General features: G+C 34.3%; 56 protein-coding genes and 1 riboswitch (1 of these 57 running past the window's edge). Of the genes, 33 read left to right on the plus strand and 23 right to left on the minus strand.

The window, feature by feature from the left end:
* On the plus strand, positions 1 to 253 hold a 253-nt coding region (locus LrDSM24759_RS05815), incomplete at its 5' end, for an IS3 family transposase (protein WP_157964246.1).
* 46 nt (positions 254 to 299) lie between these two features.
* Here LrDSM24759_RS05815 and LrDSM24759_RS05820 read toward each other — a convergent pair.
* From LrDSM24759_RS05820 to LrDSM24759_RS05835, 3 genes are all read right to left on the minus strand, one after another.
* The gene (locus LrDSM24759_RS05820; RefSeq protein WP_117118553.1) at positions 300 to 1,055 is read right to left on the minus strand and encodes an amino acid ABC transporter ATP-binding protein; all 756 of its coding nucleotides are present in this window, start codon (positions 1,053 to 1,055) and stop codon (positions 300 to 302) included.
* Entirely contained in the window at positions 1,045 to 2,652 is a 1,608-nt protein-coding gene (locus LrDSM24759_RS05825; RefSeq protein ID WP_117118554.1) for an ABC transporter substrate-binding protein/permease, read from the minus strand. Before LrDSM24759_RS05825 ends, LrDSM24759_RS05820 begins: the two co-directional genes overlap by 11 nt.
* A gap of 112 nt (positions 2,653 to 2,764) precedes the next feature.
* Positions 2,765 to 2,939: riboswitch (Lysine riboswitch) on the minus strand.
* 45 nt (positions 2,940 to 2,984) lie between these two features.
* Positions 2,985 to 3,611 (minus strand): DNA-3-methyladenine glycosylase, encoded by a 627-nt coding sequence (locus LrDSM24759_RS05835; protein ID WP_117118556.1) that lies wholly within the window; start codon positions 3,609 to 3,611, stop codon positions 2,985 to 2,987.
* Between the two features lie 54 nt (positions 3,612 to 3,665).
* On the opposite strand from LrDSM24759_RS05835, the gene LrDSM24759_RS05840 reads away from it, so the two are divergent.
* Complete coding sequence (locus LrDSM24759_RS05840; protein ID WP_117118557.1) at positions 3,666 to 4,040, plus strand: DUF488 domain-containing protein; 375 nt, start codon at positions 3,666 to 3,668, stop codon at positions 4,038 to 4,040.
* Here LrDSM24759_RS05840 and LrDSM24759_RS05845 read toward each other — a convergent pair.
* Both LrDSM24759_RS05845 and LrDSM24759_RS05850 read right to left on the minus strand, forming a co-directional pair.
* Positions 4,033 to 4,806: a TerC family protein gene (locus LrDSM24759_RS05845; protein WP_117118558.1), complete on the minus strand. Its 774-nt coding sequence runs from the start codon at positions 4,804 to 4,806 to the stop codon at positions 4,033 to 4,035. The genes LrDSM24759_RS05840 and LrDSM24759_RS05845 overlap by 8 nt on opposite strands.
* Positions 4,793 to 5,320, minus strand: a complete 528-nt coding sequence (locus LrDSM24759_RS05850; RefSeq protein ID WP_117118559.1) for a methylated-DNA--[protein]-cysteine S-methyltransferase — start codon at positions 5,318 to 5,320, stop codon at positions 4,793 to 4,795. The genes LrDSM24759_RS05845 and LrDSM24759_RS05850 overlap by 14 nt, the downstream gene beginning before the upstream one ends.
* A gap of 268 nt (positions 5,321 to 5,588) precedes the next feature.
* Between LrDSM24759_RS05850 and LrDSM24759_RS05855 the strand changes: the two genes are divergently transcribed.
* Positions 5,589 to 6,065 (plus strand): hypothetical protein, encoded by a 477-nt coding sequence (locus LrDSM24759_RS05855; protein WP_117118560.1) that lies wholly within the window; start codon positions 5,589 to 5,591, stop codon positions 6,063 to 6,065.
* A 32-nt stretch (positions 6,066 to 6,097) separates the two neighbouring features.
* On the opposite strand, the gene cls is transcribed toward LrDSM24759_RS05855, so the two are convergent.
* From cls to LrDSM24759_RS05875, 4 genes are all read right to left on the minus strand, one after another.
* On the minus strand, positions 6,098 to 7,555 hold the full coding sequence (gene cls, locus LrDSM24759_RS05860) for a cardiolipin synthase (protein WP_117118561.1): 1,458 nt from the start codon (positions 7,553 to 7,555) through the stop codon (positions 6,098 to 6,100).
* 20 nt (positions 7,556 to 7,575) lie between these two features.
* Positions 7,576 to 8,517: an alpha/beta hydrolase gene (locus LrDSM24759_RS05865; protein WP_117118562.1), complete on the minus strand. Its 942-nt coding sequence runs from the start codon at positions 8,515 to 8,517 to the stop codon at positions 7,576 to 7,578.
* Between the two features lie 110 nt (positions 8,518 to 8,627).
* Positions 8,628 to 10,232: an ABC transporter ATP-binding protein gene (locus LrDSM24759_RS05870; RefSeq protein ID WP_117118563.1), complete on the minus strand. Its 1,605-nt coding sequence runs from the start codon at positions 10,230 to 10,232 to the stop codon at positions 8,628 to 8,630.
* A 94-nt stretch (positions 10,233 to 10,326) separates the two neighbouring features.
* Positions 10,327 to 11,292 carry a DUF1002 domain-containing protein gene (locus LrDSM24759_RS05875; RefSeq protein WP_117118564.1) on the minus strand — a complete coding sequence of 322 codons (966 nt, stop codon included), beginning with the start codon at positions 11,290 to 11,292 and terminating at the stop codon, positions 10,327 to 10,329.
* A gap of 141 nt (positions 11,293 to 11,433) precedes the next feature.
* Between LrDSM24759_RS05875 and LrDSM24759_RS05880 the strand changes: the two genes are divergently transcribed.
* Positions 11,434 to 12,261, plus strand: coding sequence for a glycosyltransferase family 2 protein (locus tag LrDSM24759_RS05880; protein WP_117118565.1), 828 nt, complete (start codon positions 11,434 to 11,436; stop codon positions 12,259 to 12,261).
* Here LrDSM24759_RS05880 and LrDSM24759_RS05885 read toward each other — a convergent pair.
* A complete protein-coding gene (locus LrDSM24759_RS05885; RefSeq protein ID WP_117118566.1) occupies positions 12,258 to 12,482 on the minus strand; it encodes a hypothetical protein in 225 nt (74 codons plus the stop codon). The genes LrDSM24759_RS05880 and LrDSM24759_RS05885 overlap by 4 nt on opposite strands.
* 97 nt (positions 12,483 to 12,579) lie before the next feature.
* Here LrDSM24759_RS05885 and LrDSM24759_RS05890 point away from each other — a divergent pair, with 97 nt between their 5' ends.
* The 4 genes from LrDSM24759_RS05890 to LrDSM24759_RS05905 all read left to right on the plus strand — a co-directional run bounded on the left by LrDSM24759_RS05890 (position 12,580) and on the right by LrDSM24759_RS05905 (position 15,952).
* A complete protein-coding gene (locus tag LrDSM24759_RS05890; protein ID WP_117118567.1) occupies positions 12,580 to 13,242 on the plus strand; it encodes an alpha/beta fold hydrolase in 663 nt (220 codons plus the stop codon).
* A 102-nt stretch (positions 13,243 to 13,344) separates the two neighbouring features.
* On the plus strand, positions 13,345 to 14,334 hold the full coding sequence (locus LrDSM24759_RS05895; protein WP_117118568.1) for a ribose-phosphate diphosphokinase: 990 nt from the start codon (positions 13,345 to 13,347) through the stop codon (positions 14,332 to 14,334).
* A gap of 104 nt (positions 14,335 to 14,438) precedes the next feature.
* Entirely contained in the window at positions 14,439 to 15,119 is a 681-nt protein-coding gene (locus LrDSM24759_RS05900; RefSeq protein ID WP_117118569.1) for a TetR/AcrR family transcriptional regulator, read from the plus strand.
* Positions 15,120 to 15,121: 2 nt separating this feature from the next.
* Positions 15,122 to 15,952: a hypothetical protein gene (locus LrDSM24759_RS05905; RefSeq protein WP_245953347.1), complete on the plus strand. Its 831-nt coding sequence runs from the start codon at positions 15,122 to 15,124 to the stop codon at positions 15,950 to 15,952.
* Positions 15,953 to 16,266: 314 nt separating this feature from the next.
* Here LrDSM24759_RS05905 and LrDSM24759_RS05910 read toward each other — a convergent pair whose 3' ends face one another.
* Positions 16,267 to 17,772, minus strand: coding sequence for a CAP domain-containing protein (locus LrDSM24759_RS05910; protein WP_117118571.1), 1,506 nt, complete (start codon positions 17,770 to 17,772; stop codon positions 16,267 to 16,269).
* Between the two features lie 152 nt (positions 17,773 to 17,924).
* On the opposite strand from LrDSM24759_RS05910, the gene LrDSM24759_RS05915 reads away from it, so the two are divergent.
* Together LrDSM24759_RS05915 and LrDSM24759_RS05920 are read left to right on the plus strand one after the other, a co-directional pair.
* Positions 17,925 to 19,010, plus strand: coding sequence for a D-alanine--D-alanine ligase family protein (locus LrDSM24759_RS05915; protein ID WP_117118572.1), 1,086 nt, complete (start codon positions 17,925 to 17,927; stop codon positions 19,008 to 19,010).
* Between the two features lie 26 nt (positions 19,011 to 19,036).
* Entirely contained in the window at positions 19,037 to 19,795 is a 759-nt protein-coding gene (locus tag LrDSM24759_RS05920) for a MerR family transcriptional regulator (RefSeq protein ID WP_117118573.1), read from the plus strand.
* Positions 19,796 to 19,850: 55 nt separating this feature from the next.
* Here the strand turns inward: LrDSM24759_RS05920 and LrDSM24759_RS05925 are convergent, their stop codons facing one another.
* On the minus strand, positions 19,851 to 21,425 hold the full coding sequence (locus LrDSM24759_RS05925) for a cation:proton antiporter (protein WP_117118574.1): 1,575 nt from the start codon (positions 21,423 to 21,425) through the stop codon (positions 19,851 to 19,853).
* Between the two features lie 128 nt (positions 21,426 to 21,553).
* Between LrDSM24759_RS05925 and LrDSM24759_RS05930 the strand changes: the two genes are divergently transcribed.
* The 3 genes from LrDSM24759_RS05930 to LrDSM24759_RS05940 are packed head-to-tail and all read left to right on the plus strand — an operon-like array spanning position 21,554 to position 24,286.
* Positions 21,554 to 22,660 (plus strand): YibE/F family protein, encoded by a 1,107-nt coding sequence (locus LrDSM24759_RS05930; protein WP_117118575.1) that lies wholly within the window; start codon positions 21,554 to 21,556, stop codon positions 22,658 to 22,660.
* Positions 22,660 to 23,418 (plus strand): YibE/F family protein, encoded by a 759-nt coding sequence (locus tag LrDSM24759_RS05935; protein WP_117118576.1) that lies wholly within the window; start codon positions 22,660 to 22,662, stop codon positions 23,416 to 23,418. The genes LrDSM24759_RS05930 and LrDSM24759_RS05935 overlap by 1 nt, the downstream gene beginning before the upstream one ends.
* Before the next feature lie 13 nt (positions 23,419 to 23,431).
* The gene (locus tag LrDSM24759_RS05940) at positions 23,432 to 24,286 is read left to right on the plus strand and encodes an alpha/beta hydrolase (RefSeq protein WP_117118577.1); all 855 of its coding nucleotides are present in this window, start codon (positions 23,432 to 23,434) and stop codon (positions 24,284 to 24,286) included.
* On the opposite strand, the gene LrDSM24759_RS05945 is transcribed toward LrDSM24759_RS05940, so the two are convergent.
* Positions 24,287 to 24,637 (minus strand): winged helix-turn-helix transcriptional regulator, encoded by a 351-nt coding sequence (locus LrDSM24759_RS05945; RefSeq protein WP_117118578.1) that lies wholly within the window; start codon positions 24,635 to 24,637, stop codon positions 24,287 to 24,289.
* A gap of 125 nt (positions 24,638 to 24,762) precedes the next feature.
* Here LrDSM24759_RS05945 and LrDSM24759_RS05950 point away from each other — a divergent pair, with 125 nt between their 5' ends.
* Genes LrDSM24759_RS05950 through LrDSM24759_RS07775 form a run of 3 tightly spaced genes read left to right on the plus strand, consistent with a single transcriptional unit; the run spans position 24,763 to position 26,239 of the window.
* The gene (locus tag LrDSM24759_RS05950; RefSeq protein WP_117118579.1) at positions 24,763 to 25,428 is read left to right on the plus strand and encodes a DsbA family oxidoreductase; all 666 of its coding nucleotides are present in this window, start codon (positions 24,763 to 24,765) and stop codon (positions 25,426 to 25,428) included.
* A complete protein-coding gene (locus tag LrDSM24759_RS05955) occupies positions 25,429 to 26,076 on the plus strand; it encodes an MBL fold metallo-hydrolase (protein ID WP_117118580.1) in 648 nt (215 codons plus the stop codon).
* Positions 26,077 to 26,092: 16 nt separating this feature from the next.
* Positions 26,093 to 26,239 (plus strand): hypothetical protein, encoded by a 147-nt coding sequence (locus tag LrDSM24759_RS07775; RefSeq protein ID WP_170133367.1) that lies wholly within the window; start codon positions 26,093 to 26,095, stop codon positions 26,237 to 26,239.
* Positions 26,240 to 26,284: 45 nt separating this feature from the next.
* Here LrDSM24759_RS07775 and LrDSM24759_RS05960 read toward each other — a convergent pair whose 3' ends face one another.
* Positions 26,285 to 29,347 (minus strand): glycoside hydrolase family 31 family protein, encoded by a 3,063-nt coding sequence (locus tag LrDSM24759_RS05960; RefSeq protein WP_117118581.1) that lies wholly within the window; start codon positions 29,345 to 29,347, stop codon positions 26,285 to 26,287.
* Positions 29,348 to 29,479: 132 nt separating this feature from the next.
* Entirely contained in the window at positions 29,480 to 29,956 is a 477-nt protein-coding gene (locus tag LrDSM24759_RS05965; RefSeq protein ID WP_117118582.1) for a nucleoside 2-deoxyribosyltransferase, read from the minus strand.
* A gap of 178 nt (positions 29,957 to 30,134) precedes the next feature.
* On the opposite strand from LrDSM24759_RS05965, the gene LrDSM24759_RS05970 reads away from it, so the two are divergent.
* A complete protein-coding gene (locus tag LrDSM24759_RS05970; RefSeq protein ID WP_117118583.1) occupies positions 30,135 to 30,623 on the plus strand; it encodes a PTS sugar transporter subunit IIA in 489 nt (162 codons plus the stop codon).
* Between the two features lie 60 nt (positions 30,624 to 30,683).
* Here LrDSM24759_RS05970 and LrDSM24759_RS05975 read toward each other — a convergent pair whose 3' ends face one another.
* Together LrDSM24759_RS05975 and LrDSM24759_RS05980 are read right to left on the minus strand one after the other, a co-directional pair.
* Positions 30,684 to 31,424: a GntR family transcriptional regulator gene (locus LrDSM24759_RS05975; protein WP_117118584.1), complete on the minus strand. Its 741-nt coding sequence runs from the start codon at positions 31,422 to 31,424 to the stop codon at positions 30,684 to 30,686.
* 3 nt (positions 31,425 to 31,427) lie between these two features.
* Positions 31,428 to 32,231 carry a tyrosine-protein phosphatase gene (locus LrDSM24759_RS05980; RefSeq protein WP_117118585.1) on the minus strand — a complete coding sequence of 268 codons (804 nt, stop codon included), beginning with the start codon at positions 32,229 to 32,231 and terminating at the stop codon, positions 31,428 to 31,430.
* Positions 32,232 to 32,453: 222 nt separating this feature from the next.
* Here LrDSM24759_RS05980 and LrDSM24759_RS05985 point away from each other — a divergent pair, with 222 nt between their 5' ends.
* From LrDSM24759_RS05985 to LrDSM24759_RS06040, 12 genes are all read left to right on the plus strand, one after another.
* Positions 32,454 to 32,951: a universal stress protein gene (locus tag LrDSM24759_RS05985; protein WP_117118586.1), complete on the plus strand. Its 498-nt coding sequence runs from the start codon at positions 32,454 to 32,456 to the stop codon at positions 32,949 to 32,951.
* Between the two features lie 390 nt (positions 32,952 to 33,341).
* Complete coding sequence (locus LrDSM24759_RS05990) at positions 33,342 to 34,268, plus strand: phosphate/phosphite/phosphonate ABC transporter substrate-binding protein (protein ID WP_117118587.1); 927 nt, start codon at positions 33,342 to 33,344, stop codon at positions 34,266 to 34,268.
* A 33-nt stretch (positions 34,269 to 34,301) separates the two neighbouring features.
* Positions 34,302 to 35,075 (plus strand): phosphonate ABC transporter ATP-binding protein, encoded by a 774-nt coding sequence (gene phnC, locus LrDSM24759_RS05995; protein ID WP_117118588.1) that lies wholly within the window; start codon positions 34,302 to 34,304, stop codon positions 35,073 to 35,075.
* Complete coding sequence (phnE, locus tag LrDSM24759_RS06000; protein ID WP_117118589.1) at positions 35,068 to 35,874, plus strand: phosphonate ABC transporter, permease protein PhnE; 807 nt, start codon at positions 35,068 to 35,070, stop codon at positions 35,872 to 35,874. The genes phnC and phnE (LrDSM24759_RS06000) overlap by 8 nt, the downstream gene beginning before the upstream one ends.
* Positions 35,874 to 36,689, plus strand: a complete 816-nt coding sequence (gene phnE, locus LrDSM24759_RS06005; protein WP_117118590.1) for a phosphonate ABC transporter, permease protein PhnE — start codon at positions 35,874 to 35,876, stop codon at positions 36,687 to 36,689. The genes phnE (LrDSM24759_RS06000) and phnE (LrDSM24759_RS06005) overlap by 1 nt, the downstream gene beginning before the upstream one ends.
* A gap of 161 nt (positions 36,690 to 36,850) precedes the next feature.
* The gene (locus tag LrDSM24759_RS06010) at positions 36,851 to 37,333 is read left to right on the plus strand and encodes a hypothetical protein (protein WP_117118591.1); all 483 of its coding nucleotides are present in this window, start codon (positions 36,851 to 36,853) and stop codon (positions 37,331 to 37,333) included.
* 51 nt (positions 37,334 to 37,384) lie between these two features.
* Entirely contained in the window at positions 37,385 to 38,779 is a 1,395-nt protein-coding gene (locus tag LrDSM24759_RS06015) for a metallophosphoesterase family protein (protein ID WP_117118592.1), read from the plus strand.
* Between the two features lie 45 nt (positions 38,780 to 38,824).
* Complete coding sequence (gene asnB / locus LrDSM24759_RS06020; protein WP_117118593.1) at positions 38,825 to 40,774, plus strand: asparagine synthase (glutamine-hydrolyzing); 1,950 nt, start codon at positions 38,825 to 38,827, stop codon at positions 40,772 to 40,774.
* 34 nt (positions 40,775 to 40,808) lie between these two features.
* Positions 40,809 to 42,071 carry a carboxylate--amine ligase gene (locus LrDSM24759_RS06025; protein ID WP_117118594.1) on the plus strand — a complete coding sequence of 421 codons (1,263 nt, stop codon included), beginning with the start codon at positions 40,809 to 40,811 and terminating at the stop codon, positions 42,069 to 42,071.
* Between the two features lie 131 nt (positions 42,072 to 42,202).
* Positions 42,203 to 43,180 (plus strand): Abi family protein, encoded by a 978-nt coding sequence (locus LrDSM24759_RS06030; protein WP_117118595.1) that lies wholly within the window; start codon positions 42,203 to 42,205, stop codon positions 43,178 to 43,180.
* Between the two features lie 143 nt (positions 43,181 to 43,323).
* On the plus strand, positions 43,324 to 44,544 hold the full coding sequence (locus tag LrDSM24759_RS06035) for an MDR family MFS transporter (RefSeq protein ID WP_117118596.1): 1,221 nt from the start codon (positions 43,324 to 43,326) through the stop codon (positions 44,542 to 44,544).
* 113 nt (positions 44,545 to 44,657) lie between these two features.
* Complete coding sequence (locus tag LrDSM24759_RS06040; protein ID WP_117118597.1) at positions 44,658 to 46,607, plus strand: M13 family metallopeptidase; 1,950 nt, start codon at positions 44,658 to 44,660, stop codon at positions 46,605 to 46,607.
* A 154-nt stretch (positions 46,608 to 46,761) separates the two neighbouring features.
* Here the strand turns inward: LrDSM24759_RS06040 and LrDSM24759_RS06045 are convergent, their stop codons facing one another.
* The 3 genes from LrDSM24759_RS06045 to LrDSM24759_RS06055 all read right to left on the minus strand — a co-directional run bounded on the left by LrDSM24759_RS06045 (position 46,762) and on the right by LrDSM24759_RS06055 (position 50,400).
* Positions 46,762 to 48,807 carry a KUP/HAK/KT family potassium transporter gene (locus tag LrDSM24759_RS06045; protein WP_117118598.1) on the minus strand — a complete coding sequence of 682 codons (2,046 nt, stop codon included), beginning with the start codon at positions 48,805 to 48,807 and terminating at the stop codon, positions 46,762 to 46,764.
* 188 nt (positions 48,808 to 48,995) lie between these two features.
* Positions 48,996 to 49,424 (minus strand): hypothetical protein, encoded by a 429-nt coding sequence (locus LrDSM24759_RS06050; protein WP_117118599.1) that lies wholly within the window; start codon positions 49,422 to 49,424, stop codon positions 48,996 to 48,998.
* A gap of 85 nt (positions 49,425 to 49,509) precedes the next feature.
* Entirely contained in the window at positions 49,510 to 50,400 is an 891-nt protein-coding gene (locus LrDSM24759_RS06055) for an outer membrane protein assembly factor BamD (protein WP_117118600.1), read from the minus strand.
* A 178-nt stretch (positions 50,401 to 50,578) separates the two neighbouring features.
* Here LrDSM24759_RS06055 and LrDSM24759_RS06060 point away from each other — a divergent pair, with 178 nt between their 5' ends.
* From LrDSM24759_RS06060 to LrDSM24759_RS06070, 3 genes are all read left to right on the plus strand, one after another.
* A complete protein-coding gene (locus LrDSM24759_RS06060; protein ID WP_117118601.1) occupies positions 50,579 to 50,794 on the plus strand; it encodes a DUF1659 domain-containing protein in 216 nt (71 codons plus the stop codon).
* A 63-nt stretch (positions 50,795 to 50,857) separates the two neighbouring features.
* Positions 50,858 to 51,097 (plus strand): DUF2922 domain-containing protein, encoded by a 240-nt coding sequence (locus LrDSM24759_RS06065; protein WP_117118602.1) that lies wholly within the window; start codon positions 50,858 to 50,860, stop codon positions 51,095 to 51,097.
* A gap of 466 nt (positions 51,098 to 51,563) precedes the next feature.
* Positions 51,564 to 53,150 carry an immunoglobulin-like domain-containing protein gene (locus LrDSM24759_RS06070; protein ID WP_117118603.1) on the plus strand — a complete coding sequence of 529 codons (1,587 nt, stop codon included), beginning with the start codon at positions 51,564 to 51,566 and terminating at the stop codon, positions 53,148 to 53,150.
* 84 nt (positions 53,151 to 53,234) lie between these two features.
* On the opposite strand, the gene LrDSM24759_RS06075 is transcribed toward LrDSM24759_RS06070, so the two are convergent.
* The 3 genes from LrDSM24759_RS06075 to LrDSM24759_RS06085 all read right to left on the minus strand — a co-directional run bounded on the left by LrDSM24759_RS06075 (position 53,235) and on the right by LrDSM24759_RS06085 (position 57,315).
* Entirely contained in the window at positions 53,235 to 54,323 is a 1,089-nt protein-coding gene (locus LrDSM24759_RS06075; protein ID WP_117118604.1) for an acyltransferase, read from the minus strand.
* A gap of 74 nt (positions 54,324 to 54,397) precedes the next feature.
* A complete protein-coding gene (locus tag LrDSM24759_RS06080; protein WP_117118605.1) occupies positions 54,398 to 56,023 on the minus strand; it encodes an SLAP domain-containing protein in 1,626 nt (541 codons plus the stop codon).
* A gap of 185 nt (positions 56,024 to 56,208) precedes the next feature.
* On the minus strand, positions 56,209 to 57,315 hold the full coding sequence (locus tag LrDSM24759_RS06085; RefSeq protein ID WP_117118606.1) for a site-specific integrase: 1,107 nt from the start codon (positions 57,313 to 57,315) through the stop codon (positions 56,209 to 56,211).
* A 94-nt stretch (positions 57,316 to 57,409) separates the two neighbouring features.
* Between LrDSM24759_RS06085 and LrDSM24759_RS06090 the strand changes: the two genes are divergently transcribed.
* A protein-coding gene (locus tag LrDSM24759_RS06090; protein WP_117118607.1) for a glycerophosphodiester phosphodiesterase crosses the window boundary here: on the plus strand, positions 57,410 to 57,671 show its start. The gene runs 914 nt beyond the window's last position; only the first 262 of its 1,176 coding nucleotides appear in the window; its start codon is at positions 57,410 to 57,412; its stop codon lies beyond the right edge, outside the window.

A 57,671-nucleotide genomic window follows, 5' to 3' on the forward strand; every position in this document is an offset into this window, starting at 1 on the left:
AGATCATGGTATTGAGCAATCAATGTCTAGAAATGGAAATTCATTAGATGATGGATTAATGGAAGGTTTCTTTGGTATCTTAAAGCGAGAAATGTTCTATGGGTTTGAGAAAACATTTAAGAATTTAGATGAGCTTGAAAAAGCAATCAAAGAATATATTTATTACTACAATAACAAAAGAATCAAGAGCACAATAAAAAACCATACTCCGATTCAATATCGAAATATGGTTTTAAATCAACTGGCTCAATAATATGTCCTAATTTTAGGGTTCATATCATTAAGAGGCCCTTTTTTGTTTAGAACTGTTCATTTCTAAAGTTACGTAAGAATTTTTGAGTCTTTTCTTCTTGTGGATGGTTGAAAATTTGATCAGGAGTTCCCTGTTCAGTAATAACACCATCACTCATAAATACGACATGGTTAGAGATATCGCGAGCAAACCCCATTTCGTGAGTAACAATCACCATTGTTAAACCGGTTTTGGCCAAGTTACTCATGGTTTTTAGAACTTCACCAACCATTTCTGGATCCAAAGCACTAGTAGGTTCATCAAAAAGCAAAACTTCTGGATTCATTGAAATAGCACGAGCAATCGCAACACGTTGTTGTTGACCACCAGATAATTGAGCTGGCTTTGCTTCAGCATATGCTTCCATACCAACTTTTTGAAGGTTTTCACGGGCAATTTTTTCAGCCTCAGTCTTTGAACGGCCCAAAACTGATTCTTGTCCGATCATACAATTTTGCAGAACATTTTTGTTGTTGAATAAATTGAACTGTTGGAAAACCATACCAACTTTTGAACGATAATGATTTAAATCATATTTTGGCGCTAAAATATTATCACCATAGAATAATATCTTGCCTTCTGTTGGATCTTCTAAAAGGTTAATACATCTGAGCATAGTTGATTTACCACCACCAGAAGGCCCGATAATGGTCATGATTTCACCCTTATTGATATCAAATGAGATATCACGTAAAACTTGGTGATTGCCATAGCTTTTTTGTAAATGTTCAACTTTTAAAATATTTTCTTCATTATTGTTCATGTTCTAAGCCAGCCTCCTTTGGATCAGCTAATTGAATTTGATTTGCCATCAAATTGTAGTTTCTTGGGCCCTCAAGTTTCTTCTCAATTAAGTTAAAGATACGAGTAATTGAGAAAGTAAGAATCAAGTAAATTGCAGAAATAATTAAGTAAGTTTGGAAGAATTGGAAGGTTTGACTGGCAACAGTAGTACCAACAAAGAACAATTCTGAAACTGAAATAATACTTAATACTGAAGTATCCTTAATGTTTACAATAAATTCGTTGGTAATTGATGGTAAACAGTTACGGATGGCTTGTGGTAAGATAATTTGCCACATCTGTTGTGAGTGCTTCATACCTAAAGCTTGAGCAGCTTCAAATTGTCCCTTAGGAGTAGCGTTAATACCACCACGGATAATTTCGGATAAGTAAGCACCAGTATTAATTGAAACAATAATTAAGGCAGCAACCGTTCTATTAAGGTTAATGTGCCATAATTGTGCAATCCCGTAATAGAAGACAGCTGCTTGAACCATCATAGGAGTACCACGGAAAACTTCAATATAAACTGCTAAGATCCAATCGATAACTTTCATAAACCATCTCTTACCAGTTGACTTAGGTGTAGGGATAGTACGAATAATACCAACTAATAATCCAATAAAGAAACCAACGATAGTACCAATCAAGGCAAGAAGTAAGGTCATACCTACACCACCGAGAATCATACTACCGTAGCGACGCATCATAGAAACAAACCAATTTTCGTGCTTAGAGGTAGCTTGAGGTTGTTCACGAATAGCAGTATTCATTAATTGAGCACGCTTCTTGTTGGAAATTGTAGCTAAAATAGCGTTTACCTGGTTAAGAAGTTGAGTATTTCCCTTCTTAACTCCGATAGAAGTTTCCGAATCATCGGCATCTACGTGGAAACCAGACATTTTATTTAAATTGATAGCTACAACATTTGGATTAACAGCCTTGTAACTAGTATATTCAATGTCTTCAGAAACATAACCATCGATTGTACCAGAATTTAAACTTTGACGCATAGCTGAGAAATCACGCATTGCAGGTTGGCGCTTAGCACCCTTCAATTGCTTGATTAGGTCATAATGTAGGGTTCCCTGTTGGGCAGTTAATTTGGCACCATCAAAATCGTTAAGTGTTTTTGCTTTAGCATATTTGCTATTTTTATTAACAATAACTACAAAAGTACCCTTACGATAAGGTTCAGTAAAATTAATAGCCTTACGACGTTCAGCAGTTGGGGACATTCCTGCAATAATTAAATCGATTTTACCTGAAGTTAAGGCAGGTAAAAGACCATCCCATTCAGTTTTTTCTACAACTACCTTACGGTGTAATTTTTTACCAATGATCTTGGCAATTTGGACATCGTACCCATTAGCATATTGTTTTGAACCATCAATTGGAACGGCACCATTAGCATCATTAGTTTGAGTCCAGTTATAAGGTGGATAGTTAGCTTCCATTCCTATTTTTAAAACTGGTTCCTTGCTAGCAGCATGAACAGGGTTAGCAAGATGAGCATTAATAATAAAACCGAATACTAACATCAAGAGAGCGGTTAGCCACTTTGTTTTTGACTTCACTTTGAAATACCTCCAAAAATAATTTCAAATAAAGCCAATACAATAAACGCAAATAAAAAACCTCGTTGTTACCAAAAAACAACGAGGTGGAAAATTCATTAGTAATGAAACCAAATCATATAGCGCTCCCCGGGGACTACCAGGACAGTCTACAAGATCTTCTCTTGTAGCCCAACAAGACATTTTCACGAACAAATCTCTCATTTCGGCGATAGGTCTAAATTTAAACTTCTTAGCCTTCGTGGGCTCCATTTAAATTTGTACCTATCGCAACCTCTATTGCATTGGAAATATTTAACTGATGAAAAGATTAAACGATTTTTAATCTTTTGTCAATAAAATCCGTGGTTTTTCTTAAAATCTTTTTTCTTCATATCAGAAACATAAGGATTACCAGCTACAATATAGCGTAATTCTTTTTGGGCCCAGTAGGGATCAGATTGATTAATTCCAATTCTTGGCATCGCCTTAATTTCTTGAATATTTTTCTTAGAAGTTAAATCAATATCAAAAGGAGAGTCGGTCAAGGAATGCAGGTCCCATTTGCGACTATCAATCCCAAAAGCTTGCATCATTTTTGCTGGACCATTAGTTAAAAGAACTCCAGTTTTATGATGACGGTTTTTTTCCATTGTTGTAATTCCTTGAATTGGATCAATTGCCCTAATTAGGACTCCTTCTGGAATTCCAGCTTCTTGAGTAGCAACATCAAAAAAGAAGTATTGTCTTTGAGCGTAAATATAAAGGGTCCCGCCACTACGATAGAGACCTTCATTAGCTTGCGATCGACGGCCATTATAGGAATGAGCTGCCCGGTCTTTTTGACCTAAGTAGGCTTCTGTTTCAACAATTGTGCCACTTAAAACTTCATTACCATTATTAAAAGAAAGCGTTCTACCTAGTAAATCTTCAGCAATAGTTTCGGTGGGGCGATTTTTAAAAAATGAATCGTAATTCATACCGGACTCCTTTCAGTAAAAGTATAATAAAATTAGAAAGAGAAGGTAAATAAATTGACTACACCTAAAAATAAAATTAAATTAGTAAGAATTTATGATCATGAACAACCAGATGGTTATCGTATTTTAGTAGATCGATTATGGCCACGTGGGATGAGCAAAGCCAAGGCCGCTTTAGATGAATGGGATAAGCAAATTGGACCTAGCAATGAATTACGTAAATGGTTTAATCATGATGATAATAAGTATGAAGAATTTAAACAAAAATATGAAGTCGAGTTAGATAATAATCCAAGCTTGGCTGACTTTATCACAACAGTCAAAAATCAACTAATTAAGCAAGATGTCCTTTTTCTTTATGGGGCTAAAAATAAAGAGCACAACCAAGCAGTTGTACTCAAAGATTATTTAAGTAAGAAAATCAATTAGAAATCTTGTTGTGGCGGTTCTTGGGACGAAGATAATGAAATAAAATAGTAAAACCAACAGTTCCAAAAACAATAATTGCAAAAATAATATCAGGCACCTTGTAATTAAAAGGTGGAAGTGAAATTAAAAGCTTCCCAGCAATAATTGCAATTAAGATATAAGCCATTGTTTGCAGTTCAGGAATTATTTCCATTAATTTAATAATAATTTGGGCTACACCACGCATACACAAAATACCAATCATTCCTCCGATTAAAACTACAACCGGATTATTGGACATGGCTAAGGCTGCTAGCACAGAATCAATTGAAAAAACAATATCCATTGATTCAATTGATATAACAGTACGCCAAAAGAGTGATAAATGGTGTTTTTTTGTAGATTTTTTATGTTTTTTTGGTTGTGAAGTTGCCTGTTTATTTTTTTCAGGATGGTGGAGGTCATAAAAATAGCGATAAACTAAATATAATAGATAAATTCCACCTAAAAGTTTGATTTCCCAAAAATTAATTAAGTAGGTACCGATTCCAATAACAATAAACCGAAAGAGGTAAGCACCCCACAGTCCGTAAATAAGAGATTCCTTTTTCTCTTTTTCAGTCGGTAAGACTTGTGTTTGAGCCGCTAAGACTACAGCATTATCAACTGAAAGTAAGCACTCCATCAAAATTAGAGTTAGGATCATCATCCAATCTTTGCCACTAGTAAGAACATGGCTCCAATTGTTAAGATCAAAGAAAGGGGCATAAAGTCTAAGAATCTGCATGCAAATATCCTTTTTCTAGGTTTATCAAACGTAATTTCTCTTTTGACCCCATGCGATAAGCACCAACATTATTTTTACTCAGAATTACTCGATGACTGGGAATAAAAATTAAGTTAGGATTTAGAGCTACTGCGTGTGCAACAGCTCTAACAGAAGTGGACCCATTAATTGCGGAAGCGAGATCAGCATAAGTAACTGTAGTTCCATAAGGAATGTTGCAAACCATTTGAATGACTTTATTCTGATAGGAAGTACCAAAAGAACTAAAATCAATTGGTAAATCGAATTTTCGTCTTTTACCGGCAAAATATTCTTTTAATTCGACGATATAAGGAGCTACTCGTTTAGGATCCTGAACCAACATTTGGTTAGGATAATAATTATGAAATGATGAGTAGGTCTTATCTTCCTTCAAGCCAACAAAAACTAACCCTTCCGTGCTTACTACAATTTGGTAAGTCCAGGGATCAATTCGGACAGTATCATAATAGTATATATTATTATTTAATGCCATTGCTGATCAACTTTCTTTATAACATTAACATCTTAAAATTTACCTATTATAACAATAACATAATCGATCGAAAAAGTGACAAAGTGCCACTTTTTATTTAAAATCTTTAAATATCTGGTTATAAACTAGTAGTTATAAGAATAATATTTTCAATATTATGCCTTAAAAGTTAAAAAATAACAAATAGATTTTTTAAAGAAAAAAAGATAAGTTTTTGGTGATTGTTAGCTCTTTGATATAATAGAAAAAAGTAAATAGGGGAAAATAAATGTTATTACTATATATTCTAATTGGTCTTTATTTTGTTGGGTACTCGCTCTATAGTTGGTACTGGCAAGCGGTAATTGAATTACGTGCTCATTATCGAATTGCTTCGGTAATTTGGGCCTTATTATTTTTGGTGATCGTCTTTAGTATGGACTATTTCTCTAATCCTAGTTTAGGATTAAATGCATTAGTTGCGGTCTTTATTTTAATGAGTATTGTTGATGGTTTTTCAGGTTTTGCCAAAAAACGCTTAGTAGTAAGTGGCTACTTTAGAAGAACTGTTAAGTATTCAGATATTGAACGTGTTACTATTATTCCTGTCCCAACTTCTCGCAAACCAACAACAATGGTGATTTTTCAAACACAAAAAAATACTGCCTTTACCTTGCGTTTCTCCAAGAAACTGGAAGTAATTATTTTGGCAATTCAAACTTACATTGGAAAAGAGACACCAATTGAAATTAGAAAAATAATCTAAAAAATGAGTAGAATGATTCTACTCATTTTTATTTATAAAATTGGCGAAAGTAAACGAGAAAAGGCCTGCTTAAAACGAAGCCAACGTGACCAGTTTTCAGTATCGGCAATTGTTAATTCATGACAATATTCTGAATCCTTTAAGAAAATATCACGTAGTTGGTTAGTAATGTTGCAATCATAAAAGATTGCATCAGTTTCAAAGTTTAATTCATAAGATCGATAATCTTGATTCATTGAGCCTACTGCTGCAAAATTTTGATCAATAGTGACTGTTTTAGCATGCAGAAAGCCATTATTATAAATGAAAATTCTGACACCTTCATGTAGTAAATATCGAGCATACCATTGTGTAGCACGATAAATAAAGGGATGATCAGGCATAGCTGGGATCATGATTCTAACTTCGACACCAGAATGAGCTGCTGTTACCCAGGTAGCTAGCATTGGATCATCCGGAATTAAGTAGGGAGTTTGAATCCAAATACTTTTCTTAGCGGCCATCATCAAGCGCATCATCCCATTACGTAAATAAGGTGTTTCTTGATCAGGACCATCACTAACAATTTGAGTTGCTACATTTTCATCACTTAAATGATTTTCTTCAATTTTTGGAAAAAGACGTGATGAAAAAATAATTGCCTGTTCCTTATTTTTAATTGAAGCATTCCAATCCATGGCAAATCTTTCTTGTAAAAGAAGAGAAGCAGAGCCAACGATTCTTACATGAGTATCGCGCCAAAAACCAAAGCGTTTACTCTTATTGACATATTGGTCACCTACATTATAACCACCAGTCCAAGAAATTTTTCCGTCGATAACTACTATTTTACGGTGTAAATGGTAGTTCATACGATATTTGGTGATCATGTTTTGGGCAGTGATAAAAGCAATTACCTCGCCACCTTGATCAATAAGCGGCTGAAACCATGCTAAATGCGCACCAGGAGATCCCCACGGATCATAAATAACACGTACTTTGACTCCTTGTTTTGCTTTTTTTATAAGTAAATCTAAGAACGTATTTCCCAGGTCATCGTTCATAAATGAATAATATTCAACATTAATAGTTTCCTGAGCCTGTTGAATATCGTTAAAGAGATAATGAAACTTATCTTCACCATTGGTAAAGATTTTTACCATATTATTTTTAGACAAAGGAGCTTCATGTTGATCATTAAAATAGTCGATTAAAATCGGGGCAACATTTGAAGTATCAGACGGACCAGCCTTAGTAGGAGCTTTTGGAATCATCTGATTTACTTTAAAAAGTCCAATATGCTTTTGACGATTAATTGCAAAGAGGTTTTCTTGTGAAAGGCCCCGACTAGTAAAACCATATAAGATAAAACCTGCTACTGGGAAAATAATTAAAATAATTAGCCAAGCCCATGAAGCAGCCACGGAACGTTTACGATGAAAGACAACATAGAAAGCCAAGATCGTATTAACTGCTAAGATTAATTGAATCCAATTATTGTCCCAAAACATCTCTTACCTTCTTTCTTTTATTATCTATTTTCTGGAATTAATCCTAAAAATTTATTAATAATCTCGATGACTAGAGGATTATCATGCATATTACTATGTTCGGCCATTTCGCCTCGCATTTCAATTTCTTCAAAAAAAGATACAACAGGAGCGAGAATGTAACGAATAGATTTGGCGGAAGTAACAGAAATAAATTTGTCACTATTGGTTTCATCTAATACGTTACCATAGACATTTAAGACTTTGATTTGTGGATTAAATCGGCGACGTCGTAGTAACATGCCAGCATAAGACCAAGTCATAAAAAGTGGTCGGCCATTAGGAGTTAAATGGTTAATATTTGGGATATCACCTAGGTACATTACTCCATCAAAAGGGCCTGCAATGGAAATAAATTTATGTAAATGAGGATAACGCTTATGATTATGTACTTGCATTTCTGTTTTAACCAATGCTGGTGCACCTAAAGAATGAGCGATTGCATCATAAGTTTCAAAATGATAACGCTTCTTTAAAAAAGCTAAAGCCAATCTTTGCATATAAGAGATAGCGTAAACCCCAGCAATATTTTGGTTAAAAACTAATTGAACAATGGGGTGGGCATCATTTGTCCAAGTACCAGAAATTTCAAAGTTATTATAAACGTCTACTTTAACTTTGAGATAACCATGGTCGGATTTCAGCTTGGTAGTTTCTTGAACCATCATTTGAGTCGTATAGTCCCCGCCACGAAAACCATGCATATAGATAATTGGAATTTGCTTTTTTGAATTATCAATTGACTCAGTGGTAGAAGTATCCTGAACTTTTTGGGGATGTAATCGTAAAATCCACCGAGTAGGTGTAAAAGTACCAAGAAGGCCAAGAGTCGTCATTAATAAGAGATTGGGCTTAGTTTCCTTTTGATCAGTTTTGCGATTTTTAACTGCTTCTGCTGCATATTTCTTTTGTCTAAAAAACATCGTGGCCTCCTTTCTACTAGGTGAATTAAATAAAGCGTAAATAATAGATTATTTTAACATTTTATCAATTATTGTGTCACAAGTTAAAAAGCAGTTGCGAGGCAACTGCTTTAATCAGTAGGAGTTTGATTAAGGTGAATTATTTGATCAAACATTGCTTTTTCAGCTGGAGAAATCTTATGGGCAACTTCAATTACAGCAATGTTTGGATTCTTAAGGAGCGTTTCATGGATCTCTAGGGAAAGATGAGGATCAAGAGCGCTTGTAGCTTCATCGGCTAACAAAATTGGACGGTGGGAAAGGAGGGCACGGGCGATTTCTACACGTTGGATTTGACCTCCTGATAATTGGTTACCATTTTCACCAATTGGGCTATCAAGCCCCTTTTCTTTTACTAGTTCATCTAAACCTGCTTCATGAATTACTTGTCTTAATTTTTGATCACTGACTTTTCTTCCTAAAGTAATATTGAAACGCAACGTATCATCAAACATGAAGGGCTTTTGGTTAACATAGGAAAAGTAATTATGAAGTTTTGACCAGTCATTGGTAAGATTTTGATCATTGATCAGAATTTGTCCCTTACTTGGGGATTTACTACCCATCATTAATTTTAGCAAGGTAGTTTTTCCCCACCCAGAAGGAGCCATTAAGAGTGTCTTTTTACCAGGAGTGACAGAAAAATTGACATCCTTAAAAATTTCAGTATTGGTCTTGTTAGTTTTATAGGCCAAATTATCAATTTTTAAGTCAATAAAATCATCTCTTTGATCAATAGCTTTTTCATGAGGATTTTTGCTGTAATTAAGAGCGCGTAAGGTCTTTTTCCACATTGGATCAGTTGATTTAACTTGATTAAATTCTTGGAAAATTGTTACTACAGGAGTAATAAAGTTCATTGCCAAGTCAACCATTAAAACTAGAGTCCCAACCTTTAGTTGCCCATGCATCATTAATACGCCACCAATTGTACATGGAATAATAAAACAAAAAAGTTCAGCTACTGTATAAATTACTTCTAAGGCCCATGCTTGGGTAAAATTCATGCTTCTTAAGGCTTCTTCCATCCTTTGGGCACTATTGACAGCACGTGAAATAATGGTAGGTTGCACATTGTATAATTTAGCAGCCTCAGCTCCATTCAAACTATCTGAGACGTGTTGGGTATAATCAGCGTTGGCATTAGCCCAGACTTTTGCTTTACGAGTGATTAAGCGACTAGTTAGGATTTGAACCAATGCTGGGGCGATAGAAGCTACAATAAAGATAACGGTCATTTGCCATGAATTAATAAAAGCAAATGAAATGGCGCCAATAAATAAGATAGATTGGTAACACATATCTAGTTGTGCTGTTACACGACCAGTTTCGATTTGTTTTAGGTCATTTGTCATTAAGCTTAAACCAGATTTAGTATCATTTTTTGCTTGGGCAACTAAATAATTTAAGTTGGCATTTTTAAGAACTAAATTAACATTTTTGATAATAGTCATTTTTAAGTGTTCATAGAAGAAATTAGAACAGGTAAAAAAGAGTTGACCGATACCAGCAATAGTAGCCAATTTAATTAATTCAGTAACATCTTTACTTCCACTAGAAGCTAGGTTAAGCATTAATTTAATCATATAAGCAATGAATAAAACGTCACATGCTTTAATGATACAGAAAATTAAAAATAAGAAAACTCGATATTTAGGGGCGTATTTTAAACTCAAATTACTTCCTCCAAAAATTTATTACTTGCATTCTATCATATCAAAAAAAAGACTTATTTCAGAAAGAAATAAGTCCTTTTACCAAAAAATATAGCTAATTTAGAACAATTATGCCACCGAAGAGTCCCTTAAACCAGTTCACAATACTATCAATAATTTGTTGGAACCAGTTGCGAGTTTCGGGAGTATTAAATTTACTAAAAATATTCTTAGCGCCAGATTGAATTTGATCAGCTAATTTATTTGCCTGTTGAGCAAAATTCTTATTTTTTAAAGCACCAGAATTTTTAATAGTAATTAATAAGTTAACGATTTGTTCCTTTTGATTATTAGTAATGGTGTCACCTAAATGATTAATATTAATTTGGTTATTAACAATACTTCTAATTTCGTTGTTAGAAATATTGTTACCCTTTTTGGCCATTTCAGCCTTGGCACCCGCAATTGCATTATTTAATTGGGCATCAGAATAACCATCTTTGCCCTTATTTTCTTCAGTAATTCCACTTAAAGTGTTCATTTCATCTTGAGCTGCGTTAATTTGACTTTGGTTCAAAGAATCACCTGTTTTGGCATAAGCTGCATATACCCCAGCTAATGCACCTGAACCATCAATCGGATTAGCGCTCGTAACATAAATATTAGCATCACTAATACCGGCAGTTAATGCAGCATTTTTATACTGGTTAGCAGTGATAGTCGTAATATTATTATGACCATTATAAGGTAAGATATGAACATTAATTCCACTGCCAGCAGCTGTTTTTTGGATTAATGCACTTGACCAAACTCCAGAATTGTTAGTAAAGTCTGCACCTGAAGGATTAAGGTATTTCACCAAGTCGGCACCAGTAATTGTGATAGTTTTATAACTAGCTCCATTTAATGATTGGGTCAAAGTATCAATCGTACCTTGTCTTTGAGAACTAGTTAAAGAAGTTCCTAAGGTAACTACGGGAGTGTCATCATCTGCTTTAACTTGGTGAGAAACAGGTAAAGCAAAAATACTAAGTAAACCACTGACTAAAAATGCACTAAAAATGGTAATTACTTTCTTCATATTAAATTTTGTCTCCTTATAAGTATTTGTAAATATAAGTATAGATAAATCTACGCCTATTATACCCTAAAACAATACTCTAATTATGTAATATTCTCTTAAGATGATATAATCTAATAATGCAAAGGAGGGCCTGAGCTCGTGTTACGTCAACCATTATTAACGGTGATCATGCCAGTCTACAATATGGAAAAATATTTAGGTCGTGCACTTGATCATTTAGCAGTTCAAGAAGATAAAAACTTCAAATTATTAATTATCAATGATGGTTCTAGTGATAGAACTCATGAAATAGCCGAATCATACCGTGATAAATTTTTATTTTTTAAAATAATAGATAAACCTAATGGAGGCTTATCGGATGCCCGTAACTTGGGAATGAGTTTAGTTGATACGCCATACTTTACCTTCCATGATGGGGATGATTGGGTTGATCCTGGCTATACTGCTTTTTTTGTGCGTGCATTTAACCAATATCCTAATGTTGCTATGGTCTCATGTGGCTTTTGGATTGATTCACAAAGACGTAATTCCAGTCGCGCAGTCGATAAGAAAAAAGAAAATGGTCTTTTGAATAAGCGCGAAACTTACCTTAAAATGACCAATATTTTCAGCTCTCCGGTAAAAGGCTACACTTGGAATAAGGGCTATCGTACTGAAGTAGTACGTAAATATAATTTAACTTTTGTCAAAAATCTTGCATTTATGGAAGATCAAATTTTTAATGTTAAATATATTTCTTTAACAGATGGCTACTATTTTACTTCTGAACCTCTGTATCATTATTGGCAACGAGCAGATAGTATGGTCCATACAATCGATTTAAAGAAAGTACCTGATAATTTTAAAGCTAATTATCGGGTATGGAGTCAAATTGTTAAAAGTCTTTTAGCAGAAAGAGATAAAAATAAGACTAATAAAAAAGCTGCTAAGAAAGCAGCTATTAGTGATTCAAATTACAAAGATTAAAGTTTGTCTTTAAGATGGTGAGGAATCCCCTTAGTTTTATCGGCTACCTTATCAGCATAATAAATTGCGAATTCACCATTTTTATCATTTTGTGCAATTACTAACTTTTCATTAGCTTTAGTTTTTGCCTTGAAAATTTCAGCACTGCGTCGAGCTTCTTTAAAATCATGAGTTGAAGCAATGGCGTCGCCAGGATTAAAAAAGATTGATTGGTTAGTCATAATTAACAACTCCTTAATTGAAATATAAATTGATTTTTATACTTATATTTTACCAGGAAAACACAGGCAAAGACTAGTTTTATGCTGGAGGAAATACATGAAAGTTAAAGTAAATAATATTGAGCTTTACTATCAAAAGTTAGGGCAGGGCCATCCCTTGATTTTAATTCATGGACATCATCAAGATGGAGCAATTTTTGATAAGTTAATTGCGCCTCTTTCGCTATATTACACGGTTTATGTACCTGATATGAGAGGACATGGATTAAGTAGTGGTGAAGCAAGTGAACATTATCAAACTGATGTAGAAGATTTGGCTGAATTTATTCGCAAATTAAACTTAAAAGAAGCTTATGTTTTAGGTTATGGTGCGGGTGGAGTAATAGCTTTACTATTAGCCAGTCAAGATCCTAATTTGATTGCAAAATTAATTGTTGCGGGCACCTATGTTAATGGTAATGGGGTAACAGCCAGTCATATTACCTGGAATAGTGTGCGTGGTATTTTTATTGGTGATCGTGATAGCCGCGTTGCACTTAAAGAAACTTTTATTGATCCTCGCAGACTTCAACAAATTAAGATTCCGACGCTATGTGTAGTGGGAGAAAAAGATTGGGTTAAAGTTGAACATGTGCGGTGGTATAGTCAATTTTTACCAAATTCTCGATTAGTCATCATGCCGAGACAAAAACATGAAAGCTATGTGGTGCATAGCTTGAAAATGCTTGATTTGATTAAAGATTTTTATAAAGAAAATTAATTTATAAAAGAACCGATTTTTTATCAGGTTCTTTTTTCTTTATGGTGATTTTCCGTTATAATGGTGGTAATAACAGGTAATTCAAAAGAAGGATAGGAAAAGATGAATAAAGAAGAATTACACGAAATGTTGCATCCAATGAAAATTATTGGTCTTGCAGGGAACCAAGTTCTGGCTGAACGAATTGCATCAGCTCTAGATAAGCCTTTATTAGAAACCGCGGTGCAACATTTTAGTGACGGAGAAATTCAAGTAAATATTCCTGAAAGTGTCAGAGGTTGTGATGTCTATGTAATCCAATCGATTCAGGATCCAGTTAATGAAAACTTTATGGAATTGATGATTACTTTGGATGCCTTGCATCGAGCATCAGCTCATTCAATTAATGTTGTAATTCCTTATATGGCTTACTCACGTCAAGATACTAAGAATCGATCACGTGAACCGATTACCGCAAAATTATTAGCTAATTTATTACAATTAAATCGAATTGATGACTTAATTGCGGTAGATTTACATGCATCTCAAATTCAAGGATTTTATCATATTCCTGTTGACCATTTGCATGCTATGCCGATTTTGGCCCAATACTTTATTGATAACGGTATTGCTACTAAGGACAATGATGATGTAGTTGTAGTCTCACCAGATCATTCAGGAGCTAAATTAGCCCGTGAATTTGGATCTCATTTTGATGCACCAATTGCTATTGTTGATCAGCGTGGGGAAAGATATGATACCGAAGTTCATGATATGATCGGTGATGTTAAAGATAAGACAGTTATTATTGTTGATGATCTAATTGATACTGGTTCCCGTATTGCTTCATCTACTAAATCTGTCTTAGCAGCAGGAGCTAAAAAAGTTTATGTGGCTGCAACTCATGCATTACTTTCGCAAAATGCTACTGCTGTTTTAAATGAATTGCCAGTAGAACAAATTGTTGTAACTGATACGATTAAGCATGACAAATATCCTGATCGCATGGTACGTCTCTCAGTTGACCGTTTACTTGCTAAGGGGATTGATTACATTTATAACGATAAATCAATTCACCAAATTTTTGATGAACAGAACCGTATTCAAGGTTAAGTAAATTATTTTAAATAAAACCGCCTTTTTGGCGGTTTTTTCTATACAAAAATATTTTTGATTGGTATAATTGCGATATTAGACTTAAGATTAGAGGTAGTAATATGGCAAGACAAAGAAATATGAAAAGACGTAGAACGATTTTAAGAAATACCTTTGGCTTATTGCGCGAAGATGGGATGCAGCGAGTATCCTTGCAAAGAATTGCAGATAAATCTGGTATTTCGAAATCTTTACTACAGTCTTACTATCCCCACAAAAGTAAATTAATCATCGAAATAGTTTCTACTTATATGAGTACTGTATTAAATGCTTTATCTTATGACACAATTAATTTTAAAAATGAATTTGTGAGAACCAAGGTCTTTACTTATATAATTTTGCAATTGGGTGTAGAAGATGAAGCTACTGCAAGAGTTTTAGAAAGTGGGATCAAAGATCAAGCTTCAGTGACTAAGTGGTTAGAACGTTTACAAAAGTGGATTGACCAACAAAATGTAGCTGACAAGCTTGGAGGAGATGAAGCCGTAAGATTAGGCTTAACCTTTGTGGTTCCTGGAACAGGAACTCTCTTTTTAAAACGTAATGAAATGAATTTAAATGCAGAACAAATTACTGATATTATGGTTAAAAGTTATATGGCAACTTTCGTTGGTGCTTCACAAAACGAAATTAAGCAAGTTTTAGATGAAGGTCATGAAATAATTAAAGACTTCGATATTAGTAAAATTTTTAATCTTCTTAATCATATGTTTGACGAAAAAGAAGATGGAAAGGATAAGTAATTATGGAAGGTTCACGCGCAGAATTGCGTCGAATCGATCAAGAAGAAAGTAGACATGATAAGAAAGCATTAATTTTTATTATGTTTACAGTTATTACTTTAGTTTTCAGTCTTTTTACTTTTATGAATCCAATATTTATGAAACAGCAAATTGCTAAGGAAAGTAATAGCGTAGTTGCAGAAAGATATGTAAATGAAAAGTTTGATAATTTTGCTGAACTAATTGGTGCTGATCGTAATGGGGATGCAAATAATCTTTTGACAACTAATCAAACGCAACCGATAGCTAATGCTTTACTTGACTATACTTTGGGTGTTCATTGGTTTAAAGCAGAAAATGCTAGTCTAGCAAGTAAGATTAGATATGTAATTTTGCACAAGATTGATGATAATTCGTCAACTGAAGCCAAGTCGGTTCAAAAGCAATTAAAGAAATTTAATCGTAGTGGTATTTATACTGTAATTACTGGGTTTGATCTGGCAGCAATTACATTATGTGCAAATATTGAAACCTTATTTGTAGTAATTAATTTAGTAGTAATTTTTATGTGTTTACTTGCTGCTTGGTCGCTGATTAAAAATTTAAAGCAACAAGTAGCCAATCGTCAATTAGTCCATATTGTTACGGCTGCTGGGATGTGGACAGGAACTTTATTGATGATAATTTATACTTTATTAGCGTTAATTCCTTTAATATTTAATGTAGAAGGGCTAATTTTAAATATTGGCTACTTCTTGGAAATTGCAAGTGGCATCTTTTTAGAATTAGTAATTGTTGGTGTAATACTCTTCATCATTTCAACAATTGTTTGGGAATTATCAGATCCAAAATAAGTTATAAATAACAAGTGATAAATAATAACAAAAAAAGCAATGTCTAGAAAAAACTAAACATTGCTTTTTTTATTTAATAGGAAATGGTATCGGAAGGATGATCTTAATTGTATTTAAGTAAGTATAAAGTAGTTAGGGTATAAAATAATTGTGAAAATGCATAAATGTAAGTATTTATGCAGGTTCCTTAACCATTTCTTTATCTATATTTTACAGCCATAAAAAACAAAATCAAGTATTTTTGGCATATATTCCATAATTGTATAGGGGCTAACTACAATGAAAAATAAAAGAACACTTGTTATTAACCTTGCTTATGATTTGAGATTTAGTTTCTTGGAAGTTTGTTGTTGAATCCACTGATTTGGACCCAAGTAGAACCATCTTGCCTTACCAATTTTTATAGTTTGACCATAGGCGTAACTTTGACCACGAATTACATGAGTAGTAGAGACTTTTTGGCGATCAAGATAAGGGCTGGAGTAAATTTGCGTATCGATGGCGGTATCAGAGATAGTAATAATACCTGCTTCTATATCTGGATTATTAACGATATAGAAATTATGGAACCATTGATTTGGGCCAAGATTAAAGTAGCGCTTGCCATCTTGATAAGAACGACCAAAGTTAACTGGATTGAAGATACGTTCTTTATTTAGTGAATCAGCTAACTTTTGAGCTCTTAAAAGGAGTGCAGATTTCATCTTAATATCAGCTTGTTCAGGAGTATCTGTTTGACTGGTAGAGATATCAGAAGAAGTAATTGGTGAGTCATTGTTAACCTTATTATCGTTAGCTTGAGTTTGTTCAAGTGGAGGTTGGCTGCTAGCAATTTCATTAAATAGCTTAAAAGTATAAGAAGTAACGCCATTAATTTGGACATTGTAAGCATGGCCCGAAACTAAATTAATATTACCTGGATAATAGGTAATAACAGTGGCAAAATTACCAAATCCTTGATTAGAATAATTTTTTACATTACTTCCATAACTAGTTTGTCCAGTATCAAGGTCAGTAATTTTGATACTTGGAGTTCCGTTTACTGTTTGGTCAGAAAGATAGACTGACCAAGCAATATTATTACCTTGGAGCAGTTCAATTGGAAAAATACCGCTACTTGGATAAGTAACACTTGATTTAGTAGGAGCATTAAAAGTATCGCCGGGATAGACAACTTGTTGCACAGTATAACGATACCCATTGCTACCGTAAGCTGCTCCAATACCAGTAGTAGTGGCTCTTGTTGATAAAAGCCAAGCTCGGTGACCAGTGTCTGAGCCATCTAAATTGTAACGATCTGTTATTAGATCCGTTACGACGTCACCAGCAGATTCATTGCTTGCGTTGAAGTTTAAATTGGAACTTGCCGTTGTCGTTTTGGCCAAATTCCAATACATATCATTAATAAAAGCAGGCTGTTTGACATTAGGTAAGCCATGTTGGTTTTTAAAAGGATCGGCATTAATAGCTGCCATGACACTAGCAGCTATTTGGGCATTATTATTATCAGCACCGTTTGTAGAAATCGATGGGAGAGCAAAAAGCTGACGATAAAAATTAATATAAGCTAAAGTACTTGAAATATAGTTATCGGAAACTTGGCCTACTGAAAATGGTGCAGTTAAATGAGGAGGTGTAGCATAAAGGTTTGTACTACTATAAGGTAATTTAGGAAGAGCAGCATATTCATTTTGTACTTGTTTAATAGTATTAATTTCACTCTTAGTAAAAGTAGCTGCATCGGATTGACCAGCATTACTTAATGGCATTACCAAGGTAATACTAGTTATTAAAAGCGTTAATTTATGTTGTAACTTCATTGGCTTACTCCTTTCGCTTGCCTCTATTATGACAAATCAGCTCTTAACTTTTAAGAGAAAATTTTTATTTTTAGAATTTTTATAAAAAAAGGGATACAGGTGACTCTGCATTGTTTATAATAAGAGTTTGAGGACAATTAAGGAGATAAAAAATGACAAGTAAAATCAAAGTAGGTTTAATTTTTGGTGGTAATTCATCAGAATATGAAGTTTCAATTCAATCTGCTCATAATATTTTTAAAGCAATTGATACTAATAAATTTGATGTTTATCCAATGTGGATGACCAATGATGGTTATTTAGCTGATGATGCTGATTCTAGAAAAGTATTAAACAATCCTAAAATGACTGTTGAAAATCCGCACAAGGTTGCCAATATTTCAAATATCACTGAATTAAAAGATCGTCCAGAAATTGATGTCTTTTTCCCTATTGTACATGGTAACTTGGGAGAAGATGGTTCTTTGCAAGGATTATTCCGTGTTTTGAATAAACCATTTGTTGGTGATGATGTGCTAGCAGCTGCTGTTACCATGGATAAAGAAATGACCAAAATTTTGGCACAACGTGCTGGCGTACCAGTAGCAGATTGGATTGCTATTAAGCGCTTTGAATATGATGAAAAAGATAATGATAAAAAGAATTATGATTATATGGCTACTAAATTAGGTAAGGATCTTTTTGTTAAGCCCTCTAACCAAGGATCATCTGTCGGAGTTAGTCATGTAACTAATGCTCAAGAATATAAAAATGCTTTGGCTGAAGCCTTTAAATACGATGATAAAGTTTTGGTTGAAGAAACTGTTCATGGCAGTGAAGTAGAAACAGCTGTTTTAGGGAATGATAAGCCAATTGTAGCAGGTGTAGGGCAAATTATTAATGCTTCTGATTCCTTCTATACTTATGAAAATAAATATAATGATAATTCTACTTCAACCTTACAAATTCCAGCTGATTTACCAGAGGGAATTGTAGAAACAGTACGTAAAAATGCCTTAAAAGTATATCAAGCTACTGAATGTTCTGGTTTAGCTAGAATTGATTTTATGCTTCGTAATAAGGATCAAAAGATTATTTTAACTGAAGTTAATGCCTTACCTGGTTTTACTAATATTAGTATGTATCCAAAATTGTTTGAAGAAGTTGGAATTCCTTATAGTGAATTGATCACTCGTTTAATCACTTTAGGTAAAGAAAGATTCGACCATAAACAAACATTATTACATAAACACGAATAATTGGGATCAGGAGAGTTGGATTAACAGTGAGTAATCATGATTTTGAAGAGTTAGTAGCACCGGCCGAAGTAGCCAAAGAACTAAAAATAAGTGTCGCTACCTTAAGAAAGTATTCTTTGATAGTCGAAAAAGTGACTAGTAACAAAGATTACTATGCCAGAACTAAGCAAAAATCTCGTCTTTATACTAAGAGTAATATTGAAGAACTAAAGAGTTTTAGACAATTAGCTAAAACAAAAGATCTTACTTTGCAAGAAGCAGCGAGACAGATTTTTGCAATTAGCAACAAGGCCGAAGATGATGCTAAAAAGCTATCACAGCAGTCAAGTGAAGCAAACACACCATTAAATGCTAGTATTGATGCAAAACAAGTAGTAAATTTACTACAAATGTTGCAACAAACAATTGCAAGTCAAAATAAAGCAATTCAAAATTTACAAGCACAAGTTGCTCGTGTAGAAAAACAAAATCAACAATTAATTGATCAAAATCATCGTTTAAATCAACCGTCTCCTGAAACTAAAAAGGATCAAAAGATTGACCCTGAAATTGCTGCTATGCCTGATATTTCTGGGATTGTAACATCTGATGAAAAAGAGAAACAAAACAGTTTCAAAAATGAAAAAGATGATAGTGTAGAAAAAACTGCAGCTGATATTCATGAAGAAATTTTGCGTAAAGCACGCGAAAATCAAGAAAAACGTGCCCAACAAAATGTTCATCGAACTTTAGCAGATATGCAAATTCCCCAAAAAACACATTGGTGGGAAAGATTTTTTAAATAGCATAAAAATAAGCTCTTAAGAAATTAAATCTTAAGAGCTTATTTTGTTAGTTTTATTAGTCTTCATCATAAGGTTCAATAATAAGTGATTGGGCTAATAAAACATCATCATATAAATTTAAAAGATAACTTTCATATTCTTTATTTTTTTGACTAATCATTTCTAAATAGTTTCGTTCAATCGCAAATGCTCTAAAGAAGGCTAACCGCATTAAGTAATCTTCTTCTTCAGTAAAGGTAGGCTGATCAATAGATTTGATTAAAATTTTAAGTGATTCACGTGTTGAAATTGCTCGCTTTTGGGTTAAAAGCATGTAAGTAACATAGCGCCTTACTCTTGAAGGTAAATACATGTGATGTACTTCTGTTAAAGCACGTTTTACCATGTCATTTCGTATTTTATTAACCTCTTTAAGTGCTGCTTTTTCTGAAGGTAAGTGGGGCAAAATAAATTGAAAAAGAATGGTAGCTATAATCATACTAAGTAAGATCAAAACCCCTTCAGACATGATAATCATGTTGTAGTTAGAGTTCCCTAAAGATGCGGCCGATAAGGTTAAGGCAAGGGAAAGTGTAACTGCTCCATGAACACCACCAAAAGCAAAGACGGTTGCTTCATGATTATTATATTTTAGGGCAACTAAGCTATATAGATAGCGAACAAAAACATTTGCTAAATAAATTACTAACCCAACAAGAAGCCATTTTCCAGCATCGTGATTAAAAAGGCGATTGCGGCTAATTCGAACCATCATTAAACCTAAAATGACAAAGACCATACTATTAAAAATTTCAGAAATAAGTTCACGTAAATCAATTCCCATATGAATTTGACGTGAATTAATAAGGAGACTTTCTTGAGTTTCGGCATTATGCAATAATCCTGCAACAACTACGGCAATAATGCCAGAAAACTCAAAATGTTCAGCAATGGCATAAATGACAAAAGGAGTAAAAATATAGATTAAATTTTGAGCATTTAAGGAATTAAAACGAGAACGGACGATAGTTTGACGTATAATTACGATAATCCAGGCTAGAATTAAACCTACAATAGCACCACCAATTGAGGAATAAAGGAATTGAACAATGGTTTGGCCGTAATTAATATAACCGTTGCTAAACCATAATACGGCCATATTAAGCAAAATGATTCCAGACGCATCATTAAAAAGTGATTCCGCCTTTAATGATGCATCAACCTTACGTGGTACTTTTAACCCTACAGTAACTGATTGGGTAGCAGTAGCATCAGTAGGAGTACTGATACTACTAATAATGAAGGCGACTGGTAAGGCTAGACCTCCAATCCAAGCAGCTCCAAAGCCAGCGATGATTAAAGCAATAATAACCATCAGGACCGTAATTCCAACAATACTTCGAAAATTTTTTCTAATATTGATAATCTTGGTTTTTTGCCCCTCAAAGAAAAGCAAGGGAGCCACAATCATTTCCATAAAAATATGGGAATTAAACGGAGCAACTTGTTGATTAAGAAAAGGAATTAGAGCTATGGTAATTCCAACCAGCATACTAATATAGTTGACAGAAATTCTTGATAATGCCTGCGCAATAATAATACTTATGGCGGCAGCTAATGCAAGCGTAAATGATGAAACCAGTAATTCCATATCATACCAACCTAATCTAAAAATGATTTAGCTTCTATTAAGTAGATTTGTAAAATTTTAAAAACTTACTTAATAAAGTAATGCTACTATATTAGCATAAACTAAATTTGAATGAGGCCAAAATAATTTTGCAGATAAAAAATAAATTTTGGATTAGTTTTGGGATTTTAGTAATCGGAATAGTTTTATCTTTTTGGACATATTTTTCTACTAGCTTTACTAGCAAACCAATTGGAGTTATTACAGATTCTCAGATCAAAGACGAACTAATCAATAAAACTGAAGATAATTATCAAAATAAAGATCAAATTCGTAATCAGGTTTTACATGTAAAGGTATTATCAGGAAAACATCGTAATCGTACTTACCGTATTGATAATAATTACTCTCCTTCACAAGCAATGACACAAAAATATTATCCTCATGAACGGGTAATTTTGTCATTTGTAGGTCAACGTGCCAAATTAATGAGCCCAAAACGCGACTGGGTAGTAGTTTTGGGAATTACTTTAGTTTTGTGCTTATTAGTCGCTATTACTGGTCGCCATGCCATAATGTTGACACTTTCAATGGTTTTAAATGCGATAATTTTTTATTTTGTAATTAAATTAGATATTGCAGAAAATGGTACCAAGATCTTCCTTATTTATGGTAGTGCGGTAATTATTTTTACTTTACTTTCATTAGTAATAGTGCAAGGTTTTCATCAAAAAATGTGGGTCACTTTAATTGCAACGCTACTAGGAGTATTTGTATCCTTTGGCATTTGTTATGCGATCATGCGTTTAACTGGAGAGAGTGGTATTAAATATGAGGCAGTCGATTATGCTACCCAAGATCCACGGGCATTATTTTTAGCTCAAACTCTTTTGGGTGTTTTAGGAGCAGTAATGGATGAAGCTACTGATATTGTTTCAAGTCTATATGTTTTATGTCAGCATAAAAAGAATTTAACTTTTAAATCGCTATTTAATAGTGGCCGCACCTTAGGACAAGAAATAATGGGACCTTTGATTAATGTATTGGTACTAATCTTTATGGCCGAAGCTTTACCGATGACAATTTTATACTTACGTGATAATAATACTTTAGTTTATACTTTCCAATTTGCACTTTCTCTCGGTGTCATTCAAAGTTTAATCTCAGCAATTGGTATTGTATTGACAGTGATTTTTGCTACTCTGGCTTCAAGCATCTTTTTAAAGCATCCGATCTCAGTTAAGGAGGCCAAATAATGTCTACTTTATCTGCATTATTACTTTTATTATTTGTGCTCATGCTTCTAGTTGGGGGCAAAACCGGCTTTAAATCTTACTTGAGTGTCATTATTAATGCCAGTTTAATTATTTTGGTGGCGCTTTTAATTTCTTGGGGTGCTAATATTATTGGGGTCGCACTTATCTTTATTCCTTTGAAATTATTAACTATCATCTTTCTTGGAACTCATGATTATGTAGTAGCTAAAAATTCGTTTTTAAGTGCTTTGGTTGTAAGCTTAATAGTAATTCTTTTAATTATCGCAATTCAATTTTTTGCGCAAACTGCAGGATTTGGTGATCAAGCTGGTGAAGAATTAGTTGGTCTTTCACTACAAGCAGGAATAAGTTTTCCTCAGATATCAATTGTAGTAGCAATTTTTTCCACTTTAGGGGCAATTGCGGAAGCTAGTGTAGCCATGAGTGCTGGTTTATTAGAATTAAAACATCATGATCCCCAGATTAGCCGTGATCAACTTTTAAAGCATGGTAATTTGATTGGGAGTGACATTCTAGGTACGGCAATGAATACCATTTTATTTGGTTTCTTTGGTAGTTTTTTACCATTATTTATTTGGTATATGAGGTTACATTATTCACTTTTTGAAGTTTTAAATGATAAACTATTCGTAGGTGAGTGTCTTATTATTGTTTATTCTTTTATTGGGATATTATTAACCATACCATTCACAACGGTATTATTAACAAATAGCCTAAGTAAAGAAAATAAGAAATAGGAAGGTTGTTTAAATGGATGTACGGCATTTAGTCTTAACAAATTTTAACGAGCGTGATTTTAAAGTCACTTATTATGGACTGGATCAAAATCCTAATTTAGATATGAAAAAACGACCTTTGATTTTGGTCTTTCCAGGTGGATCTTTTAATCACTTGGCTCAACGTGAAGGTGAACCAGTTGCTCTAGCTTATGTTGATCATGGTTTTAATGCAGCGGTAGTCTCATATAACTTAACTACTGATCCTGGTGACATTTATCCGGATGCTGGATTATCTGGTTTGAGAGCAATTCAATATTTTCGTCAAAATGCAGAGCGTTTAGGAATTGATCCTGAAAAAATTATTACTATTGGCTTTTCCGCTGGTGGTCACGTGGTTAGTGTTATCAATATGATGGCTGAAAGCGAAAAATGGCAAAAGGCTTTTAAGTTTAAACATGATGAAGTAGCACCAAATGCAACGATTTTAGGCTATCCCTTGATTGATTTCACTAAAATTGGTTTTAAACTGAATAGTAGTGAAGAAAAAGAAGTTGATCATGAAGAAGAGAAAGAATTCTTAAATACTGCTAATGGCGTAACTAGTCAAACACCGCCAACCTTTATTTTTCAGGCCTATGATGATCCAACCGTTCTAATTGATAATTCATTAGAATATATGATGGCGTTACGCAAACATAATGTTCAATTTGAGGCACATATTTTTGATAAGGGAGGCCATGGTTTTTCTTTGGCACGCCCAGAATTAGCTATAAAGGAACGACCATGGATTGTTAATCCTCATACTGCACATTGGTTCAAACTTAGTCTGGAGTGGCTCGAACATTTAAAGTTTATTCCAAGTTATTATGAAAACGAAAAAGAGTAATCAGTTTTGATTACTTTTTTCTATACAATTGATTTTGCCCCAATCACAGAGTTGCTTAAGAATAGGTAATAAACTTTCACCTTTTGTGGTAATTGAATATTCGACTTTTGGTGGAACTTCCGGATATACTACTCTTTTAATTAATCCTTCTGCTTCCAGTTCTTTTAACTTCGTAGCTAGAACATGAGGAGTAATATTTTCTAGTAAGTTTTTAATTTGACCATAACGAAGTTTGCCTAGGCGTGATAATGCATAGAGAATATTCATTTTCCATTTACCCGAAATAAGGTCCAAAGCTTCGTTAAAGGGGATCATTTCACTTTTTTTAAAAGTCTTAAATTTCTCATCCATTTGTCTACTATCCTTTTAGATACTAAATATTAATAAAGTGCGTACTTGTCACGCTAAGTTTAGCAATTATAATTATAAATATCAAAAGATAACTAACTAAATGTAAGTAAAAAGGAGAACTTAAAATGGAAATAATTGTATGGTCAGATTATGCATGTCCTTTTTGTTATATTGCAGAAGGAAGAATTAATAATATCTTGAAAGACTTAAATGCAGAAGATAAGGTTCATTTTGATCGTCATGCCTTCCAACTTTATCCTGATGCTGCAAATGATGTTACTGAAACTACCCTTGAACGTTTTGCCAAAAAATATGGTTTGACAGAAAAAGAAGCGGCTCAAAGAATTGAACAAATTTCGCAAATGGGTAGAGGTGAAGGCTTAGAATTCAACTATGCTTCAACTTTAAATACTAATACGATGGATGCTCATCGTTTAACTCAATGGGTCAAGGATAATTATGATCAAGAAGTACTTGATAAGCTTTCAGATTTACTTTTCAAAGCATACTTTGGTGATAACAAGAAGTTAGCAGATCATAATGTTTTGTTAGAAGCTGCTAAAGAAGCCGGCGTCAATGTAGCTGATGCTAAAAAATTGCTCGATTCTGATGACTATCGTGATAAGGTAATTGCTGATGAAGCATTTATTCAGCAAAATGGTGTTCATGCAGTTCCTTTCTTTGTTATTGATGGTAAAGGCTACATGGGAGCACAACCACGTGAAGTTTTTGAAAAAGCAATTAAAGAAGGTTTAGCAAAAGAAGAAAATGAAGGAAGCAAGGAGGAATAAATGCAATTATTTATTCAACCAGTTGTAAATGTTTTTCAAACGGCAGCTTACTTCTTCATTGATGAAAAGACTAAGCATGGTTTTTTAATTGATCCTGGTGCAGAAGGTGAAAAGCTACTCAAAAAAATTGCCGAAAAGGGTTGGAAAATTGATAAAGTACTCTTAACTCATGGTCACTTTGATCATTCTTATCAGGCTGCTAAAGTAGCTGATACGCTTGGAGTAGCATGTGTAGTTAATGAAAATGCAGTAGATTTTATGAAAAATGATCAATTAAATTTATCAGCTCGCTACCAACAACATGTGCAATGGCCTAAGCGAGTTGAATTAGTTAAAGATCATACGATGATTAAAAGTGATGACGGATCTTTTGAATTAGAAGCAATTGCTACACCGGGTCATACACCAGATTCACAAATTTTTTATTCTAAAAAATATGGCTTTGCTTTAGTAGGCGATATGCTTTATAACGGTGATATTGGTTTGACCGAATTTCCAGGTGGTGATAAAAAGCAAATTTTAGATTCAATTGCTAATAAAATTGCTACCTTACCTGATAAAACCGAATTACTAACCGGTCATACCGCACCAATGACTGTTGAAGGGGTAAAGGCCATTTTAGCCGAGGATTATGGTATTAGAGTTTAAAAGGAGGGTTAAAATAATGAGTGAAGAAAAGCAAAATTTAAATAATGATGTATTTGCCAACTTAAATATTCAAGAAGGAATGGTTTGTGGACCAGATGGTTGTAGTCTTGCAGATCATTATGAATGGGCAAAGAAAGCTAAAGAAAATAAAAAGGAAGCTTAGAAGCTTCCTTTTTATTTTGATTTAATGTTAATTATCAATAATTAGTTATTGGTGTTTAGCTACAAAAAACAAAATTTCTTTGGCTGAAACATTATCATCACTAGTTTTTAGAATTCGTAGTTTAATTGATTTGGCAACGACATCCCTTAAACCAATTACCTTATTTTTGGCATCATTAGGCCAATTATAATCGTCACTCCAGTTGCTGTAGTTTTCACCATCAGTTGAAATAGCAATTTGAGCTCTTAAAATATGACCTTTACGATCACGAGAACGTGGTACATAAACCATACGACTTAATTTATAAGCTTGATCAAAAGTGAATGTCAATTCTAAAGGTTGATCTTCACTAACTTTATCGTTAACTAGCCACTCTGAGGCCAAGCTATGATCAACTAAGTTAGTTAAAGGCATTTCATTATCAGAAGTAGTTAAATTACTTGTTACTTGAATATCTGGAATTGCATAGTCCATTTGGTCACGCTTGGTTTTAGCGCCAAAATATTCAGTCCAATCTGAAACTTTATTACCAAATTTATTTCTAATTCTAAAGCGATAGCGAGTATTTGGTTCCAAAGAATGGAAAGTAAAACTATTACCGTCAATGTTGGTGTGAATAATACCATTAACTTCAATATCGGCCTTAATGTTTCTTCCAGCAAAATCACTTGGATTAACCCAAGAAACAGAAATACTTCTTGAAGTTAAACGATCGCTACTAATTGAAGCACTATGAGGTGAACTTAAGGCTGAATCTGTAATTGCGTGACGTTCAACATTATCGCCGTAATGGTAATTATCAATGCTAATCTCATATTTATTTTTTGAAATATCAGCTTTAGGTAATTTGATTTGAATAGCCGGTTGTGGAGTTTGACTGAAATGCTGGAATTGAGGAAAGACTAAGTAATCTGGATTATAGAAGTAGCCAGATTCTGCTTCTTCAAATTCTTGATAGTTTCCAAATTCGTTAAGTTGAGTCACTTGATCATTAACTCTGAAAACCAGTTCGCCGGGATATTTATCCACTAATAAGTTAAGTTTAGTCAGTTGTTCTTGTTCAAGCCCTTCATAATTACCTGTGGTTGGAGAAACGGTAACTTTTAATGTATTGTCATCAAGTTGACTGGTAATACTAGTAGTAGCGAACTCATTTTGCTCATAAGCATTAGTATGACCATCATCAGCGTAAAGAACTTGTTTACTTGTTCCTTGTGGGAAAATAGTAGCCTCACGGAGGCCTTCTTGAAGAATACTACCACTCCGAACAAAGAGTGGTAAATGCCACAGTGGGTAATGCATTTTATCATAAACACGGCCACCAATTAGCTTTTCACCAGTAAAGGGATCAATCCAAAAGGTACGATGATCTGGTAAGTAAAGATTATCTTTAATTGAATTGCCTTGATAATCTTCTCGCCCATTAATAATAGGCGCTACTAAAATATTATTCCCAAACATAAATTCATGCTTAACTTGTTCAGTATAATTAATTTTTTCATGAGGAAATTCCAAGAAAAATGGTCGAATTATTGGATTACCACTTTGTGCTGCATAAGTCAGAGCATAAAGATATGGGGTTAGGTATTGTCTTAACTCTAAATAAGCACGATTAATACGAGTAATTTTTGAATTAAAGGCAAACGGAGTTTTTTGAATATTACCCCAACCATCAATATTGAATAAAAGTGGGGTGAAAATTTTCCATTCAAAATCACGAACATTGACTTGAGCATTATTTCCGCCGTATATACCATCAATGGCGCTACCCATATTAGGTTGACCAGAAAGAGATAAACCAAGAAAACTTGCTACTTGAGTAGCTAATTCCTCCCACTCACCACCAACATTGCCACTGATTGAAGCACTAAGTGTTTGAATAGCAGTCCAGCCATTTTCAGCCATTGTCCAGGGACGCTCATTTTGACTGGCCTTTATTAATGGGTCAGTAGCTTGAGCAATATTTTGAATAATCTTTTCATTACCAATATTTGGTTTATCTTTAGCAGCAACTAAAAAGTTTGGTGCACTACCTGCTGGTAAGCTTTTATAAAAACCAATAATTAAATCATGATCATTGGCAAATTCAGTCAAATGTTCAACTGAGCTTTCTGGTAATTCTTGTTGATTATTGTAATTTGGAACAAACCAAGAAAGGTCAACATGATGTTTGGTAAAGCGTTCCGCCATAGCACGTGCAGAAAATTGATATTTTTCTTCACCATTTAATGAAGAAAGAGCATAAACCTCATTGTCATCTTTTGTAGGACGATAAGTATTCCCGTCTTCAAATTTAATTGCATTCGTTTCTTTAGGATCCGCTTCAGCCCATTTGGTATCAACAAAGTCACTCATGTAACCTAAGCCAAGGGCATATTTTGGTAAAAAGAGGGGATGACCGGTAATTCTATAGTATTGATTAATGATTGCAGCCGGTGAATCTCCTAGTAAATAAAAATTATCGAAAATTGGCGTCTGGTGACTAATGATAGTTTTTTCATTGTTATCACTACCGAAGTCATAAAGGCCATTTTGCCAAGTGTTACGTAATTCACCAAAACCAGCATTGGACCAGAAAAAACTAATTGGTACAGCAACAGCACCATCGCCACTTAAGTTAGTATTTTTGATTTCAATAATTTTGCCTTTATGACTAAAACGCCCATTTTGCATACCACCGCCATAATAGAATTCATTTTTATTTTGACGTAAAATTTCACGGCTTTCATTAGGCCCTAACTCTAAAGGGCTAGCTTGCATCATACGATAACGATGGAGCTGATCATCAAAAATACTAAAAATAGCCGGATTACGGTGGAAACGAATTGAATATTGACCGCTTTTAATGGTGAAAGTTTCATCAGTAACTAGTACTTGTGAAGCTTCAAAGCTTTCTAAACTGAAATTATTAGCAGGAATTGTCAATTCTGGATTAAGGGGAGCAAAGTTGCCACTAGGATCAACAATAAAGCGAAAAATACCAGGAGCTATAATATAAAATCTGGCTTTTTCACCACTAGCAAATTCTAATTCATAAAAACGTGTTCCCTTAGCGACTCTAACAATGCGTTCAAGGGAGTGTAAATTTTGTGTCATATTTTCTGTCATCACAATTCTCTATTTAATAAAATTTTCTGTAATTAATTTTACCTCATTACCTCTATTATACCGAATCTAGCTAAAAGTTCTGCTTGAAAGCAAATAAAAAAGATCAAGCCTAAGCTTGATCAAAAAATTAATTTAGTAAACAGCGCCATCATAAAAGTTGAAACGTGGTTTATTGAAATCAAAATCAGCTAATTCACTCATTTTGATTACATTATCAGCAACACCCCAACTCATTAAGTTTATTGATTCACCGAATAATTCATCTGGAATAACCAAGAGAACATATTTACCATGACTCATAGCGTAGCCTAATTCCATTCCGAGGCCCACATCTTCTTCTTTAGGAACATAAACCCCAAGCATAATATCACTAGTTTTAATCCCAATTAAGTCTCCATTGAAGGTTGCTTGGGCCCATTCTTTATCGTGTAAGTATTCAGGATGTTCATCAACTCGAATATCTTTGTATTGGTTTTGAAGAGGTACATAACTATTTTCTAGATCAATAGTTGGATTTGCCTCAAGAGCAGACATTGCATCTTTGTACGCTTTATTTTGTGTGTCGCTGAACCAGCCAGCACCAAAGTAAACAGTCTTGGTTTTTGTCATTATTGGGTCCTCTCATTCTTTAAATAAACAAATAATCAATCTACGAATTAACTTTAACAAAAAAATAATTTTGGAAACAGACTTGAAATGTTTTTAAATTAAGTTAAAGATGTTTTAATAACTAACTTTAGGATATAATGAAATAGAGATAAAAGAAGTGTGAGAAAGGTAGGAGCTTATTACGGATACTAATAATCTTTTTGAACCCAAAACGGTCTTTGTGACCGATGAAACCGATCGTAATAAGATTTTTAAAGCAGTTTATAATAAACTCTATCAATTAGGGTACGTTAAACAGGAATTTATTGACAATATTATTGAAAGAGAAGAAAAATATCCGACTGGTGTGTCAACACGTCCGCTTTCAAGGGACTTACCCAATGTTGCTATTCCTCATACAGAAGGAAAATATGTCAACAAGCGGTTAATTGTTCCAGTTGGATTAAAAAATCCCATTACTTTTAATAATATGGTTAATCCAGCCGAAAAATTAGAAGTGAAGTTTTTATTTATTTTACTCAATAAGGATCCTAAAATGCACTCAAATATGTTGGCGAAGATTATGGACTTTTTAGCCCAAACTCCAGTAGCTGATTTGAATGAGTTATTTGCAAGTACAGATCCAAATTATATTTATGACTTTTTAGATAATAATTTTGAAAATTAAAAAACTCACCTTGTTTTATGTTTTAACAAGGTGAGTTTTTGATTGAAATTATTATGTTAGTTATGCTTCTGGATAGTTAGTAGAAGTTAAAGTAACAATCTCATAGTCACTTAATTTATAGTTATTCATATAAAGTAGGATTTCGCCAGTTTCTTCAGCTGCAATAGTTCTTTCTTGCCGAATAACGCTGTCGCCTTCTTTGATGTCAAGAGCGTGAGCAACTTCTTGTGAAGCCGAAGCTATTGAGTAGGCATCCTTAAAAGGTTCATCTAAAAGATAAAAATTGGAATCTTCTTGAATATTTAAATAGATATTTTTGTAATTATCTTTATCTTTAACGCGTGATGGATTAAGTAAAGCGGTTGGAATATAGATGTTATAGAACATGAATGGTTTGCCATCAACTTTTCTAATTTGTTTTAAATGGTAATATGAATTAGTTTTTGGCATTTTAAAAATTGAATTAATAATAGGATCGCTTTCTTTTTCAAGACTTACTACTTCCATTGTTTCTTCATTTTTATCTTCATCTTTAATTAATTCGGGATAAGTTGTTACATCACGGTATTGAACTAGACGATTAGTAGGAGAATAAGAAACAAAGGTGCCTTTTCCCTGGTAACGAATAAGATAGCCATCGGCAACTAAATCTTTCACTGATCGAATAACGGTAATTGAAGATACTTTAAATCTCTCAGCTAATTCTTTTTCACTGTAAAAAATATCTCCATATTTAAATTTACCGTTACGAATTTCGTCTTTTAATGTGTTTTCTATTTGTAAATATTTTGGTTCGCTCATTTTTTAGCCCTCAAGATATATCTTTCTCAAATCTAAAATCTCATTACTATTTAATTTCATTACTTTTCTCAGATATTCATTAATTCCACCATATTCTTTATTCAGCATATAAACTGCGTGGTCCATATATTCTGGGTAAACAGATTGAATATCTTTAATTGATTGCAACACGCGTTTGCTTGCACCCTTAGCAGATGCCTGCGCTAACATATTATTAATAAAATCAGCGGTAGTAACGTTAGTTAAGCCATAATCATATTTAATTGTTGAAAATGTGACACCCAAAGCCGATAAAATTAATAAAGCACCGAATCCAGTCCGATCCTTTCCAGCAGTGCAGTGGAATAAAAGGGCTTCGTGTTCATTACTATTTGCCAAAAGTAAATCAAAAAACTTGCGATAAGCTTGTTGTGCACTTTTACTTTTGATCATATCTTCATAAGCATAAAACATGTGTTTATAGCCAAATTGCGGATCCTTTTCAGCATTCTCTTCCAAGGCAAAAATACCTTTTGAGGCGTTAGTTAGATCTTCACTAAAAACAGGATCAAACTCATAATGTGCACCAGCTGGTACACGATCGGGATGCTCGGTGACTTCTTTAGTTGATCGAAAGTCAACATCATATTTGATTCCATAATTTTCTAAAAAACGGACATCTTCGTCAGAAAGATCAGCTAAATTACCGCTTCTAATCAACTTATGCTTTTTAATTGTTTGACCTGTGATTGTTTTGTATCCACCTAGTTCGCGGAAATTGCGACCAGATGTAATGCCAATTAATTTAGTCTCATATTTTTCGCTCATTTCAGTACATTCCTTTTAAAAAATTCAACAAAACAATGCCAATATATTAAAGATATGCCTTAAGAATATATTTAATATATTGTTATCAACTTTGATTTTATCACGTCTATCCAATTGTGGGTAATTAAACTCTGAGATTGATAGTTTGAACAACAATGATGAGAAAAAATTATGGTAAAATTAACTTGAAGAGATAAATTTATTAAGCGGGAGTGGATAACTATGGTTGAAGATTATAATAATATTTTAGTCCCAGTCGATGGTTCAGAGAATGCGGAACGAGCTTTTGATAAGGCTGTTCAAATTGCAATTGATAATCACGCACATTTGGATGTATTAAACGTAATCGATACACGTCAATTTATGGGAGAAATGCAGGATACTTTAATTTCTGGCGATACCATTTATAAGATGACGCAAGATTCAGAAGATTATTTGAAGAGTCTAAAAGAATGGGCTAAAGAAAATAAAGATTTTACCAATTTGAGTTACCACATTCGTTATGGCTCACCAAAACATATTATTGCGACTGAATTTGTGGAAGACCATGGTAATGACTTAATTATTATGGGAGCAACCGGATTAAATGCAGTTGAAAGATTATTAATGGGTAGTGTAACTGAATACGTAAATCAACATGCCCTAGCAGATGTCTTGATTGTTAAAACGGGTGTGGAAAACGAAAAAATTGATAAGAAGAAAAAGAAGTTCTTTAGATAATTGATAACAATTTTTTGATAATAAAGAGTAGATCATTAAACTAGGTGGTCTACTCTTTTTGATTTAATTGGAACGAACCAATCAGAAAATCTTATTCTAAAAGCGCTTTTTTAAAAAAATAGCATATTCAATTAAGAATATTTTTGGTATTATACAAGAGAACAAACGGTAGAGGGTTAGTGGAAAGGAGTCGCAGCCACATGCTTGGATCTGAATTTAGCAAGGAAAGATGCATAACCGTGGCTAGTCTCTTCATTAATTTCTGCTTTAAATACAGAGACTTAATGTGAGGTCGTATTTATCGACCTCATGTTAGGTCTTTTTTTGTAGGTTTGTGAGGTATTAAGTAAGTATTTTGTCGGATTTTGATTATGTCATTAGGAGGACATGATGAAAAATTTTAAAAGATTTTTAGTCATTGGACTAGCCATCATGCTAACTGTCATAGCAAGTGCTTGCTCCAAAAAAACAGAGAGTAAAAAGCCCTATACTCCCAAATCTTTAAATATTCAGTTTGTACCTAGTCAGGCTGCAGATAAATTAGAGGGTCGAGCAAAACCACTAGAGGACATGCTTTCTAAAAAATTGGGCATGCCAGTCCATGTAACGATGTCCACTGACTATACAACAGTGGTAGAAGCGATGAAATCTAAAAAGATTGATGCAGGATTCTTACCACCTGATGGTTATGTCTTAGGACACCAACAAGGAGCTGCCGATGTCTTATTGCAAGCAGTAAGATATGGAGTTAAGCAACCGAATGGGATGCCTACAAACCAGTTGGTTAAATCTTATCGAGCAGAAATTTTAGTAAAAAAGGGTTCTAAAATTAAATCTTGGAAGGATCTCAAGGGTAAAAGCATTTCGGTTCAAAACCCAACTTCAAGTGCTGGGTATGTATTCCCGGTTGCCGAACTTTATGAAAAAGGCCTCAATGTACCTAAAGAATGTAAGCTAGTAACTGTAACCGGTCATGATCAAGCTGTGTTAAATGTTTTGAATGGTGACACTGATGCGGCTTTTGTTTTTGAAGATGCAAGAAATAATGTTAAAGCCGATGAGCCAAGCATTATGAAAAAGGTAGTCCCAATTTACTTCACTAAGCCAATTCCTAACGATACAATTTCTGTTCGTCCTGATATGTCAAAGAAGTTTCGTAAAAAATTGGCTAACGCCTTTATTGAAATTGGTAAATCTAAAAAGGGTAAAGCCTTACTTGAGTCAATTTATGGGCATGAAGGCTATGTAACCGTTAAGGATAGTGACTTCGGTATTGTACGTAAATATGACAAACTTGTCGATAAAACTCAACAATAAAAATTAATTTGTAGGAAAAGGAGCTAGGGACTCATGGTCAATCAACCAATGATTCAATTAAAAAATGTTACTAAAGTTTATCCTAATGGCACCAGAGGGTTAAATAATATTAACCTTGAAATTAATAAAGGTGAATTTGTGGTTGTAGTCGGACTTTCAGGGGCCGGAAAATCGACTTTACTCAGATCAATTAATCGATTACAAGATATTTCAGATGGCGATATCTTGATTGATGGCCAATCAATTACGCATGCAAAAGGTAAAGCTTTACGTAATATACGTCGTGATATTGGAATGATTTTTCAAAATTTCAATTTGGTAAAACGCTCCAGTGTTTTAAGAAATGTTTTAACTGGAAAAGTGGGTTATTATTCAGCTTGGAAATCTACCTTTAACTTGTTTAGTGCTGAAGATAAGCAAAAAGCTTATGAAGCATTACAACAAGTCGATTTAGCAGATAAAGTTTATGTGCGGGCCGATCAATTATCAGGTGGGCAGCAACAACGTGTCTCAATTGCTCGGGTTTTGACGCAAAATCCTAAAATCATTTTAGCTGATGAGCCAACTGCTTCTCTTGATCCTAAGACGGCCAAGAGTGTAATGCAGTACTTAAAAATGTTGAATCAAGAATATGGAATGACCGTAGTAGCCAATCTTCACAGTGTTGAATTGGCGCGTGAATTTGGTGATCGTGTCCTTGGTGTTAAAAGCGGTGAAATTATCTATGATGGTAAGATGAGTGAAACACCAGCCGCTGTCTTTGAAAAGATTTACAATGGACAACTCGAGGAGGCTGAAAATGAATAATAACCAACATCAGCTGAAGCAGTTGCCAAAAAAAGAATTAAAGTGGTCAACTCTAATTTGGCTCATAGTTTTAATCGCAGGCCTATTTATTTCAATTAATGTTACTAATGCTCATATTAGTGTCCTCCTAGCACCCGATAACTTCGGTCAATTTATGGATGTTTTAATTCAAATGTGTAAACCAGACTGGAGTTATGCACATGTGATTTGGCCATATTTAATCGAAACAATAAAAATGGCCATTTTGGGAACAGTAATTGGATCAATCATCGCCTTTATTTATTCTTTCTTAATTGCGAGAAATATCGTAAAAAACAAGGCAGTAACTGGAGTTTTAAGATTCATTATGAATATTATTAGAACAATTCCAGATTTACTGTTAGGTGCACTTTTTGTGGCAGTTGTCGGTATCGGACCTGTCGCAGGTGTACTTGCGTTATCAGTGTTTACTTTTGGTGTTGTTGTTAAATTGTTTTATGAGGCAATTGAGACGATTGACTACGGACCAATAGAGGCTTTGACGGCATCGGGTGCTTCAAAATTACAAATTATTCACTTTGCTGTTTTGCCTCAAGTAATGACTTACTTTGTGTCATATGTTTTATATGCTTTTGAAATTAACGTCAGAGCATCAACAATTCTTGGTTATATTGGTGCGGGTGGTATCGGATTATACCTGCAACAAACACTACAGTTATTCCAATACAATCGTACGGGAACAATTTTGATTGTAATTATCGTAGTTGTAGTAATTATTGATTACATTTCTTCAGCATCTCGGGAGGCATTGACAAAATAATGGATACAACAAAAATGAAAAAATTACCTCCAAAGCCAATTAATAATCGTACTCGCACAATTCATTGGTTAATTGGAATTGTCACTGTATGCTTAATCATTTGGTCGGCAGTTGGAATTGATTTTGGTGGAATTAAATCAAGTGCAGCACAAATTACTGGAGCGATTATTTCAGGAATCTTCCATCCGGATTGGTCCTATGTTTGGAATGGAAGTGGAGAAGATTTAATTTCACAGCTTTGGGAAACAATTTGTATCGCCTTTTTGGGAACTTTTATTTCCGCAATTATTTCTTTACCTTTTGCCTTTTGGGCAGCAAATACCAAGCATAAGAAATGGTACTTATCTAGAAGTGGGAAGATTGTCTTAGCAATAATTCGTTCTTTTCCAGAAATTGTCCTTGCTTTAATGTTTATTAAAGCGGTAGGCCCTGGCTCGGCTGCTGGTGTATTTGCTTTAGGTTTTCACTCAGTGGGAATGCTAGCTATGCTTTTCTCAGAAGCTATTGAAAGTTTAGATACCGATGCCAATGAAGCAATTGCTTCAGTCGGTGGTTCTAAGTGGAATACAGTTACCTTTGCAACTTTACCTAATTTAATGCCGGCTCTGATTTCAAATACGCTTTATCGCTTTGATGTCTCGGTTCGTTCCGCATCAATTCTTGGTTTAGTAGGTGCTGGTGGTATTGGTTATCCTTTAATTATTGCCTTGCAATATCGTGAGTGGAATCGAGTTGGAATCATTCTTTTAGGAATTATTGTAATGGTAATTGTGATTGATTGGATTTCAGGAGTAATTAGAAAGCGCCTAGTTTAATTAAGAAATTTAAAAGGACTATTTTGTTCAAAAAATAGTTCTTTTTATTTTACAGTTGTACTTTACAAGGATAATTATTAATAATTAGATAATATTGCGAGATTAACCGACTTTTGTAAGGTTTTTTGCTATAATGAAACATGTATTTCAAGGAGGATAAAATGGAAAATTTAACTACCATGAATTTGGCTGATGAATTAGCCGCATCCCAAGACAAAATTATTAGCGGAGAAGAAAAACTAGACTTAGAGCGAATCTTTTCCGAGATTGATAGTTTAAAGGTTTTAGACAAACCAATTAAAGATTATCTTTCAATGAAAGTTGAAGATTATGATGATGGTGAAAGTGATGGTAAGTTGACCTTACTCGATATGAACCAGGCTTTAAGTGATGTACAAGATCGTATTTTGACTAATCACGTTGATGGCTATGTCGATAAAAATGAAATCAATTTAACTTATAACCATGAAGCGCCATTTGAAGACGGAAATTATGATCGTGCAACTGATTTACATGTTTTACTTTATAGCTTAAAGGTAATCGGTGCAGTACGTGCAATTGATGAAACTGACTTACGCAAGGTTTTATCAAAAGATGCTGTTTTATCTTTAGGTTTAGCAGCAAATACTTTGGCAAATAATTAATTTAAGAGGTCAAATTGCTGACCTCTTTTTTTACGAAGAAGAAGAGCTTTTATGGGGATTTTTACAAAAACTAAGGGATTGATAGATAGGTTTTCAGGTACAATGCGCAAAGCACAACAACCTAAGAGAAACCGTCCCTTCGATGAAATGCAGCAATATATGACAGTGGGCGAGTATCGCGTAGGTAAGGCCCAAGGCACGCCTAATGATGCTGAGTTTGATTTAATTGTTTATAAAGATGATGAAGGCATTTTACATCAAGCCTTGCGTTCAGTAGATGCAAAGGATTTAGCTCCGGAATATGTCCGTGCTTATGATGATCGTTTAGGACGTTTTCGCGCTTTTACTAACAAAAAAACTGGCCGTCGTTATATCGTCGAAAAGCAATTAGAAGATTTTGTTGCTTTTGCTAAAAAACATATTCGCCAGGGTGAAGACTCAGTGAATATCGGTATTTTAACGGATACTCACTATAAAGATAGTGATAGTATTGATTTTTATGGCTATAATGGACTAACTCACGTTAAAGAGTTTGATTACTTAGAAGATCTTGATATTTTAGACCTCAAGGCACACTTAGGGGATTGGATGGATGGATCTGATCCAGGGATGCTGGGAGAGCAAGAATTAATCTCCTTACGTAAGGCTTTTCGCTCAAATAAGACCAATTTCGCTATTATTAAGGGGAATCATGATGAAAACGATAAGTTTGATGAGCATCATGATTTAAAAGCTTCATTTCCTGAACGTGAATTTGAAGGAATAATGTGGCCTACGATGTATTTCCAAAAAGGAATTCATTACATCTCAAGGCAACATGGAGTAGCTTATTTTGATAAAGATAATGTACGCTTTATCACAGTCAATACTTCTGATGTACCGTATGAACTTGATGAAAATGGCAAGAAGAAGTATGATACAAAAATTAGCCTAGCGATTCGTGAAGATCAGATGCAAGAAATTATTGAGATTTTAGAAAAATCTAGTGGAAAACAAATCGTCTTTATGAGTCATGCTAATCCAATCAATCGTCATGGTAGCAATGCTTTGAAATATAATGGTCGTTCATTGCATGAACTTTTAGTAGCCTTCAATCAACGAGAAAAGGGCTATTTGGATTCACATGATGTACCGGCAGAATTTTCATTATCTAATAGTTTTGACTTTACTAATATAAAAAATGCAAAAGTCATTGCTTATTTCTGCGGCCATCGTCATAATGAAGACCAATATCGAATTAATGGGATTCAATATGTCTTGTTTAATTGCTCAGCCTTGATGGGACCTAATCATGCTTTAACAACGCAATATAATAAGCGGTGGAAGCGTAAAATTGATCATCCTAATGAAGCTGCAGGCTATGTGGTTAATATCGATCCTAAGCGTCATGTTATGCAGGCTTTTGGCTATGGTGCAAGTTCAAGACGAAGAATTTATCGAATTTAGTTAAACAAGGTGAAATATAAATAATTTTGAGGAGAAAATAAGTTTATGTGTGGAATCTGTGCTTTCTTTGACCCAGAATTAAAGGATAAAGATCATGCCATTCAAGGTATGATGGACACAATTAAACACCGTGGTCCATCATCTGATGGGAAGTACACTAATGATAAAGTTGCCTTGGGTTTTAGACGTCTTTCAATTATTGATTTACGTGGTGGAAGTCAACCAATTTTCAATGAGGATAAGAGTAAGGCCATTATCTTTAATGGTGAAATTTATAACTTTAAACCATTAAGAGAAGAGTTAATTAAAAAAGGGCATACTTTTACGACTAAGGCTGATACTGAAGTCCTACTCCATGGTTATGAAGAATGGGGAATGGACGGAATTTTGAAGCGTGTCCGTGGAATGTTTGGTTTTGTAATCTGGGATGATGACAAGCAAACTTTATATGGTGCACGTGATTTCTTTGGTATTAAGCCATTATATTATTCAGATCAAAACGGTAAGCTTTTAGTTGGCTCAGAGCTAAAGAGCTTTTTAGCTTATCCAAACTTTAAAAAAGAGCTTAACACTGAAGCAGTTAAGCCTTATTTAATGAACCAATATAATGATTTAAAAGAAACGTTCTTTAAGGGTGTGTACCGCTTCCCAGCAGGACACTGGTTTGAGTATAAAGATGGTAAGATGAAGACTCATAAGTACTGGGATGCTAAGTATGTAGAAAACAATCTTACCTTTGAAGAAACGCTTGATAAAATCAATGAAGATTTAAAGGAAACTGTTGAACTTTATCACAATGCGGATGTTCCTGTGGGTGCATTCTTATCTGAAGGGGTTGACTCAAGTTATATTACAAGCTTGCTTGACCCAGAAGATGTTTTCTCAATTTCTTTTGATGATTCAACTTATGATGAAGCTTCTAAAGCCAAAGCCCTTGCTGATATCAAAGGTTGGGAATTTTTCTCAGATAAGGTCGATGCTGACGAAGCGATGAAAGACTTTCCAGAAATGCAATACCACATGGATGAACCAGATGCCAACCCATCAATCATTCCATTATGGTACTTATGTAAATTAGCTCGTAAGCATGTTACTGTAGCGCTTTCTGGAGAAGGGGCCGACGAATTATTTGCTGGCTATGTTAACTATGGCATGCATACCCACAATAATGTCATTAAAGTCTTTACTTCTGGCTTGAAGAAGTTACCAAAGGGTGCTCGTGTGAAGTTGGCTCATGGCATTAAGAAGATGCCTAATTTCCCAGGTAAAGTTCATATGTATACCAATTTGGCTGAGCCAAGTGAATACTATGTAGGTCAATCAGTAATTTATGATATGAATTACCCTACAATTTTCTCATCTGATGATGCAAATGGCATTTTACGTGAGAAGTATCAAAATGATTTAACTGTTAATGGCAATTATCAAGAAGACTTCAAGAAAGTTAAAGATATTGATGAAGTAAAACAAATGCAATATATTGATTTGCACCACTTCATGCTTAACGATATTGAACAAAAGGCCGATAAAATTTCAATGGCTCATTCTTTAGAATTACGTGTTCCTTATCTTGATAAAAAGATTGCCGAATTAGCTAACTCAATTCCAACTAAGTATTTAGTTAACAGTCATGATACCAAATATGCTTTGCGCAAGGCAGCTGAAAGAGTGTTACCTGATGAATGGGCAAAACGTCCAAAACTTGGCTTCCCAACTCCAATTAAACAATGGTTAAAGGAACCACGTTTTTATAAGCAAGTTAGAGAGCTATTTACTGAAGATTTTGTAAATGATATCTTTGATCAAGAAAAGATTGTAAAATTGCTTGATGATAACTATAAGGGCGATGGCTCAGCTCGGCGTCAAATTTGGGCTATTTATACTTTCTTAGTTTGGTATAAACTATACTTTGTGGACTATGAAAATACTGTTAAGAAGTATCAACATGTTCAGCCAGAAGTAGCGAAATTAATTGAATCTGGTAAGTTAGTATAAAAATAAAAATTTAAATAAAATCGAGGAATTTATTGTGGAACCAAAGTTTACCCCTATTCTTTTAGGTAGTGATATTAATGTTTATGGTATGGCTCGTTCATTTAACGAAGCATATGGAATTACTGTTCAAGCTTGGGCAGCTACGCAATTAGCAGCTACACGCTATTCAAGTATTGTTAATGTTGAAGTTCATCCTGGATTTGCTGAAGATCCTGGCTTTATGAAAGTGATGAATAAAAAGATTGAAGAGTATAAGAATCACAAGGAACCAGTTATTTTAATTGCTTGTGGTGATGGATATGCAGAATTACTAGCTAAGCACAAAAAAGAATTAGAGGGAACTTTTATCGTTCCTTATATTGATTACGATCTTCTTGAAAAGTTAATTTCTAAAGAAGGTTTCTATCAAATTGCGGAAGAATACGGGTTACCTTATCCTGGTACTAAGATTATTACGATGGATGACTATAAGGATAATAAATTCTTAGATATTCCATTTGATTATCCAGTTGAATTAAAACCTGAAGATCCTGTTTCTTGGCTTGATTGTCAGTTTGAAGGCCGTAAGAAGGCCTTTACTATTCATGATGAAGCTGAATTAAAAGATATCATTACTAAGATTTATACTCATGGTTATGTAGAAGATCTAATTTTACAAGATTTTATTCCTGGTGATGATTCTAACATGCGTGTGCTTAATGCTTATGTTGATAAAAATCATAAAGTAAAAATGATGTGCATGGGCCATCCACTACTTGAAGATCCAACACCTCAATCAATTGGGAACTATATGGCTATTTTGCCAGAATATAACCAAAAACTTTATGATACGGTACAAGCTTTCCTTGAAAAATTAAACTATACTGGAATGGCTAACTTTGATATTAAGTACGATGAACGTGATGGCGAATACAAATTCTTTGAAATCAATTTACGTCAGGGTCGTTCAAGTTTTTACGTAACTTTAAATGGGTATAACTTGGCAAAATGGTATGTGGAAGACTATGTCCAAGATGACTTAAAGGATAAGCCAACTGTTTATGGTAATAAGGATAAGAGCAAGTATATGCTTTGGCTAGGTGTACCAGTTAAAATCTTCAAGAAGTATGCCTTTGATAATCCAGCTAAACAAGAAGCTGAAAAATTGATCAGTGAAGGGCGTTACGGTACAACAGTCTTTTACAAGAAGGATCGCAACTTTAAGCGTTGGCTTTTAATGCATTACATGTTCCACAATTATATTGATCGTTATAAGAAATACTATGAAGTAAATAAAGGTCAATATTTTAAGAAGTAAATTTTAGCATTTTATTGACAGATATTTGCTGGGACTGTTAAACTATAGTTAATCAAGTTAAGTGATCGCTGTGCGATCGTACCAGAGAGGGCATGTATTATACATGCCCTTTTTGTGTAAGGAGAATAAAAGTGAATGATAAACCCTTTATAACTATTAATAAACAAATAGAGTTGTTAGAAGAACGAGGTCTATTGTTTCAAGATAAAGAATTAGCAAAGAAAAATTTATTGAGTTATGGGTACTATGAAATCATTAATGGATATAAAGATTGTTTTTTGGATAAGTCATCAGAATCAGTGGATAAATTTAAATCTGGGATTACATTTGAACATATTTTTCAGCTATTTACCCTAGATAGAAATTTAAGATCTGAAGTTATTTCTGCAATTGAAGTCTTTGAGGCAAATTTAAGACAAGCTGTAGCCTATACAGTAGCAGAACAAATATCGGAGAATCAAGAAAAATATTTGGATAGAAGAAACTATGTGACAGGGAAAAAGCAATATAATAGATCTCTTCATAAAAAAGCTTATCCTATTGATGCTTTATTAGCGATATTAACTGGTATTACTCACGCAAACTCAGAACCATACAGGCATTATAGAGAGGAACATAATAATATTCCGCCGTGGATAATTGTTAAAAAACTGAATTTTGGTAATTTAATTTGGTGGTATCGATTACTTAAAGCACCACAAAAAAGAAGTGTAACATCTCGTATGACTGGATTAGATAAAGCATTACTTCAACAGCTTAATGAATTTGAAAGTGGCTATAGCTCTCTTTTATCTTTATATCTAGATTTTAGAAATACATCTGCACATGGTGGACGAATTTATAACCATTTTTCCAAGAGACATGCGCTACCTTATAATCCTATCATTCATGATTTACTCAAAATTTCTCCAGCAGATTATAGAGTTGGTAAGGGACAAAGTCATTTAGGTACATTAATAAATACTCTACAATTTTCACAAGATTTGACAGCTTATAATGAATTAAGGAATGGAAGTAAATTTTATATTGAAAGATATTTAAAACTTTATCCAGGAGAAAAAGAATTTATTTATTCACAAGCAGAGCTTAGTGATGATTTATTTCATTAAGTAAAGTGTAGGAATTAAACTTATACAAAAAACTAAGTCTAGCTAGGCTTAGTTTTTTTAGTTTCTTTAGAGAAAAAAGGATGCAATAAAAATTTATTCCTGATAGACTAGATAGCAGATTTTAAGTTAAAGGAGGATACTTCATGAAGACACAAGTAGGTGCTAAACCAAGTGATGAAATAAAATTACCTTGGCTTTTATTAGGTGAATTATTCACCTGGATTGGAGCTAGTTTCATTTGGCCTTTGACATCCGTATTCTTAAATAAGCAACTGCACGTTTCACTGGCAATGATTGGTGTGGTATTGCTTTTCAATTGTCTTGCCAACATGATCGGCTCCTTTATTGCAGGATGGGCCTATGATCGCTTTAATCCTTATTATTTATTAATTGCTGGATCTGGTTTAGATGCAGTAGTTTTATTCTTAATGGCAGCTGATCATACTTGGCCAATATATTGGCTTTGGATGACTTTAACCGGATTTTTAGGTGGCTGGAACGGTGCGTTAATTAATTCCACTGCTACATCTTTGAAGTCTAAGCAACCACGTTTTGTTTTTAATATGCTTTACTTTTTCCAAAATCTTGGAGTGGTTATTGGTACTTTAATTGTAGGATATGTCTATGATTATTCAGTAACATTGTTATTCATTATTGCGGCTAGTTTATTTGTCGTAGTATGTTTGAACACGATCTTTAATTATCGACCAATTATTCAATTCCATAAAGAAAGAATGGCCAATAAAGATGAAAAGGTTAAACAGAAAGCAGAATCCATGCCACGCCCAAATTGGCAATTGACTCTAGGTTTTTATGTTGCTTTAGGAGTAATTTGGCTGATGTACATGAACTGGGAATCCAATCTTTCAGTCTATATGGTTTCATTAGGGATTCCATTTCATCTTTACAGTCTGTTGTGGACAATTAATGCGACAACTATCGTGATTGTGCAAGCAATTTTGGCTAAGTATCCTAATATATTTAAGACGCTTTTCCATCAAGTTATTTTTGGAATTGTAATGTTTGCGATCTCATTTATTACTTTGATTTTTGCTAAAGATTATCCACATTTTGTCTTTTCAATGATCACTTTAACTTTGGGAGAAGCAACAGCGATGCCGGCAATGCCAGCGTATGTGAATGAGCTTTCACCAATCTCATCTAAAGGAAGGTATCAGGGATTAACTTTATCCTCTCAATCAATTGGCCGTGCCGTAGGGCCGTTATTTGGTGGTTTAATTATTGATCGATTTGGCTACATTCAATTCTTTATTGTAGCTGCGATTGGTATCTTCATTTTAGTGGGCTATCTAATTCCACTTCATGCAAAATTGAAAGATAAATTAACAATTTATAGCCATTAAGAAGAGGGAGTAAACAATAAGTTTATTCCCTTTTTGAATTATGAAAAATAGACTAAATATTTTAATAATGATATCATTTAAGCTGAAATATTAGTTAAAAGGGAGGATAAAATATGAGTCATTTTAACGTTCGTGGCGGTGCGGGCGATATTATAAAGCCTGATGTCAACGCTCGTCCTCAAGATAATTTATACTTAGCAGTTAATTCAGAATGGTTAGAAAAAGCTAAAATTCCATCTGATCGTTCCCGTATTTCAAGTTTTGATGGTATTGACCTCAATATTGAAAAAGAATTGATGAGTGATTTTGCCGATTTTGCAGCAGGCAAAAAAGAATTACCTGATATTCCTAACTTTGATAAGGCAGTAGAATTATATAAAATTGCTAATAACTTTGAGAAGCGTAATGCCGATGGGGCAAAGCCAATTAAGGCAGATCTAGAAGTATTAACTAGTTTACGCGATTTTGCTGATTTAAACTTGAAGGCTGCTGATTTATACAAGAATGGTTTTGGTTTACCATTTAGTCTTTATGTTGAAGCAGATATGAAGAATACCAAGGTTCATGCTTTACACTTTGGTGGAGCCAGTTTAATCTTGCCTGACACTACAACTTATGAAAATCCAGCAGCTAGGGATCTTTTAAAGGTTTGGCAAAAGCAAACTGAAAAGCTTTTGACAATGGCAGGAATTAGTGAAGCTGATGCTCAAAAGTATGTGGATCAAGCACTTGCTTTTGATAAGAAATTATCCAAGGTAGTTAAGTCCTCTGAAGAATGGGCTGACTATCCAGCCATGTATAATCCAGAATCAATTACTGATTTTGAAAGTAAGATTAAGTCATTCAAGTTTGATCACTTCTTAGCAGAATTATTTAAACAAAAGCCTGAACGGATCATTGTTACTGAGCCGCGTTACTTAGATCATTTTGAAGAATTAATCAATCCTGATAATTTTGAAGAAATTAAGAGCTGGATGATTTCTAACTTTATTAATTCAGTTGCTGCTTACTTATCACAAGATTTTCGTGAGGCAGCCTTTCCATTTTCACAAGCTTTGTCTGGTCAACCTGAATTAAGTTCTGGTGTTAAACAAGCTTACCGGATTGCTAATGGGATGTTCTCTGAAGTGGTCGGTGTTTACTATGGTCAAACTTACTTTGGAGCTGAAGCCAAAGCAGATGTCGAAGACATGATTCATAAAATGATTGATGTCTACGAACAAAGAATTACTGCTAACGATTGGCTTTCCGAAGATACCAAGAAAAAGGCGATTGTAAAATTACGCGCTTTGATTTTGAAGATTGGTTATCCAGATAAGATAGAAAAAATTTACGATCGTTTCCAAATTATTCCTGAAGCAGATGGAGGCAGTCTCTATGCTAATGAAGCTGCTGCAGGTAGAGAACAAATTAAATATAATTTGGAGAAATTAACCCAAAATGTTGACCGGGGCGTTTGGCTCATGCCTGGTAATTTGGTTAATGCATGTTACGATCCACAAAGAAATGACATTACCTTCCCAGCAGCAATTTTGCAAAAGCCATTCTATGACTTAAAGCAATCACGTGCTTTGAATTATGGTGGTATCGGGGTTGTTATTGCTCACGAAATTTCTCATGCCTTTGATAATAATGGTGCTAAATTTGATGAATTTGGTAACTTAAAGAATTGGTGGACAAAGGAAGATTTTGCCGAATTTGAAAAACGTACGCAAGAAGAAATTGATCTCTTCAATGGAATTGAATATGGTCCAGTTACCTTGAATGGTAAACAAATTGTTTCAGAAAATATTGCTGACCAAGGTGGGTTAACTGCCGCTGTTGAAGCTAATAAGGGTGAAGGCGGCAACATGAAAGAAGTATTTGAAAACTTTGCTCGTGTTTGGGCTACCAAGCAATTGCCTGAATCAATTAAGACGCAAGTTTCTGTTGATGTTCACGCACCAGGTCCTGAAAGAGCTAATGTCCAATCACAATGCCAAGAAGAATTCTATAAGGCATTTGATGTGAAGCCTGAAGATGGCATGTGGCTTGACCCAGAAAAACGGGTAGTAATTTGGTAAAAACAAAATTAATATTAAAAAAGAATTTCCTATTTGGAAATTCTTTTTTTGAAAGGTGAAAAATGATAAATAAATTTGCTTAATAAATAAATATAAAATAAAAAGGAAGCTAAATTACTCAGTGAAGCTGAGTCGATTTAGTTTCCTTTTTTATTTAGTGGCTTAATTCACCATTTGTCTTTAACTTACGTTTTTCTACTTCGTATTTATCACTAGGAATATGAGTAATATGAATTCGACGTTGATCACCCAAGATTAATGGAACACGTTCAACAACAGTGTCGGCATAATCTAGGCCGAACCAAGAAGCTGGATTTGAAGAAAGATTTTGAAGCCAAACACGAGCTTCAACTAATGCTTTTTCATAACCACGTAATTGAGTTTGTGGACTAATTACGTCGTTAACGATAACGAAGGAGAAGTCCCCAACATCACGTCCTGGTGTAGTGGTGTACTCTTGTGGCTGGGACTCAATTGTACCGTCAGCGATCAAATCATGGACGATTTGACGTAGATAAACGTTAACACGTTGTTGCTGTTTAAAACCTAGGAAAAGCTGCACGTTAATAACGTTTTTTGTACCAAAGGTATTTACGGCATATTCAGCAGTAAATGGCTCATTAGTAACGTTAACAGTTACAAACCAATATGCTTTAGCACGTTTTGGTCGTTTGTCTAGAATAGAATATAAAATTTCACGTTTAATAAATTTATTGTATTTAACTTTAGCCATGTAAACTAAGTTATCGGCATATGTTGGATAATCTTCATCATGACTTAATTGCGTTAACATGTCGATATAGTCATCCAAGCGAACATAGGCATTTCGTGATTCACGTTTATCACGAATTTTATTACCGTAGTACCAGATGTACATAATCAAGCAGATAAAGCCGGCGATTACTAGTGAGACATATCCGCCATGGAAGAACTTACTTAAGCTGGCAACCATAAAGATGATATCTAATAAACCAAAGAAGAGTAAGAAAATCCAACCCCAGATGAGATGAACACCTTTAAGAATGAGCCATTCAAAGAGCAAGATCGTTGTCATTAACATTGAAATTGTAATCGATAGCCCATAAGCAGCTTCCATGTGAGCTGAAGTACGGAAGAGCAACACAATGGCAATAGTTGCTGCACAAATCATCTTGTTAACAGATGGAATATAAATTTGCCCCTTTTCATTTGAAGGATAAATAATATTCATTCTTGGTAAGAACTTCATTCCGATTGCTTCTGCTACTAGAGTAAATGATCCAGTAATTAATGCTTGTGAAGCAATAATAGCAGCAATAGTAGCTAAGACAATCGCAACTAAACGAATATCATTAGGTACAGTTTCGTAGAAGGGGTTGAAGTCACCTGTAGTGTGGTAAGTTGGGTGTTGTAAAATCCACACACCTTGACCAAAGTAGTTAAGAGCCAAGCAAACGAATACATAAGGCCATGAACCAATGATATTATTTTTACCAACGTGGCCAACGTCTGAATAAAGAGCTTCGGCACCAGTAGTAGCCAAGAAGACTGATCCTAAAATGAAAACTCCTTCTTTATTGTAGGGACTAGCTAGTAATTTAATTGCATAATAAGGGTTAATAGCTTGTAAGATAGACCAATCATGAGCCATGTTCATTAAGCCAATTCCACCTAGGAAAGTAAACCAGATGAACATAATTGGACCAAAGGCTTTTCCGATAAAACTAGTTCCCATTCTTTGAATAGAAAAAAGAATTAGCAAGATTACTACAGTAATTGCTATTACCATATTTTGGGTATCGACAGGGATGCTATTACCAAATTGAATTCCCTTTAAACCTTCAATAGCAGTAGTAACAGTAACTGCAGGTGTCAAAGTCCCATCAGCTAAAATTGCAGCTCCACCTAATAAAGCGGGGAGGACTAACCATTTTGCATGTTTACGCACTAAAGTATAAAGGGCAAAAATACCACCTTCACCATGGTTAGTAGCTTTTAAAGCAATGAAAACAGTTTGCAGGGTAGTTAGTAAAGTTACTGTCCACAATACTAGTGAAATTGAACCAACGATAAAATCACGATTTACATTACCAATTCCACCATTACCAGCAACGATAGCCTTCATTACATATAAGGGACTCGTTCCGATATCACCATAAACGATCCCAATGGCGATTAATAAACCAGCCGCCGAGATGCGTTTGCTTTTTTCTTTATGCATTTTTGTGTACTTCCTTAAGAAATATAGTAATTATATTCCAACTAAAAAAGAATGCCTCTGCGACATCCTAGTTGTTAAACGAGTATATTTTCTAATAGATTTTACAATGTTGCAACCCTATCTAAGTAAATAATTGAAATTAAAAACGCAAAACTAAAAAAGAGAACCTTGAAAGGTTCTCTTTTTTATTAAGACATTGATTGTGGAATGTCATTACGACGATCAAGATACCATTGATTCCAATCTTCGTAAGTCTTCATGCTTTGGGGATCAATTCCAGTTTGATCTTTAATCTTAGCTAAAATGTCTTCAAAACGTTTAGCGTGGACATTTAAAACATGTTTGACTAAGTTAGAACGGTTAAATGAATCGTTGTTAGTAATATAAGTATTAATTTCGATCATGTTATGGTTACCATCGAAGGATTCCATAATTTCAAGATCGGCTGCTTCGAAGCGAGAAATGTAAAAGTCAGCGAATACCTTTAAATAATCAGGTTGTTCTGAAAATTCAGCTTGTGGCATTTCTACACGATTAGGTTCAGGAATAACCACCTTGAATCTTTCATCTTCTTCTACGTTTTCTTCTTCGGTGTTCTTTTTGCTTTCTTCAGTCAAAGTTAAGAGCTCCTTTAATATGTAGTACTAGTACAAAAATCAATATGATTTTACCCTGAAATGGGCTTAAAATCAACTTTTCTTACTATTTATTAAAATTGTTAACGTCGCTTTGAGTGTAAGAATCAATCGTGGTGTGACCATTTTGAGCTGCTGAATTCATGAAGTTAACAACATCTTGATCAGACCATGATGAAGTACTGACACCAAGTGAACCTAATTTTTCACGAACTTGTGCTACGACGCGAGCAGGAACAGCTTGACCACCGACAGTCATACTATTTGAACTAGCTGCGGTTTGGTTTGAACTACTGTTATTAGAAGAACTGTTAGTAGTTTCATTTGAGTTAGACTCGTTAGAATTATTAGAATCACTCTTATTTGATGAAGACTTAGAATCACCAGCGGCATCTTGAGCATCGTTAAGTAGGTCTTTAACATCGCTCTTGATTTGTTTGTAGTACTTAGCGTATTTACCATTAAGGTAAGGTAAATCTAAGATTTGAGTACATAAATCTTCTGCTTCTGAGTATTCATTATTCTTGTAAGCAGTCTTAGCCTTGCGATATAAAGGATTAATTTCGTTCTTGATGTTGTTATTTACTTCATTAATAGTGTTGTAGAGCTTCTTAGCTTGCTTAGTCATAACTGCATAGCCATTGCTCTTAGTTTGAGCCTTGTTAAGGTCTTTTAAGGCAGTACTATATTCGTAATCACCAATTGAATCTTTAGCATCATCCATATCTCCAGCTTGGCTGGCATAAGCTTTTGATTCTTTAGTTGCTTTAATTTGATGAGCTTGTTCAAACTTATCTTGAGCCTTGGAATAGTTTTGGTCATCAACATAATCTTTACCTTGGCTCATTAAGGTGTTGTAATCAGCTGATGAGGTTTTACCAGCATTATTAGTACAACCAGCTGTAACAAATACAAGTAGTAAGGCAACTAGGCCAGCCCATAATCTAGATTTCTTCATTATTAAGTAAATCCTCCTTTAATAATCTTGCATCCTCATTATACCAAAACTAGAGTAAATTAAACTTTTTACATTTATATTGATACAAATTTAAGAATTAGTTCGTTAGTAATAGTGTAAGGCAATCACCGGTGAATAACTTACAAGATAATAAATAGAAATAAAAAGAGGTAAAAAGATGAAATTAGTAGAACAATCAATTCAATATACTTTTGCAGCAGCTAAGTACAAGGACAATAAAAAGAAGCGAATTTTACAAAATGTGAATACTAACGCTAATAGCGATAATTTAATCAAAGTTGGAAAGGCTCTTTCAAGTTTACAAAAAGACGATGGCCTAACCGAAGCTATCTTAATTCAACATCATGAATTAGAAGTAGACAGTACTGAATAAACTTTTGTCACCTGACCACATATATTTATAGAAGAAAAAAGATTTAATCAAGGAGAAAATAAAATGACTACCACAAAAACTTTAAAACTTACCTTTATTAACGGCCAAAACAAGAAGGCTTCATTAACTATGCCGGATGCTGCAGGTGATTTAAAACCAGAAGAAGTGCGACAAGCGATGGATACAATTGTCCAAGCTAATGTATTTAATCGAAAGGGAGTTGATCTTTATACCCAAACTCACTCTGCTGAATATATTGAACGAACTGTTACTTCTGTGTTTGATGATTCTGCAGCAGAATAAGATCATTATTCATGAAATTCGGCAGATTTGGGACGAAATTCTTAAAATGATCTATTACTTTGAAATTATTTTGAAATATAAATAAGTCGAATTTTAAAAGTGTTATTTATTTAACTATAGTAGGAAAAAGCGCGTAATAACGCGCTTTTTCTGTATACAAATGTTAATATTTTTTAAAAATTTAGCTAAATTTGTTTATTACAGGGATGTTAAATGTCACGAAAAAAGTCGAGATACCTTTGCAAATATCAGAAAACAAGATATAATATGTCTCGTGGTGGTAATAGGACAAATGCTTCAGGCGTGATGCCTGTACAGCATGCGGATTTCTTATTAAAGACTGACTACCTCAGAGGATTTATAGACCTCTGATCTTTAATCAAGAGATTTTGTACAATTATGGGCTATGTCACGTAGAGCTCTTGCCTATTACGATGATTGATAATTTCAAGGAGGAAAAGACCACATGAAGAAAAATGTTAAATATTTAGGTATGGCTGCTGCTGCATTATTAGCAGTTGCTCCAGTTGCTGTAACTGGTGTTGCTAACGCTGCAACTATTACTGTTACTCCTGGCGCTGGCCAAGTTGACAACACTACTGATAACAAGATTAATGTTAGCTTAGCGGTTACTAACATTTCTAGCTTAAAGGCTGGAGATTCAGCTGATAAAGTTGCTGCTAATTTGACTGCAACTTTAGCTGGTCAAAACGTAAACGTTAACTTATTAAACGGTTATAAGGCTTACGTTCTTCCAGCAGGAACTGCTCCAACTTTCAATGACAAGGGAGAAGTTACTAACGCTGTAAAGACTCTTGAAGCAGATAAATCTTACCAAGTATACGCAACTGGAATTGGTATGACTGGTTTAGTTTCTAACAAGCAATACCAAATTACTGGTAACGCTACTAACACTACAGTAACTTCATCAGCCTTTGGTAACATCGGTGGTGACCGTAAGATTGCTGCTGAAAGTCCTGTATTTACTGTTGGTCAAGGTAACGGTTTCTTTGTTAAAGCTGGTACTAACCAAATCGTAAATAGCGCTTCAATTGACTTTGCTGGTAACAACTCAGTTAACGGTTTAGTTAAAGCAATCGAAGGTGCTGTAACTCCTAAGAACACTAACGTTAATGTAAGTGCTACTGAAGCTTCTTTAGTAAATAATGTTAAAGCTGCATTACAAAATGCTAACGTAACTGTTCCAGCTGACAACAATGCTAAGATTGCTACTCCAGCAACTAACTTTGTTGTAAACTACGAAGCACACTTCACTAACGGTACTACTGCAACTATCCCTGTAACTGTTAAAGTTGTTAACTCTAATACTGCTGATACTACTGTTCCTGTATTTACTGCAAGCAACGGTGTTAAGGATGAAAAGAACAATAACTTCAGCTTAACCCTTCCTAAGAACGGTGCTAGCTTTAGCATTAGTAACTACTTAACTGCTTACAACAACTCAAGCAAAGAATACACTTTACCAGTTTCAACTTCTGGTGATGTTAACACTGCCGTTGATGGTGTTTACACTGTTAAAGTTACTGCAACTAACCCATCAGGCAAGACTTCAACTGCTACTTTAACTGTAACTGTTGGTAATCCTGCTAAGACTGCTACTGTTAAGTACGTTCCTGGTTACGGCGTTAACACTTGGAGTATTAACGGTAACAAAGTAACCTTCACTGGTAACCGTGTTGATGACGGTAACAAAGTTGCTGTATTTGACACTACTAGAGTAGATGGCGTTTCATACACTAGAGTTGGTTCAGCAGATTCAAACACTTGGATCCAAACTCAATACTTAGACGGTTCATACAAGCCATCAGCTAACAAGGGTGAAGAATCAGTTAGCGGTGTATTAACTGTTAAATACGATGGTAAGGGTAAAGTAGGTCTTACTAACGCAAACGGTAAATACACTGGTCAATACGTATCAAAGAACTCACGTTGGAAGGTATTCGCTAAGAAGACTATCAACGGTCGTGAATTCTACCGTATTGGTAACCAAAACCAATGGATTCCTGCACAATACTCAGAATTAGCTGACTAATTCTTTTCTTAATTGTGATTTAAATTCAAATAAATTCAAAAAGACTCACCGAATGGTGAGTCTTTTTTTGTGTACATTAAGCTGTTACATAATATGGCGGTTAAACCATGGTATATATGAGATAAAGTACATAACAATAGTTGAGAAGATGAATACAGCTATTGTGCCTAGTGGAACAGAAATAAAAGTATTTGGTATATGATCAAACAAGTGTAAATGAACAACAAGAATTCTAACAAATACAAAGTGTACAAGATAAATTCCAAATGTTAACTTCGATAAGAGAATTAAAAGCTTATCAGCTTGAGAATGCTGAGTCCAGTCAATCTTTTCCCCAAGTTCCTTAATCAATAGAAAAACTGCAATACTTGTTAAAGCCACAGGAAGGCTCATGTAATCATACCAAGGAGTAATAGGCGTATTGTATCTTAACGAAAAGAAATTAGAAAATGCCCAACCACCAATTAAGCCAACCAACCCTAATAGATAAATTAAATAGCGCGTTTTCTTGGTAAACTTTGCTTGATGAAAGTAATATCCAGCAACAAAATATGTGGAAAAGAACATTGTGAATCTAAAATATACACTGTCAGTGACTTTTTGAAAATTATAGATAAAAAGTTGTACCATGTATGGCATTGAATGATGTGCAGCTAAGGCATAATAAGTGGTATAGAATGTTGGTAATAAAATTGAAAAGAATAATGCTAATCCTAAGTAATATTGCATTAATTTTTGATCAGTAGTGAATTTTCTTAAAAATGGCACAATCAAATAAAGCCCAACAATCATCGGTAAAAACCATAAATGAGAATAGCCTCTAAAAATCAAAGTTAAAAGCATCCTAATGGTATGTGTTTCAAAGAAGTACGTATAGAATGCATAAAATAAATCCCAAAAAATAAAGGCTGTAATAATTCTTACTATATTCTTTTTATAAACTCGATGCATATTAATTTTACGCTGAGGATCCAAGAATAATACTCCTGAAATCATTACAAAAATGGGAACACTAAAACGAACCATGGAATCCCAGAAATTTACTCCTATCCATGAAGTAGTATGCAAATTTTTAGCATAAAATGGACTTTGACTAGACATATGAATAATAATCACACATATAATTGCTAATACTCTTAATAAGTCTAAGTAGTGTATACGTTTGGTTTTCATAATATTCCTCCAAGGTATAAAAAAAGAGTTACCTCAATGAGGTAACTCTTTTTATTTAGCAAAATCTTCTAAGATTAGTCTAATTCTGAGAAGTCTGCAGGAATCCATTGGTTTTGGTTACCAATACGGTAGAATTCACGGCCGTTGATAGTCTTCTTAGCGAATACCTTCCAACGTGAGTTCTTTGATACGTATTGACCAGTGTACTTACCGTTTGCGTTAGTAAGACCAACCTTACCCTTACCATCGTAACGAACAGTTAATACACCGCTAACTGATTCTTCACCCTTGTTATCAGTTGATGGCTTAGTAGTAGTATCTGCTGAAGCACCGTCAACATATTGAGCTTGGATGTATTCATTCTTGTTCTTAGTGATTTGGTAGTACTTAACACCATTAACAGTCTTTTCACCGTAAATAGTTACGCTTTGACCAGCCATTACACGCTTACCTGAGAATGATACGTTTGATGAGTTAACAACGTTCCATACGTTTACACCGTAACCAGCTTTGTATTGAACAGTAGCAACACGTGAGCCATCAGTAGCAACTGGGTTAACGATTACGTTGAAAGTTAATTCAGTAGTGTAACCATTAGGGTTAGTTGCTCTAAGAGTAATTGGGTAAACACCAACTTTGTTTGGATTAATGTTGTTTGAAAGAACCTTCAAGTCAATTTGACCAGATTGAGTGTTGTTAACAGTGTATGCCTTTAACTTAAGGTAACCAATTGGGTCACTGAAGAATGCCTTAGCACCAGTAGAACCAACGCCTAAGTAAATAGTACCTAAACCTTTACCCATGTTACCTTGCTTTATAGGGTTATCCTTGTTACCATCTTGGTAAATTGCTGGGAAGTTCTTGTAGTTATCAGCCTTGTTAAATTGAACCTTAGCAGTAGCAGTCTTACCGTTAACTGGGTTAGTAGTTGAAACAGTTAAGTAGAAGCTTGATGCGCTAAGTGGAAGGTGACCATCGGTAACAGTAATACCTTGGTTTGCTAATTGACTAGTAATGTCACCGTAGTTAATAGTTAATGGTCTAGTGTTACCATTTTCGTTAACCATTGGAGCAACAGTAGCTGCAATAGTATCTTGAATATCAGCAATGCTTTCACCTGGTGTGAATGCTTGTGCCTTGTATGCAAATGCACCATTAGCAAGGTTTACGTGGTTAGCAGTAGTGTAGTCAACAAAGTATGGTTGACCTTGAATAGCTGCATCAGTAGCAACAAAGCTGTATGATACAGGAACGTTTTCAATTACACCACGAGCAGTAGAAGTGTAGTCATGTCCGTTTACACTGTATTTAGTATTTGCTTTTAAGCCAGCAATTGCAACACTAGTTTGAACCCAGTAAGTTTGGCCAGCTTGGAAACTAGTTACAGCAACACCACCAGTTTGTTGATTTGAAACAACAGTGTTACCAATACCAACAACTGAAGCACCTGAAATACCAGATACTTTAAGATCACGTTGAACTGCGCTTAAAGTAGTTAATTCTGATGGTTTAGTTGAAACAGTTGCATTTACACTACCGTTAAGAGTAATTCTTGGAGCAGTAGTTGTATTGTTATTACCACTAGCTTGGTTACCATCAGTAATAACAGTAGCAGCGTTAGCAACACCAGTAGTTGCAACAGGTGCAACTGCTAATAATGCAGCAGCAGCCATACCTAAATATTTAACATTTTTCTTCATGTGGTCTTTTCCTCCTTGATATAAATCATAAATATGTAATAGGCAAAGAGCTCTTCGTGACATAGCCCATAATTGTACAAAATCCCTTGATTAAAGATCAGAGGTCTATAAAACCGCTAAATAGTTGAAAGAAAATATAAAATATCAAGGTAAAATACCTAATTGACCTCAAATTGACCACATTTTTATAATTGATCTAATGCAGTGCTAATTTGTCGATTTACTAAGGCTTTATGTTTCTTGAATTCATAGGCATAAATTTTTTGTGTAGTGGTGATTTCACTATGACCCAATCTTTGTGCAATATCATAAAGACTAATATTCGCATTGAGTAAGAGAGCCACTTGTGAATGACGTAAAGAATGAATTTGAACTCCGGGTGCTTCAATATTTAGCTTTTTTAATGCACGACGTAAAGTATTAATTAAGCTATGAGATTGCGGAATGGTTTGATAGCTCTGCGACCAGAAGACTTTAGTAGGGTGGTTTGCTTGGAGCTCTTTTAATATTTCGGCTAGTCGTTTAGAAATACCGATAATTCGATTAGAAGAATAATTTTTGGTTGGACCATAGTCTTTAGCCTTATAATCCCATGCCTTGTTGATTGTTAATGTGAGATTATCAAAATCGACACAATCCCAGGTGAGTCCTGCAGCTTCACTCTCTCTTAAGCCGGTATAAAGGATAGTAATGATCATATAACTACCAGAACTATTTGGGTGACGGTGTGCAATTAGATAATGTAATAAGCGCTTTATTTCATGATCTTCTAGATAGGTAACCTTTCTTTTTTTATTGGGATTGTAATGGAGCGCAATGCCTTTTGTGAAATTTTGAGTAATTAGTCCTTCTTCAATTGCTGTATTAACACTAGCTTTAATGTGATTATGGAGCTTGGTGACTGTGATTTTTGAATGATTACTGCCAAACTCATTAATAAAATTTTGATAGGATAAACGATTAATTTGCTTTACTTTGGTTTGTCCAAACCCTTGATGAATTCGTTTGCTATCTAAGAGATATTCTCTTAAAGTATTGGGCCTGATTGATCCATGGGGATGTTCAAGGCTTCCTTTATACGTTGCTACCCATTGATCAAAATAGTCGGCAAAAATTGGATTAGTGAATACATCAATGCCACTGGCTATTTGATTAAGTAACTTCAGTTCGTATTCTTGAGCCTCTCGTTTAGTCTTGAAACCTCGCTTAGTTTTGTACTTTCTAATTCCTTGTTCGTTAGTCCATGATTTGTTGACGAACCAGGTTCCATTTTTTGCTTTATAAATACCCATTATTAGACTTACTTCCTTTCTTAATTAAATACAAGTAGTCTAACAAAGTGAGCTATAATTATTTAGCATAGACTTAAAGAGTAGGAAGATAAAAATGAAGTTAGTGAAGTTTTTATTGGGATTAATAATTTTGCCAATCTTATTTGGCTTCTCTAATATTGCGCATCGAGGTGATAATGAAGCGGGAAAGTATGTTGAACATACTTATGAGGCTTATGACCGGGCTGTGGCTAGTGATGCCAATTATTTAGAATTAGATATCCACCGCACTAAAGATGGTGTTTTAGTAGTAAGCCATGATAATAATATGAGTCGTGTTTTTGGCGTTGATAGGTTAATTACTTCAACACCTTATG

Source organism: Lactobacillus rodentium (assembly GCF_003423665.1).
Taxonomy (GTDB): Bacteria; Bacillota; Bacilli; order Lactobacillales; family Lactobacillaceae; genus Lactobacillus; species Lactobacillus rodentium.

Excerpts from the sequence above, each read along its gene's own strand:
- LrDSM24759_RS05820 (WP_117118553.1), bottom strand. The coding sequence starts at position 1,055 with ATGAACAATAATGAAGAAAATATTTTAAAAGTTGAACATTTACAAAAA.
- LrDSM24759_RS05835 (WP_117118556.1), bottom strand. The coding sequence starts at position 3,611 with ATGAATTACGATTCATTTTTTAAAAATCGCCCCACCGAAACTATTGCT.
- LrDSM24759_RS05845 (WP_117118558.1), bottom strand. The coding sequence starts at position 4,806 with ATGCAGATTCTTAGACTTTATGCCCCTTTCTTTGATCTTAACAATTGG.
- LrDSM24759_RS05850 (WP_117118559.1), bottom strand. The coding sequence starts at position 5,320 with ATGGCATTAAATAATAATATATACTATTATGATACTGTCCGAATTGAT.
- LrDSM24759_RS05855 (WP_117118560.1), top strand. The coding sequence starts at position 5,589 with ATGTTATTACTATATATTCTAATTGGTCTTTATTTTGTTGGGTACTCG.
- cls (WP_117118561.1), bottom strand. The coding sequence starts at position 7,555 with ATGTTTTGGGACAATAATTGGATTCAATTAATCTTAGCAGTTAATACG.
- LrDSM24759_RS05865 (WP_117118562.1), bottom strand. The coding sequence starts at position 8,517 with ATGTTTTTTAGACAAAAGAAATATGCAGCAGAAGCAGTTAAAAATCGC.
- LrDSM24759_RS05875 (WP_117118564.1), bottom strand. The coding sequence starts at position 11,292 with ATGAAGAAAGTAATTACCATTTTTAGTGCATTTTTAGTCAGTGGTTTA.
- LrDSM24759_RS05885 (WP_117118566.1), bottom strand. The coding sequence starts at position 12,482 with ATGACTAACCAATCAATCTTTTTTAATCCTGGCGACGCCATTGCTTCA.
- LrDSM24759_RS05890 (WP_117118567.1), top strand. The coding sequence starts at position 12,580 with ATGAAAGTTAAAGTAAATAATATTGAGCTTTACTATCAAAAGTTAGGG.
- LrDSM24759_RS05895 (WP_117118568.1), top strand. The coding sequence starts at position 13,345 with ATGAATAAAGAAGAATTACACGAAATGTTGCATCCAATGAAAATTATT.
- LrDSM24759_RS05900 (WP_117118569.1), top strand. The coding sequence starts at position 14,439 with ATGGCAAGACAAAGAAATATGAAAAGACGTAGAACGATTTTAAGAAAT.
- LrDSM24759_RS05905 (WP_245953347.1), top strand. The coding sequence starts at position 15,122 with ATGGAAGGTTCACGCGCAGAATTGCGTCGAATCGATCAAGAAGAAAGT.
- LrDSM24759_RS05910 (WP_117118571.1), bottom strand. The coding sequence starts at position 17,772 with ATGAAGTTACAACATAAATTAACGCTTTTAATAACTAGTATTACCTTG.
- LrDSM24759_RS05915 (WP_117118572.1), top strand. The coding sequence starts at position 17,925 with ATGACAAGTAAAATCAAAGTAGGTTTAATTTTTGGTGGTAATTCATCA.
- LrDSM24759_RS05925 (WP_117118574.1), bottom strand. The coding sequence starts at position 21,425 with ATGGAATTACTGGTTTCATCATTTACGCTTGCATTAGCTGCCGCCATA.
- LrDSM24759_RS05935 (WP_117118576.1), top strand. The coding sequence starts at position 22,660 with ATGTCTACTTTATCTGCATTATTACTTTTATTATTTGTGCTCATGCTT.
- LrDSM24759_RS05940 (WP_117118577.1), top strand. The coding sequence starts at position 23,432 with ATGGATGTACGGCATTTAGTCTTAACAAATTTTAACGAGCGTGATTTT.
- LrDSM24759_RS05945 (WP_117118578.1), bottom strand. The coding sequence starts at position 24,637 with ATGGATGAGAAATTTAAGACTTTTAAAAAAAGTGAAATGATCCCCTTT.
- LrDSM24759_RS05950 (WP_117118579.1), top strand. The coding sequence starts at position 24,763 with ATGGAAATAATTGTATGGTCAGATTATGCATGTCCTTTTTGTTATATT.
- LrDSM24759_RS05955 (WP_117118580.1), top strand. The coding sequence starts at position 25,429 with ATGCAATTATTTATTCAACCAGTTGTAAATGTTTTTCAAACGGCAGCT.
- LrDSM24759_RS07775 (WP_170133367.1), top strand. The coding sequence starts at position 26,093 with ATGAGTGAAGAAAAGCAAAATTTAAATAATGATGTATTTGCCAACTTA.
- LrDSM24759_RS05960 (WP_117118581.1), bottom strand. The coding sequence starts at position 29,347 with ATGACAGAAAATATGACACAAAATTTACACTCCCTTGAACGCATTGTT.
- LrDSM24759_RS05965 (WP_117118582.1), bottom strand. The coding sequence starts at position 29,956 with ATGACAAAAACCAAGACTGTTTACTTTGGTGCTGGCTGGTTCAGCGAC.
- LrDSM24759_RS05975 (WP_117118584.1), bottom strand. The coding sequence starts at position 31,424 with ATGAGCGAACCAAAATATTTACAAATAGAAAACACATTAAAAGACGAA.
- LrDSM24759_RS05980 (WP_117118585.1), bottom strand. The coding sequence starts at position 32,231 with ATGAGCGAAAAATATGAGACTAAATTAATTGGCATTACATCTGGTCGC.
- LrDSM24759_RS05985 (WP_117118586.1), top strand. The coding sequence starts at position 32,454 with ATGGTTGAAGATTATAATAATATTTTAGTCCCAGTCGATGGTTCAGAG.
- LrDSM24759_RS05990 (WP_117118587.1), top strand. The coding sequence starts at position 33,342 with ATGAAAAATTTTAAAAGATTTTTAGTCATTGGACTAGCCATCATGCTA.
- phnC (WP_117118588.1), top strand. The coding sequence starts at position 34,302 with ATGGTCAATCAACCAATGATTCAATTAAAAAATGTTACTAAAGTTTAT.
- phnE (WP_117118589.1), top strand. The coding sequence starts at position 35,068 with ATGAATAATAACCAACATCAGCTGAAGCAGTTGCCAAAAAAAGAATTA.
- phnE (WP_117118590.1), top strand. The coding sequence starts at position 35,874 with ATGGATACAACAAAAATGAAAAAATTACCTCCAAAGCCAATTAATAAT.
- LrDSM24759_RS06010 (WP_117118591.1), top strand. The coding sequence starts at position 36,851 with ATGGAAAATTTAACTACCATGAATTTGGCTGATGAATTAGCCGCATCC.
- LrDSM24759_RS06015 (WP_117118592.1), top strand. The coding sequence starts at position 37,385 with ATGGGGATTTTTACAAAAACTAAGGGATTGATAGATAGGTTTTCAGGT.
- asnB (WP_117118593.1), top strand. The coding sequence starts at position 38,825 with ATGTGTGGAATCTGTGCTTTCTTTGACCCAGAATTAAAGGATAAAGAT.
- LrDSM24759_RS06035 (WP_117118596.1), top strand. The coding sequence starts at position 43,324 with ATGAAGACACAAGTAGGTGCTAAACCAAGTGATGAAATAAAATTACCT.
- LrDSM24759_RS06040 (WP_117118597.1), top strand. The coding sequence starts at position 44,658 with ATGAGTCATTTTAACGTTCGTGGCGGTGCGGGCGATATTATAAAGCCT.
- LrDSM24759_RS06045 (WP_117118598.1), bottom strand. The coding sequence starts at position 48,807 with ATGCATAAAGAAAAAAGCAAACGCATCTCGGCGGCTGGTTTATTAATC.
- LrDSM24759_RS06055 (WP_117118600.1), bottom strand. The coding sequence starts at position 50,400 with ATGAAGAAATCTAGATTATGGGCTGGCCTAGTTGCCTTACTACTTGTA.
- LrDSM24759_RS06060 (WP_117118601.1), top strand. The coding sequence starts at position 50,579 with ATGAAATTAGTAGAACAATCAATTCAATATACTTTTGCAGCAGCTAAG.
- LrDSM24759_RS06065 (WP_117118602.1), top strand. The coding sequence starts at position 50,858 with ATGACTACCACAAAAACTTTAAAACTTACCTTTATTAACGGCCAAAAC.
- LrDSM24759_RS06070 (WP_117118603.1), top strand. The coding sequence starts at position 51,564 with ATGAAGAAAAATGTTAAATATTTAGGTATGGCTGCTGCTGCATTATTA.
- LrDSM24759_RS06075 (WP_117118604.1), bottom strand. The coding sequence starts at position 54,323 with ATGAAAACCAAACGTATACACTACTTAGACTTATTAAGAGTATTAGCA.
- LrDSM24759_RS06080 (WP_117118605.1), bottom strand. The coding sequence starts at position 56,023 with ATGAAGAAAAATGTTAAATATTTAGGTATGGCTGCTGCTGCATTATTA.
- LrDSM24759_RS06085 (WP_117118606.1), bottom strand. The coding sequence starts at position 57,315 with ATGGGTATTTATAAAGCAAAAAATGGAACCTGGTTCGTCAACAAATCA.